The sequence below is a fragment of the Symplocastrum torsivum genome (assembly GCF_059505465.1).
Map to the genome: position 1 here is coordinate 330843 of NZ_JCACKQ010000045.1, position 57291 is coordinate 388133.

At 45.1% G+C, this 57291-nt stretch carries 58 protein-coding genes (2 of these 58 running past the window's edge); 21 read left to right on the top strand and 37 right to left on the bottom strand.

Translation table 11 applies throughout. From position 1 onward, the window contains the following. Both AC5JL3_RS15260 and AC5JL3_RS15265 read left to right on the top strand, forming a co-directional pair. Positions 1-243, top strand: the 3' end of a protein-coding gene (locus AC5JL3_RS15260; protein WP_496075276.1) for a phosphoketolase family protein. It extends 1956 nt beyond the left edge of the window; only the last 243 of its 2199 coding nucleotides appear in the window; its start codon lies beyond the left edge, outside the window; the stop codon is at positions 241-243. A 72-nt stretch (positions 244-315) separates the two neighbouring features. Continuing rightward, on the top strand, positions 316-918 hold the full coding sequence (locus AC5JL3_RS15265; RefSeq protein WP_496075277.1) for a Uma2 family endonuclease: 603 nt from the start codon (positions 316-318) through the stop codon (positions 916-918). Positions 919-1070: 152 nt separating this feature from the next. On the opposite strand, the gene AC5JL3_RS15270 is transcribed toward AC5JL3_RS15265, so the two are convergent. Further along, positions 1071-2096, bottom strand: a complete 1026-nt coding sequence (locus AC5JL3_RS15270) for a tetratricopeptide repeat protein (protein WP_496075278.1) — start codon at positions 2094-2096, stop codon at positions 1071-1073. A 230-nt stretch (positions 2097-2326) separates the two neighbouring features. On the opposite strand from AC5JL3_RS15270, the gene AC5JL3_RS15275 reads away from it, so the two are divergent. Further along, on the top strand, positions 2327-4390 hold the full coding sequence (locus AC5JL3_RS15275; protein WP_496075279.1) for an elongation factor G: 2064 nt from the start codon (positions 2327-2329) through the stop codon (positions 4388-4390). Positions 4391-4455: 65 nt separating this feature from the next. On the opposite strand, the gene tsaD is transcribed toward AC5JL3_RS15275, so the two are convergent. Continuing rightward, on the bottom strand, positions 4456-5496 hold the full coding sequence (gene tsaD / locus AC5JL3_RS15280; protein ID WP_496075280.1) for a tRNA (adenosine(37)-N6)-threonylcarbamoyltransferase complex transferase subunit TsaD: 1041 nt from the start codon (positions 5494-5496) through the stop codon (positions 4456-4458). A 147-nt stretch (positions 5497-5643) separates the two neighbouring features. Between tsaD and AC5JL3_RS15285 the strand changes: the two genes are divergently transcribed. From AC5JL3_RS15285 to AC5JL3_RS15305, 5 genes are all read left to right on the top strand, one after another. Next, positions 5644-6153: a Photosystem I reaction center subunit III gene (locus AC5JL3_RS15285; protein ID WP_496075281.1), complete on the top strand. Its 510-nt coding sequence runs from the start codon at positions 5644-5646 to the stop codon at positions 6151-6153. A gap of 40 nt (positions 6154-6193) precedes the next feature. Continuing rightward, positions 6194-6328, top strand: a complete 135-nt coding sequence (locus AC5JL3_RS15290; protein WP_192220997.1) for a Photosystem I reaction center subunit IX — start codon at positions 6194-6196, stop codon at positions 6326-6328. A gap of 194 nt (positions 6329-6522) precedes the next feature. Continuing rightward, positions 6523-7122 (top strand): DJ-1/PfpI family protein, encoded by a 600-nt coding sequence (locus tag AC5JL3_RS15295; RefSeq protein WP_496075282.1) that lies wholly within the window; start codon positions 6523-6525, stop codon positions 7120-7122. Positions 7123-7459: 337 nt separating this feature from the next. Next, positions 7460-8014, top strand: a complete 555-nt coding sequence (gene mug, locus AC5JL3_RS15300) for a G/U mismatch-specific DNA glycosylase (protein ID WP_496075283.1) — start codon at positions 7460-7462, stop codon at positions 8012-8014. Between the two features lie 71 nt (positions 8015-8085). Then, positions 8086-8499 carry a hypothetical protein gene (locus AC5JL3_RS15305; protein WP_496075284.1) on the top strand — a complete coding sequence of 138 codons (414 nt, stop codon included), beginning with the start codon at positions 8086-8088 and terminating at the stop codon, positions 8497-8499. 134 nt (positions 8500-8633) lie between these two features. On the opposite strand, the gene AC5JL3_RS15310 is transcribed toward AC5JL3_RS15305, so the two are convergent. The 5 genes from AC5JL3_RS15310 to AC5JL3_RS15330 form a co-directional block, all read right to left on the bottom strand. Beyond that, positions 8634-9221, bottom strand: coding sequence for an HdeD family acid-resistance protein (locus AC5JL3_RS15310; RefSeq protein ID WP_496075285.1), 588 nt, complete (start codon positions 9219-9221; stop codon positions 8634-8636). Positions 9222-9414: 193 nt separating this feature from the next. Further along, positions 9415-10173, bottom strand: a complete 759-nt coding sequence (ubiG, locus tag AC5JL3_RS15315) for a bifunctional 2-polyprenyl-6-hydroxyphenol methylase/3-demethylubiquinol 3-O-methyltransferase UbiG (protein WP_496075286.1) — start codon at positions 10171-10173, stop codon at positions 9415-9417. A gap of 484 nt (positions 10174-10657) precedes the next feature. Then, positions 10658-11770: a tetratricopeptide repeat protein gene (locus tag AC5JL3_RS15320; RefSeq protein ID WP_496075287.1), complete on the bottom strand. Its 1113-nt coding sequence runs from the start codon at positions 11768-11770 to the stop codon at positions 10658-10660. Between the two features lie 247 nt (positions 11771-12017). Further along, complete coding sequence (locus tag AC5JL3_RS15325; protein WP_496075288.1) at positions 12018-12482, bottom strand: NUDIX hydrolase; 465 nt, start codon at positions 12480-12482, stop codon at positions 12018-12020. Then, positions 12463-12924 (bottom strand): DNA-binding protein, encoded by a 462-nt coding sequence (locus AC5JL3_RS15330; RefSeq protein WP_496075289.1) that lies wholly within the window; start codon positions 12922-12924, stop codon positions 12463-12465. The genes AC5JL3_RS15325 and AC5JL3_RS15330 overlap by 20 nt, the downstream gene beginning before the upstream one ends. A 268-nt stretch (positions 12925-13192) precedes the next feature. Between AC5JL3_RS15330 and folD the strand changes: the two genes are divergently transcribed. The 3 genes from folD to AC5JL3_RS15345 all read left to right on the top strand — a co-directional run bounded on the left by folD (position 13193) and on the right by AC5JL3_RS15345 (position 15699). Then, positions 13193-14074, top strand: a complete 882-nt coding sequence (gene folD, locus AC5JL3_RS15335) for a bifunctional methylenetetrahydrofolate dehydrogenase/methenyltetrahydrofolate cyclohydrolase FolD (RefSeq protein ID WP_496075290.1) — start codon at positions 13193-13195, stop codon at positions 14072-14074. An 81-nt stretch (positions 14075-14155) separates the two neighbouring features. Beyond that, positions 14156-15085: a geranylgeranyl diphosphate synthase CrtE gene (crtE, locus tag AC5JL3_RS15340; protein WP_496075291.1), complete on the top strand. Its 930-nt coding sequence runs from the start codon at positions 14156-14158 to the stop codon at positions 15083-15085. A 152-nt stretch (positions 15086-15237) separates the two neighbouring features. Next, entirely contained in the window at positions 15238-15699 is a 462-nt protein-coding gene (locus AC5JL3_RS15345) for a divergent PAP2 family protein (protein WP_496075292.1), read from the top strand. Between the two features lie 209 nt (positions 15700-15908). Here the strand turns inward: AC5JL3_RS15345 and AC5JL3_RS15350 are convergent, their stop codons facing one another. From AC5JL3_RS15350 to AC5JL3_RS15365, 4 genes are all read right to left on the bottom strand, one after another. Then, positions 15909-16127 carry a hypothetical protein gene (locus tag AC5JL3_RS15350; protein WP_496075293.1) on the bottom strand — a complete coding sequence of 73 codons (219 nt, stop codon included), beginning with the start codon at positions 16125-16127 and terminating at the stop codon, positions 15909-15911. Positions 16128-16306: 179 nt separating this feature from the next. After that, positions 16307-16876 carry a hypothetical protein gene (locus tag AC5JL3_RS15355; protein ID WP_496075294.1) on the bottom strand — a complete coding sequence of 190 codons (570 nt, stop codon included), beginning with the start codon at positions 16874-16876 and terminating at the stop codon, positions 16307-16309. A 325-nt stretch (positions 16877-17201) separates the two neighbouring features. Next, the gene (locus AC5JL3_RS15360) at positions 17202-17531 is read right to left on the bottom strand and encodes an MgPME-cyclase complex family protein (RefSeq protein ID WP_496075353.1); all 330 of its coding nucleotides are present in this window, start codon (positions 17529-17531) and stop codon (positions 17202-17204) included. A gap of 118 nt (positions 17532-17649) precedes the next feature. Continuing rightward, entirely contained in the window at positions 17650-18372 is a 723-nt protein-coding gene (locus tag AC5JL3_RS15365) for a pyridoxine 5'-phosphate synthase (protein WP_496075295.1), read from the bottom strand. Positions 18373-18796: 424 nt separating this feature from the next. Here AC5JL3_RS15365 and ilvB point away from each other — a divergent pair, with 424 nt between their 5' ends. Continuing rightward, entirely contained in the window at positions 18797-20653 is a 1857-nt protein-coding gene (gene ilvB / locus AC5JL3_RS15370) for a biosynthetic-type acetolactate synthase large subunit (protein WP_496075296.1), read from the top strand. A gap of 102 nt (positions 20654-20755) precedes the next feature. Here ilvB and AC5JL3_RS15375 read toward each other — a convergent pair whose 3' ends face one another. Beyond that, the gene (locus AC5JL3_RS15375; RefSeq protein ID WP_496075297.1) at positions 20756-20896 is read right to left on the bottom strand and encodes a hypothetical protein; all 141 of its coding nucleotides are present in this window, start codon (positions 20894-20896) and stop codon (positions 20756-20758) included. An 8-nt stretch (positions 20897-20904) separates the two neighbouring features. On the opposite strand from AC5JL3_RS15375, the gene AC5JL3_RS15380 reads away from it, so the two are divergent. Continuing rightward, positions 20905-22125 carry a family 10 glycosylhydrolase gene (locus tag AC5JL3_RS15380; RefSeq protein ID WP_496075298.1) on the top strand — a complete coding sequence of 407 codons (1221 nt, stop codon included), beginning with the start codon at positions 20905-20907 and terminating at the stop codon, positions 22123-22125. Between the two features lie 307 nt (positions 22126-22432). On the opposite strand, the gene AC5JL3_RS15385 is transcribed toward AC5JL3_RS15380, so the two are convergent. From AC5JL3_RS15385 to AC5JL3_RS15440, 12 genes are all read right to left on the bottom strand, one after another. Then, positions 22433-24520 (bottom strand): tetratricopeptide repeat protein, encoded by a 2088-nt coding sequence (locus tag AC5JL3_RS15385; protein WP_496075299.1) that lies wholly within the window; start codon positions 24518-24520, stop codon positions 22433-22435. Positions 24521-24799: 279 nt separating this feature from the next. Further along, entirely contained in the window at positions 24800-25360 is a 561-nt protein-coding gene (locus AC5JL3_RS15390; RefSeq protein WP_496075300.1) for a GTP-binding protein, read from the bottom strand. A gap of 152 nt (positions 25361-25512) precedes the next feature. Next, positions 25513-25884, bottom strand: a complete 372-nt coding sequence (locus AC5JL3_RS15395) for a roadblock/LC7 domain-containing protein (protein ID WP_496075301.1) — start codon at positions 25882-25884, stop codon at positions 25513-25515. Positions 25885-26767: 883 nt separating this feature from the next. After that, positions 26768-27421, bottom strand: a complete 654-nt coding sequence (locus AC5JL3_RS15400) for a GTP-binding protein (RefSeq protein ID WP_496075302.1) — start codon at positions 27419-27421, stop codon at positions 26768-26770. Between the two features lie 403 nt (positions 27422-27824). Continuing rightward, a complete protein-coding gene (locus AC5JL3_RS15405) occupies positions 27825-28196 on the bottom strand; it encodes a roadblock/LC7 domain-containing protein (RefSeq protein WP_496075303.1) in 372 nt (123 codons plus the stop codon). A gap of 363 nt (positions 28197-28559) precedes the next feature. Then, positions 28560-28931 (bottom strand): roadblock/LC7 domain-containing protein, encoded by a 372-nt coding sequence (locus tag AC5JL3_RS15410; RefSeq protein WP_192221019.1) that lies wholly within the window; start codon positions 28929-28931, stop codon positions 28560-28562. Between the two features lie 134 nt (positions 28932-29065). Further along, positions 29066-29551, bottom strand: a complete 486-nt coding sequence (locus AC5JL3_RS15415) for a hypothetical protein (protein ID WP_496075304.1) — start codon at positions 29549-29551, stop codon at positions 29066-29068. Positions 29552-29640: 89 nt separating this feature from the next. Beyond that, positions 29641-30195 carry a protoglobin domain-containing protein gene (locus AC5JL3_RS15420; protein WP_496075305.1) on the bottom strand — a complete coding sequence of 185 codons (555 nt, stop codon included), beginning with the start codon at positions 30193-30195 and terminating at the stop codon, positions 29641-29643. Positions 30196-31031: 836 nt separating this feature from the next. After that, on the bottom strand, positions 31032-31586 hold the full coding sequence (locus tag AC5JL3_RS15425; RefSeq protein ID WP_496075306.1) for a protoglobin domain-containing protein: 555 nt from the start codon (positions 31584-31586) through the stop codon (positions 31032-31034). 716 nt (positions 31587-32302) lie between these two features. Further along, positions 32303-33457 carry a saccharopine dehydrogenase family protein gene (locus AC5JL3_RS15430; RefSeq protein WP_496075307.1) on the bottom strand — a complete coding sequence of 385 codons (1155 nt, stop codon included), beginning with the start codon at positions 33455-33457 and terminating at the stop codon, positions 32303-32305. 203 nt (positions 33458-33660) lie between these two features. Further along, a complete protein-coding gene (gene glcD / locus AC5JL3_RS15435; RefSeq protein ID WP_496075308.1) occupies positions 33661-35130 on the bottom strand; it encodes a glycolate oxidase subunit GlcD in 1470 nt (489 codons plus the stop codon). A 194-nt stretch (positions 35131-35324) separates the two neighbouring features. Next, positions 35325-36119, bottom strand: a complete 795-nt coding sequence (locus AC5JL3_RS15440) for a GDSL-type esterase/lipase family protein (RefSeq protein WP_496075309.1) — start codon at positions 36117-36119, stop codon at positions 35325-35327. A 742-nt stretch (positions 36120-36861) separates the two neighbouring features. On the opposite strand from AC5JL3_RS15440, the gene AC5JL3_RS15445 reads away from it, so the two are divergent. Together AC5JL3_RS15445 and AC5JL3_RS15450 are read left to right on the top strand one after the other, a co-directional pair. Then, entirely contained in the window at positions 36862-37230 is a 369-nt protein-coding gene (locus tag AC5JL3_RS15445; protein ID WP_496075310.1) for a Mo-dependent nitrogenase C-terminal domain-containing protein, read from the top strand. A 230-nt stretch (positions 37231-37460) separates the two neighbouring features. Beyond that, positions 37461-37817 (top strand): Mo-dependent nitrogenase C-terminal domain-containing protein, encoded by a 357-nt coding sequence (locus AC5JL3_RS15450; protein WP_496075311.1) that lies wholly within the window; start codon positions 37461-37463, stop codon positions 37815-37817. A 507-nt stretch (positions 37818-38324) separates the two neighbouring features. On the opposite strand, the gene AC5JL3_RS15455 is transcribed toward AC5JL3_RS15450, so the two are convergent. From AC5JL3_RS15455 to AC5JL3_RS15485, 7 genes are all read right to left on the bottom strand, one after another. Then, on the bottom strand, positions 38325-38858 hold the full coding sequence (locus AC5JL3_RS15455; protein ID WP_496075312.1) for a proprotein convertase P-domain-containing protein: 534 nt from the start codon (positions 38856-38858) through the stop codon (positions 38325-38327). Positions 38859-40036: 1178 nt separating this feature from the next. After that, entirely contained in the window at positions 40037-40753 is a 717-nt protein-coding gene (locus AC5JL3_RS15460; protein WP_496075313.1) for a biliverdin-producing heme oxygenase, read from the bottom strand. A 167-nt stretch (positions 40754-40920) separates the two neighbouring features. Next, complete coding sequence (folE, locus tag AC5JL3_RS15465; RefSeq protein ID WP_496075314.1) at positions 40921-41637, bottom strand: GTP cyclohydrolase I FolE; 717 nt, start codon at positions 41635-41637, stop codon at positions 40921-40923. A gap of 94 nt (positions 41638-41731) precedes the next feature. After that, on the bottom strand, positions 41732-42457 hold the full coding sequence (locus AC5JL3_RS15470) for an SDR family oxidoreductase (protein WP_192221027.1): 726 nt from the start codon (positions 42455-42457) through the stop codon (positions 41732-41734). A 449-nt stretch (positions 42458-42906) separates the two neighbouring features. Then, positions 42907-43884 carry an acetyl-CoA carboxylase carboxyl transferase subunit alpha gene (accA, locus tag AC5JL3_RS15475; RefSeq protein ID WP_192221028.1) on the bottom strand — a complete coding sequence of 326 codons (978 nt, stop codon included), beginning with the start codon at positions 43882-43884 and terminating at the stop codon, positions 42907-42909. A gap of 80 nt (positions 43885-43964) precedes the next feature. Then, complete coding sequence (locus AC5JL3_RS15480; protein WP_192221029.1) at positions 43965-44987, bottom strand: long-chain acyl-[acyl-carrier-protein] reductase; 1023 nt, start codon at positions 44985-44987, stop codon at positions 43965-43967. A gap of 229 nt (positions 44988-45216) precedes the next feature. Next, the gene (locus AC5JL3_RS15485) at positions 45217-45912 is read right to left on the bottom strand and encodes an aldehyde oxygenase (deformylating) (protein ID WP_496075315.1); all 696 of its coding nucleotides are present in this window, start codon (positions 45910-45912) and stop codon (positions 45217-45219) included. Positions 45913-46099: 187 nt separating this feature from the next. Here AC5JL3_RS15485 and AC5JL3_RS15490 point away from each other — a divergent pair, with 187 nt between their 5' ends. The 3 genes from AC5JL3_RS15490 (at position 46100) to AC5JL3_RS15500 (ending at position 49476) form a co-directional block, all read left to right on the top strand. Continuing rightward, positions 46100-46936 carry a carbohydrate ABC transporter permease gene (locus tag AC5JL3_RS15490; protein ID WP_496075316.1) on the top strand — a complete coding sequence of 279 codons (837 nt, stop codon included), beginning with the start codon at positions 46100-46102 and terminating at the stop codon, positions 46934-46936. Between the two features lie 465 nt (positions 46937-47401). After that, positions 47402-48730: a glycosyltransferase family 4 protein gene (locus AC5JL3_RS15495; protein ID WP_496075317.1), complete on the top strand. Its 1329-nt coding sequence runs from the start codon at positions 47402-47404 to the stop codon at positions 48728-48730. Positions 48731-48897: 167 nt separating this feature from the next. Then, positions 48898-49476 (top strand): YdcF family protein, encoded by a 579-nt coding sequence (locus tag AC5JL3_RS15500; RefSeq protein WP_496075318.1) that lies wholly within the window; start codon positions 48898-48900, stop codon positions 49474-49476. A gap of 86 nt (positions 49477-49562) precedes the next feature. On the opposite strand, the gene AC5JL3_RS15505 is transcribed toward AC5JL3_RS15500, so the two are convergent. The 4 genes from AC5JL3_RS15505 to AC5JL3_RS15520 all read right to left on the bottom strand — a co-directional run bounded on the left by AC5JL3_RS15505 (position 49563) and on the right by AC5JL3_RS15520 (position 54713). Then, on the bottom strand, positions 49563-52034 hold the full coding sequence (locus AC5JL3_RS15505) for an ATP-dependent Clp protease ATP-binding subunit (protein ID WP_496075319.1): 2472 nt from the start codon (positions 52032-52034) through the stop codon (positions 49563-49565). A 273-nt stretch (positions 52035-52307) separates the two neighbouring features. After that, positions 52308-52544, bottom strand: a complete 237-nt coding sequence (locus AC5JL3_RS15510) for a hypothetical protein (RefSeq protein WP_496075320.1) — start codon at positions 52542-52544, stop codon at positions 52308-52310. A gap of 419 nt (positions 52545-52963) precedes the next feature. After that, positions 52964-53176, bottom strand: coding sequence for a hypothetical protein (locus AC5JL3_RS15515; protein ID WP_496075321.1), 213 nt, complete (start codon positions 53174-53176; stop codon positions 52964-52966). 496 nt (positions 53177-53672) lie between these two features. Further along, a complete protein-coding gene (locus AC5JL3_RS15520) occupies positions 53673-54713 on the bottom strand; it encodes a hypothetical protein (protein WP_496075322.1) in 1041 nt (346 codons plus the stop codon). Here AC5JL3_RS15520 and AC5JL3_RS15525 point away from each other — a divergent pair. Next, complete coding sequence (locus tag AC5JL3_RS15525; protein WP_496075323.1) at positions 54705-54926, top strand: hypothetical protein; 222 nt, start codon at positions 54705-54707, stop codon at positions 54924-54926. The genes AC5JL3_RS15520 and AC5JL3_RS15525 overlap by 9 nt on opposite strands. 75 nt (positions 54927-55001) lie before the next feature. Here the strand turns inward: AC5JL3_RS15525 and AC5JL3_RS15530 are convergent, their stop codons facing one another. Together AC5JL3_RS15530 and AC5JL3_RS15535 are read right to left on the bottom strand one after the other, a co-directional pair. Beyond that, positions 55002-55223: a hypothetical protein gene (locus tag AC5JL3_RS15530; protein WP_496075324.1), complete on the bottom strand. Its 222-nt coding sequence runs from the start codon at positions 55221-55223 to the stop codon at positions 55002-55004. Beyond that, positions 55211-55726: a methyltransferase family protein gene (locus tag AC5JL3_RS15535; protein ID WP_496075325.1), complete on the bottom strand. Its 516-nt coding sequence runs from the start codon at positions 55724-55726 to the stop codon at positions 55211-55213. Before AC5JL3_RS15535 ends, AC5JL3_RS15530 begins: the two co-directional genes overlap by 13 nt. Before the next feature lie 408 nt (positions 55727-56134). Between AC5JL3_RS15535 and AC5JL3_RS15540 the strand changes: the two genes are divergently transcribed. Together AC5JL3_RS15540 and AC5JL3_RS15545 are read left to right on the top strand one after the other, a co-directional pair. Further along, entirely contained in the window at positions 56135-56707 is a 573-nt protein-coding gene (locus tag AC5JL3_RS15540; protein ID WP_496075326.1) for a DoxX family protein, read from the top strand. Positions 56708-57057: 350 nt separating this feature from the next. Continuing rightward, positions 57058-57291: the 5' portion of a hypothetical protein gene (locus tag AC5JL3_RS15545; protein WP_496075327.1), read on the top strand. The gene runs 552 nt beyond the window's last position; the window shows 234 of its 786 coding nt (coding positions 1-234); its start codon is at positions 57058-57060; its stop codon lies off the right edge, out of view.

The window sequence follows — 57291 nt, forward strand, 5'->3', positions numbered from 1 at the left end:
GAATCGGATGGTGATTTCCTGGATGATGCTGGGTTTGAAACGATGTTTGGCGGTGATGCCCTCATTGGTGTAACAGGTGGTGCGGCTGGGATGCTGGAACCGTTGATGCTGCGGAGTACTGCGAAACGTGATGTCTTCGCTTGGAAACGAGGCGAAACGACTGCTACTCCTACTCAAATTATGGAGTTTAATGGCTTGTCACCTGAGGCTTTGGCGAAACGTGCGATCAATTTAGTACATTAAGCTGGAGGTGATGCCCCTGCCTAGTTTCGGCTGGGTGGGGGCTAGTCATCAGAAAGTAGGAGCGCTACACCTATGACGGCACAATCTATAGAAGAAATTATCTTTGTTAACGCACAACGTTTTGTCTTACCGGGTCGTCACAGTTGGCAGCAATTCAAGGCGATTCAAGCCTTGATGGCAGAGGTGCCAGGTGTACGAGTATCTTGTCTTGATGGGTGTGTGGAACTGATGACGATTGGTGAAGACCATGAAATTATTAAAACTATTATTGGTTTGTTGCTAGGACTCTACTTTCTAGAAAGGCGAATTGAGTTTATTCCTGTAGGCAGTGCAACTCGTGAGTCAGAAGTTAAAGGGACTTCATTTGAGCCAGATCAGTCGTATTACATCGGAGAAAGAAAAGAACATCCCGATCTTGCTATCGAAGTAGCTTTTACTAGTGGCAATACTAAGAAACTAGAAAAATATAAGCGATTGAAGATTGCTGAAGTTTGGTTTTGGGAAAATAACAAACTTTCTATCCACTATTTTCGCGGAGAAGATTACGAACCTATTTCCCGTAGTGAGTTTCTGCCAGATTTAGATTTGGACTTGCTAGTAAGCTGTGTATTAATGCCCTCACAGCTTGAGGCGATGACACAGTTTCTCTCTTGCATTCGACAGCAAGAAAGATAGATGAGTATTAATGTTTTCTGCTAGCGTCCTATCTAAACTAATGCTAATGGTTTAATTGGTAGCTAACAGCTTACGGGTTTCTACGTGTTCCAGTAATCGCGTCTCTCATTGCTTGGTATTATTCTTAAGTAAAAACCCTTGCTCTATGCAGATTATGAGCTAGGTAATTGATTGAGTAGTTCTTCGGCTTGACGTGCCCACTGAGCATTGCCCTGACTACTGTAGAGTTCTTTGGCATATTGCAAAACTTCTTGGGCATCACTCCAACGATTCTGGCGTAGAAATACCAACCCAGCACCGTAGTAAGCATTGGCATAATTAGAGTTACTTTGCGCCGCTTTGCGGAAGGATTCAAGTGCTGCATCAAAGTTTCCCTCATTGAATAAAATTGAGCCAATATTGTAGTGAGCTTCTGGATATTTAGAGTTAATTTTAATGGCTTGTTCAAATGACTTTTTTGCTTCATCTACTTTGCTTCGTTGCAGATAAATCAACCCTAAATGATATGCCGGTTCTGGTGCATTTGTGCTGAACTGCATCGCACTTTTGAAAGCTGCGATCGCTTTTTCTTGTTCTCCCAATTGCGAAAGCACTAAACCATAGTTGTAATGAGCAACACCAAGGTTAGGTTCCAGTTCCAGTGCCCGTGATAGGTACTCTCGTGCCTGCGGTAAGTTATTCCCTTCCAAAAGCGCTGCCCCCAAATTGGCATACGCCATCGCGAAGCTGGAATCTATCTGGGTGGCGCGGTAAAAGGCATCGGCTGAGGCTTGCAATTGCCCTGCTTGCCGTAGGGCTAAGCCAAGGTTGTAATGGGCTGGGGCGAGTTGTGGGTTCAGTTCAGCCGCCCGTTGAAAAGCTGCGATCGCATCTGGCAACTTACCCTGTTCAATTAGCGCCAGTCCTTGATTAAGCTGCTCAAGCGCAGCAGGTTGTGTCGGTTTTAATGCCGGGAGTGACTGTGCCAAGGGTTCGATAGCAACAGCACTAAAGGTCGCTCCATTAAACAACAGTAAACTCAACCCAATGGTGAAGATGGGGAGATGGCGGGATGGGGAGATGGCGGGATGGGACAAGCGGAGATTGAGTCGCTTTCTGTTGAAAAATGTTAAGCTTGTTTGGAGAAAATCTTGCTTTATTTTGAAACAAATTCGTTTCCAGTTGTTGCTTAAATTCATAAAAGTTAGAAGTCATTCATTCCAAGTAATCTAACTTAATTTTTGAAGAAGTTTCCCTTACAAGACATTGCAAGAATTGTTGTATTGAGGTGAGAACGCGCTAATCTCACAGGCAGATAGTTTTGATCCCATATAAATATTGGCATCGGCAACTCGTAGTCGGGCATTTAGTCGCTATGGCGTAAGCTTATGCCAAGCCACTCAACATTAGATTATTCTGGGGGCGAATCATGAACGAAAATGTCAGTTCTGCCACACGTAATGTAGCAATTGTTGGTCCGTATTTAAGTGGTAAAACAACCCTTTTAGAAAGTTTGCTGTCCGTCACAGGTGCGATTTCTCGCAAAGGCAGCATTAAGGACGGTAACACAGTAGGCGATGGTGCAGCGGAGGCACGCGATCGCTCGATGAGTGTAGAAGTATCAGCGGCGAGTACCGAGTACGAAGGTATCCGCTTCAACTTTTTAGATTGTCCCGGTTCTGTAGAGTTTACTCAAGAAACCTACAACGCTTTGATTGGTGTCGATGCGGCTGTAGTCGTTTGTGAACCTGTAAGCGATCGCGTCCTCACACTTGCCCCTTTATTCAAATTCCTCGACGATTGGGAAATCCCGCACCTCGTATTTATCAACAAAATGGATCGGCTCACTTGTGATGGTGATGCCTGTGGTAGCCCTTACCGAGAAGTTCTGGAGGCACTAAAATCTGTCTCAACACGCCCCCTGATACCGCACCAGTACCCCATTGGTAAAGGGGAACACCTAATAGGCTTTATTGATTTAGTCAGTGAGCAAGCCTATCATTACCATCCTGGAGCTGCCGCTGACCCTGTGCCACTGCCAGAATCCTTGCAAGAGCAGGAAAAGGCGGCACGAGCCGAAATGTTAGAAGAGTTAGCCAATTTTGACGACCACCTGCTAGAAGAACTATTAGAGGAAATTGAACCACCAACAGAAGAGATACTCCAAGACCTGAAGATGGAATTGGGGGCAGACTTAATTGTGCCTGTATTTATTGGTGCGGCTGAGCAAGATTATGGAGTCAGACCCCTGATTGAGGCGCTGTTACGGGAAGCGCCAACGCCAGAGACAACGGCTGAGCGACGAGGATTGGCTGGAGACACCAACACCGCTGTTGCCCAGGTGCTAAAAACCTATTACACGCCCCAAGGTGGCAAACTCTCACTGGTGCGTGTCTGGCAAGGTCAGCTAACAGATGGCATTATCCTCAATGGTGTTCGTGTTGGTGGCTTGTACCGTATGCTCGGTCAGCAACAACAGTCAATCTCGGAAGCCTCTGCGGGTGAAATTGTTGCACTTGGACGCTTGGAAGATATTCCAACCAGTACAACCCTAACCACGAATGGAAATGCGATTACATTACCCAAAGCTGAATCACTTGTACATGTCTATGCATTAGCGATCGCACCAGAGAAACGCAAAGATGAAGTGAAGCTCAGTGGGGCATTAACTAAGCTTCAGGAAGAAGACCCCTCTCTTGCCTGGGAACAACATGGCGACACCCACGAAATTATCCTCTGGGGACAGGGTGAAATTCATCTCCAGGTTGCACTAGACCGACTGCGGCGCAAATATAACTTGCCGATGAGTACTCACCTACCACGAGTACCCTACAAAGAAACAATCCGCAAAGCCACCTCTTCTCACGGACGCTACAAGCACCAAAGTGGCGGTCATGGACAGTTTGGTGATGTTCACCTCGACATCAAACCATTGTCCCGTGGAGAGGGCTTTAACTTCTCGCAATCGATTGTGGGTGGTGTTGTTCCGAAGCAGTACATCCCTGGTGTCGAGATAGGAGTTCGGGAGTATTTGGTGCATGGCCCTCTAGGCTTCCCAGTCGTTGATGTTGCGGTGACGTTGACGAATGGCTCTTACCATAGCGTCGATAGCTCTGAACAGGCGTTTAAGCAGGCAGCACGGCTAGCGATGACGGAAGGAATGCTCAATTGTGAGCCAACCCTTCTGGAACCGATTATGTCGATTCAGGTATGTGCGCCTAAGGAATATACCTCGAAAGTCCTGCAACTCGTTACTGGGCGCCGTGGGCAAATTCTCGGCTATGAAGGTCGTTCTGATTGGCCCGGTTGGGACTGTGTATCTGGCTATCTCCCGCAGGCAGAGATGCACGACTTTATTGTGGAATTGCGATCGCTCACGCTAGGGGTGGGCTTCTTTCACTGGCAATACGACCATCTTCAGGAAGTTCCAGGTAAGTTGGCGGAAAACGTACTGGCAACCATGAGCCACAGCAATGGTAACGGTAACGGTTAATCTGCTTTATATCGGGCACTAGATAACTGGTGCCCTAGTTGTTCCTACGCTTAACCTGCTTCGAGTTAGGAATAAAGCTGCATAACGCTAGTGAGGGGGAGACGCGACTGCACTCCTAATGTGAGTCCAGAAGTATGTCCTCGACTGAGATGATCAGCCGCCGCACAGCCAATCATCGCCGCGTTGTCGGTGCAGTATTTGAGGGGAGGGAAAAGTACCCGCAAGTTGTGACTGGCAGCCGCCGCTTGTAGGTGCTTTCTCAATCCGCTGTTAGCAGCAACACCACCGCCAACGGCAATCGTATTTAGACCATAATCCAAAGCACAGGCGATCGCGCGTTTGGTAAGCGATCGCGCTACGGTTTCCTGGAAGCTAGCGGCAATGTCATTGACAGGTAACTCAAATGTATCCTGTTCTAGTTTCTGTACCAAGCGCAGTACCGCTGTCTTCAAGCCGCTAAAACTGGAGTCATAGCGGTGATAGCCGCCATCAGGACGGGAAATCTTGCCGTCTGGTAGGGGAAACGCTGCCGGATTACCAACTTTTGCTAAGCGGTCAATCACTGGGCCGCCGGGATACCCTAGCTTCAACAATCGCGCTACCTTATCAAACGCTTCACCTGCTGCATCATCACGGGTTTCTCCTAGCGTTTCGTAATGACCACAGTCTTTGACATAAATTAAGCTGGTGTGACCGCCAGAAACCAGTAGACACAAGAAGGGTGGCTCTAACTCTGGTTCAGTGAGATAGGTCGCGTAGATGTGACCTTCTAGATGATGAACGCCGAGAAATGGCTTTTGGTGGACAACGGCAAGGGTTTTAGCGGCTGTTAAACCGACTAGCAAGGCACCGACTAATCCAGGGGCGCAAGTAGCGGCAATTCCATCAATCGCATCCCAGTCGAGTTCAGCTTCAACGAACGCTTGTGCGATCGCCTGATTAATCGTCTCGACGTGACTGCGCGAAGCCACTTCCGGTACGACTCCACCATACTGTTGATGAACCGGAATTTGAGAAGCAACGACACTACTACAACAGATACGATTTTTAACAATCGCTACTGCTGTTTCATCACAACTAGTTTCTATCGCTAACACGCAAGTCATTTGCGAATGACCTTGATAAAAAGGCTACTTTTATTTAATTAAACTTTACTAGGCTAACCCATCGGAGTAATATTGCTTGGATGTACAGAGAGTTCCATCTTCTCTTGTACATAGAACTTTTTGTTTTGTAACAAAAGGAAATATTTCATGCGTCGATTGTTAGCTTTGATTTTTGCCGTTAGTCTGTGGTTTACCTATACAACCGCAGCCTCAGCAAACACATCGGAACCGAAAGCGGGACTTGTGCCATGCAGTGAATCCCCAGCTTTTCAGCAACGGGCTAAGGATGCTAAAGATACCATTGGCGATCCCCGTTCAGGAGAAAACCGATTTGACTATTACAGCAAAAACTTCCTTTGCGGCCCCGATGGTTTACCTCGCATCATCGCGGATGGTAGCCTGAGTCATGCTGATGAATTTATCATCCCTGGCTTACTATTTCTTTACATCGCTGGTTGGATTGGTTGGGTTGGTCGTTCTTACCTGATATCGGTCAGAAAAGAACCTAATCCAGAAATGAAAGAAATCATCATTGATGTGCCCCGTGCCCTCAAATTCATGTTAACTGGCTTTACTTGGCCCTTAGCAGCGATCAAAGAATTTCTTTCTGGTGAACTAACCGCTAAGGAAGAGGAAATTCCAGTTTCACCTCGTTAATCTTGTTTAACTTACTTACTGAATTTTGGGAGAATAGTTCATGGCAGCAAAACAAAATGATTTTCTTACCTGGCTTTCCCTGGCACCAGTCCAGCTTATCCTTCTACTCTCAGGTCATGCTGTGCTGTTAATCGCAATAAATATCCTTTACCCAGATCTACTCTCTTTGGGCTAAGGTTCTGACAGTAGTCGTTGAGAAAAGCCATCTTTCAAGGTTTTCTAATTAGAGTTGGTTGAAACCCGTGATTGTTGAAAAGCGATCGCGGGTTTCATGTATTACAAATGTCGGTCTAAGATAGCATAGTCATGAGGAGCTTAAGTTGCTTCTGTAGCTTGCTTTTTATTGGAATATCCAGAAGTGAGAAAAAGATGACTGGAAAGAAGATTTTAATGCTTGTAGGTGACTTTGTTGAAGACTATGAGGTGATGGTACCTTTCCAAGCATTACAAATGGTAGGACATACCGTTCATGCTGTTTGCCCTGATAAAAAAGCGGGAGAAACAGTAAGAACAGCCGTTCACAACTTTGAAGGTGACCAAACCTACAGCGAAAAACCAGGTCACAACTTCAAATTAAACGCGACATTTGATGAAGTAACCGCTGATTCCTACGATGCCTTGGTAATTCCTGGAGGTCGTGCCCCGGAATATATTCGCCTCAATGACAAGGTACTCGAAATTACCCGTCACTTTGCCGAGACAAAGAAGCCCATTGCATCCATTTGCCACGGATTGCAGGTTTTAGCGGCAGCGGGTGTACTCGAAGGCAAGAGTTGCACCGCTTACCCCGCTTGTGGCCCCGATGTCACCCGTGCGGGTGGACTCTATGTTCATATTCCACCGGATGAGGCGATGGTTGATGGCAACCTGGTAACCGCACCCGCATGGCTTGCACATCCTAACTGGTTAGCGGAATTCTTGAAGCTTTTGGGAACCAAAATTGAGCAACAAGAAATGGTTACCGCTTAATACCATATTCCTGTTAGATGGACGTTCTGGGAGGATTGTTGAACTCAATCTATAGACTTTCAGGTGTTAGGTCGTAGGTGGTAGGTTTTAGGGGAAATCTCAACTCCACGACTTGAGGAACGGGTGATTATGGTGCTATCGCCTGATAGTCGTATTACTTTGCTACGAAACAGCGATCGCTTACCTGTCCCGCAGAATATCCCCTTGAATCTGACGGTTGAGCAAGTGTTTGCCTAGTTGCGAACGTCCAGATGAATTGAACAGAAAGTGCGATCGCCTTTTAATTGAAGAGAATGATTGCTACAACACGCCGCACTAACGCCCCTTAAAAAAAGAAATGACCTCTGTTCGTAAACCAACAAAAGACGAGATTCGTGCTGCAGTTGGTAGGACTATTCCAGACATCATTGCGCCTGACTTGCACATCTTGTTTTGCGGCATCAATCCCAGCCTGTATAGTGCAGCCGTGGGACATCACTTTGCACGTCCAGGGAATCGCTTCTGGCCAACCTTACATGGGGCAGGCTTCAGTGAGCGATTGCTGACACCATTTGAAGATCGCAACCTCCTGCAACGGGGATATGGTCTTACAAATATTGTGGAACGGGCAACAGCAAGGGCTGATGAATTAAACCCGGAAGAACTCCTTACAGGTCAACAACAGTTGGCAGCCAAAGTGCAGCACTATCGACCCCGGTTTCTTGCTGTGCTGGGGATTGGGGCATATCGCACAGCATTCAATCAACCGAAGGCAGTGATGGGACGACAGGGCGATTCGCTGCCTGGTGCAACCATTTGGGTACTGCCCAACCCCAGTGGGTTGAATGCCCACTATCAACTTGATGCTCTCAAACAGACCTATCGAGAACTCCTATTGGCTGTTGAACAATAGGATTGATTCAAGTTAAGTAGGGAGGAACACCACGATTATGATGAAGAGAGTAGCGATCGCAATCCTTATCAATGTCTTCAGGCTATTCTCCTCTCGATCTTTCATTCCAACGCCTTCGCGAGGTACGTGCTGCACTGCTCCGTCTTCATAAGGCACTCCTCGACTCAGAACGAGATGTGTACGAGCAGTTTCATGGACGTATTCGGTCAAACGGAGAGTTTTTTCAGCTTGTTCTCGAAGATGAATGGTTTAGCTGGCTGCGCCCATTCTCTCAATTCATCGTTGAGATTGATGAAGCCCTAAGTGCAAAGGAACCCATAACATTGGACAGAGCCAACGAGTTGTTAGACGCAGTGCGCTCCTTGGTTTCTCCCGCAGAAGAAGGGACGAATCGAGAGCAGCGTTACTATCAAGCTATTCAACGCGATCCAGACATTGCGCTCATGCACGCAGAAGTGTCAAGGTGGCTAACGACTGGGCGTTAACTGAGTGACTCGCCCAAAGAAGCAAAGGCAGCTTACTATTCATCTCAAAATCAGCAGGGGCGCACTGCTGTACGCCCCACCATACCAATATGCTTGCCTTGGGATGCTCACATCATGCCTGAAACCACAGCATTTTAAGCTGAAGTAGCTGTGTCAGCATGATTTAGGGCTGAACGCGCATTCAACGACAGCATCACCCGTGAAACGCCAGTGAAGAGAACGCTGACACCAACCAAAGTGCCAATCAGCCAAGGTGCATTAAACGGCCACTGAAACCCAATCATTCCACCCAATAGCAGGGTAATGATGCCATTACCCAGTGCCCATGTCCAGTTTTGTTGTGGACGTAACCGGAAGGCAAGAATCAACTCAAACACACCTTCAGTTAGCAAAAAGCTACCGAGCAACAAAGTCAGCGTCAGGACACCCGTTAAGGGGTAAACAAACAGCATCACACCCGTTGCAATGTACAGAACACTCAACAACAGCTTCCAGATGAAGCCTTGATCATTATTACGAGTTTGAAACGCATAGACCAGCTTGCTAGCTCCCGCAGAGACAAGGATAAAAGCAATCCAAGTCTCAGCAACGATTGTAGAGAAAGCAGGAGATGCGATCGCAACAATCCCCAAAATCATTAAAAGAGCGCCAATCAGGAGCGACCCATTAATCCCCTTCTTGATGTCACTAGACTTAACCTCGGTAGAAACGTCGGTTGTCATACAAATCTTTTCCTTATGCTTAAATAAACCCTATCTTCAGGCTAGAAAAATTATCAAAAACTGGATAGAACCCTAAGGTAGACCCTGCCTGAATAAGCTTCTCTTCCCTACTGATTCAGTATGGTAGGAGAAATATTAAGCTTGCGGAGGATTGTAAACGCTCCAATCTTGAATACCCTGCACAGCTTTTACGTTATCGTTTAACAGTCTTGCCAATATAGCAAACTGAAGTGTCTTCATTAATTTGGATTTTAAAGGGTTCAGGTTTCTCACCCTGTCTTTGATTGCTTAAACCCCTCGCAACAATCTTTTTAAGAGTTTCAAAGTTAGTACCATCCGTAACATCAAACCCTTTGATGACGACATCTGAAAAGCCACTGCTTTCCATTAGTTCAATCAATTCATCGGGCTTAATAAACTTATTCCAGTCATGAAGACCTTGTGGTAGTTGCTTTAGAATGTATTCTAGAAGCCAAATCATTATTACCTTGGATTTAAAAGTTCTATTGATTGTATCAAATAAAAAAATCCCATTTTTATTTAAAACTCTATAAGCTTCTGAAAGAACTTTTTCCAAATCCGCAACATGCTCTAAAACATCAAAGCATAAAACAACGTCAAAAGTATTATTGTAGTAAGGAAGGTCTTCAGCCGCTCCACACTGATAATCAATTCTTAAACCACTATTCCTAGCATGTTCTTGTGCAGCTTTAATTGAATTTAAAGATAAATCAATCCCCGACACTTTAGCCCCTAATTTAGCTAGTACCTCACAGGCTAATCCACCTCCGCAACCAATGTCTAAAGCCTTGATTCCTCTCCAATTCGGAATATAATTCTTAAAGAATTCAAACCTTGTTTTGTTAAAGTGGTCAGATAGATTTAAAGCTTCACCTTCCTTCCACCAGCTCTCAGCATTTAACTCATAGTATTCTAAATCATTCCTTTTCATTTTTTAGCCTGCATGTAAATGTAGGATTTAGCTGTTTTTTTCTTTGCAGGATTTTCCCGCTCTTATTAAAGAGAATAATTTTTACAGCTTTACCCAACTTCTACCGAAAGCATAGATCTAGTGTTAAGGCAGTTTGTAATTAAAAACACTAATGATTTTCCAGCGCCCTCCTATTACCCAATCACTCTTTTGAAAGTAGGTGGTAGGTGGTAGGTGGTAGGGGAGAAAATTTTTCATCCTTTTTTGTGAAGGCAATTCCTGGAAAGTCTTGTACCTAGGGTATCAATTTGCTTAACGTTAACCCCTTCCTTTAGCTAGAAGATCAGACAAAATAGCTATGATTGAAACCTTGATTGTTTCTAAGGCTGATGAGTCAATAGCCAGATGGCAAGTTGACGAGAAGAAGCGTTAAAAGTAATGAGTTGTTAGCTGTTGTTGGGAACTCCGACATCAGCGCAGCAAGTTGGAGCAGTTTATCCGATTGTTATCTCTGCTCAAAGAAATGCTGGAGTGCTTCTTCACTAGGGTTGTCGCCAAAGGTTCTAACAATCTCTAAGGCTTGTTGATAACACCGCTCTCCTTGAGCCTGTAGATTGAGACGGTCATAAGCGGTTACTAGATGCTGGAGAAATCTTTCACTCTCAGCAATGTCATCCAGAAGCATCGTACTGCTGGTTGTGTAGTGGTGGGCTTGCAAAATTCCTAAAGCTTGGAAGTGATACCCCAATGCTTGAGGTAAGTAGCCTAGCTTATAGTGAACTGCGCCCATGTAATCCAGGCATCTTGCTTTAGCGTTCGCTGACGTGCCAACTACCTTGCGAATTGCCAAGGCTTGCTGATACAACTTCAAAGCTTGCCGTTCTTGGTTCAGCCTGACATAGGCTGTGCCCATACTCTCAAGCGTGATTGCCTCACCCTTGTAGTTGCTGACTTTTTGGCAAATTGCTAAGCCTTGCTCGAAGAAAGCCAGTGCCTGACGAGGGCGATTGAGTTGTAAATAAATTTCCCCAATCGTGTAAAGAGTAGCGCTTTCGTCGGTTTGTGAATTACCTAAGCTTTGAAACCTGCTCAGCGCTTGACGAGAGCAAAAGAGTGCTTGCTCTAATTGACCTAAACAGCTATAAACTGACCCAAGCTGATTAAAGGTTCTCGCAACACTATGCTCATCACGGGTTTCTTTGAAAATCACTAAGGCTTGTAAATAAGCCTTCAGCGCTTTGCGTTCTTGGCTAGTCTGACGATAAGCCGCCCCCAGACAATTGAGAATGACAGCCGTGCTAGAGCGATTTTTGTTCGCTTGGGCAATCTGCAACGCTTGCTCAAGGCACTTAACACCCCAAGCATACTCTCCAAGATTGCAATGAACTAAGCCTATACCCCTGAGACTATTGATTTGGCTCTCACGGTCGTTGTTCGCTTGAGCATTTGCCAGAGTTCGATGCAGTTCCTTCAACGCAGACTGTAGCTGGCTTTCGTGGCTGACTTTGCCTTGATGCCGCCTAGTACAACAACAGCCACAAGGCGGTACCGTGCTACCTTCTTCTCCCTGCTCATGCAGCCGCTCTAATTCAGCTTTAGGATTCAGATAAGTTTGCATGGTGCGAGTTCTCCCTCTACAGACTTCAGAGATTCTGTACTCTAAATGGTTATACCTCTCAAGCCTTCAAGGGATATGCAGATGCAATGTGCTAAATCTGACCTGATGACTACTAGACTTTTTGCAAAAGTCAATTAAAGCGAGGTAGCTTTAGTCTTATCACTCCTTTTTTCTCTATTTACGCAAAAATACTAAGCTTGCTCGGCATGAAGCCTTGCCTTGGTTAGATACTGTTAACCAATAACCGTCAACCCTCAACAAGCATCGACTTGCCATCCGTTTTTTCTACCTTTTCAAGAAAGTCCAGCAGAATACGTTGGTGAGGATGCCCTAAAGGTCGCACCTGACCGGCTTTTTCTGAATAACAACTTCCTGCCCTAATCTCATCAGGCGTTAGCAAACCCATATCCCAGCCTTCTCCTAGCACCAGTTGATTTAGCTCTACTGTTAGGGGAGCGTGGAAAACATGACGAGTCACGTCTGAATCCAGATAACAATGAAACTTTGAAATCCAAGGAGGGCTATAGCTAATTTCTTCTAATAATTCTCGCTTGACGGCTTCTTCGGGTGTCTCACCGGGGTCGATATGACCACCAAAAAAGCCCCAACAACCGGGATAGATGATGCCAGGAATATTATCTCGTAGCTGCATCAAAAAGCGGTCTGGGGTGTGAATGATTGCGATCGCTACTTCAAGGGGTTTGCTGTTCATTACGCTCCTCTGGGAGTGGTGATGGCTTCAGTTGTCCGGCTCTTCGTTCTAGTTGTTGCTGCTCTTGGACAAAGACTTCGCCTAAATCTTGTCCACCGACAGGAATGCTTTGAAATTGCACCTGACCTTGGATCAAAACTTGATCACCAATGTTGGGAGGAGCTTGACTAGTGAGTACCCAGATGGTGCCAGTATCATCCTCAAGTTTATAAGCACCGTTTTCCACAAATGGGGCGCGATTGCTGACTTGACCTTGGAGGTAAACTGTAGCAACAGCATTCTGATCTTTCGGGATTTCTCCAATCTTTGTGATGTTCCCTCTAAAACCGCCGAGACTAATCCCACCCATACTCAGGGGAGCTGAGTTCCCACAGCTAATTAGCCCTCCGCCAAAGAAAACAAAGCACAACGGCAGAAGATAAAACACTATTGATTTTGACATTCCCCCCGTTGACAAGAAAGAGTGGGAGGGGTTATTTTTTGCCTCTCTATGTTGCATCGCTGTGACTACTCCCAACGCTAAACAGCTTACACGGTTATAGCGTGAGCTTTGAGAATTTGAATACCCAACGCTGCCAGTTTCTGACGAATGACTCGTTTGTTAATCATTTTTGACCAATGAGCGAAATCTGAGAAACTGTTATGGTTTAATGTCTAGCTGCTGAACGTGAACAACACCAAGTACCTCAGAAAACGCTCCTTCAACTGCAATGGACTCATCACACTCCTACTTACTCGATGGTAAAGCCCTTGCTCAACGAATTCAGACACAACTGCAAGAACAGATAAAACCCCTGCTCTCGGCAACTGGTCGCCCTCCTGGATTAGCCGTGCTGATGGTGGGTGATAACCCTGGCAGCCTCGCCTATGTGCGAGGGAAAGAACGTGCCTGCGCCAAGGTTGGGATCGCCTCTTTTGGTCGCCATTTTCCGGCTAATACGTCCCAGGTAGAACTAGAGCAAACGATTCAAGCTCTCAATCAAGATGAGCGCGTGGATGGGATTCTTGTTCAACTCCCGTTACCTGACCATTTAGATTCTGTTTCCCTACTGCACCAAATTCATCCAGATAAAGATGCTGATGGACTGCATCCCGTTAATCTAGGGCGCTTAGTCCGAGGGGAAACTGGATTACGCAGCTGTACGCCTGCTGGTGTAATGCGCCTGTTGCGAGAGTACCAAATTGACTTAAAAGGCAAACAGGTAGTTGTTGTCGGACGCAGCATCTTGGTCGGAAAGCCATTGGCGCTGATGCTTTTGGAAGCCGATGCGACGGTGACAATCGCCCACTCGCGATCGCAAAATCTCCCTGAGATTACCCGGAATGCTGACATCCTAATTGCTGCTGTCGGACGCCCTCAATTAATTACGGTTGATATGGTTAAGCCGAAAGCGGTAGTGATTGATGTTGGGATCAATCGCGTTACCGATGAAGATGGGAAATCACGCCTGGTTGGGGATGTTGACTTTGACGCAGTTCGGGAAGTCGCCCAATTTATTACCCCTGTGCCTGGTGGTGTCGGAGCGATGACCGTTGCCATGCTGTTACAAAATACTGTGCTTAGCTATACGCGATCGCACTTTGTACACTAGTGCGAGAGTTAATCGCACGCATAAAGACCCCAAGCCCCGTAGAATTGTTAGGACAGTGACAAAACATCAAGGAACTAAGGCATGGTAGCGACGGATGGGCGACCTGCCCCCAAAGGGGAATCCCCTGCTTTTGACTTATCAACTTACCTAAAAGAGCGGTGTATCCAAGTCGAGGCAGCTCTCGACCTTTCGCTCCCGCTCACCTACCCTGAAAAGATTTACGAGGCAATGCGCTATTCCCTACTCGCTGGGGGTAAGCGGTTGCGCCCGATTCTTTGCCTTGCGACGTGTGAGTTAGTGGGTGGCACCGTTGAAATGGCGATGCCTACTGCCTGTGCGTTGGAAATGATCCATACCATGTCATTAATTCATGATGACCTCCCGGCAATGGATAATGACGATTATCGTCGGGGGAAACTCACCAATCACAAGGTTTATGGTGAAGACATTGCGATTCTGGCAGGAGATGGCTTGTTAGCTTATGCCTTTGAGTATATTGCTACTCAAACCCAGGATGTCACAGCAGGGCGAGTATTACAGGTAATTGCTCGGCTAGGTAGGGCGGTGAGCGCTTCAGGATTAGTGGGAGGTCAAGTGGTTGACCTGGAATCGGAAGGAAAGCCAGATATTCAGGAAGAAACCCTTACTTATATTCATACTCACAAAACTGGCGCGTTGTTAGAAGCCTGTGTAGTTTGTGGGGGAATTTTAGGGGGAGCAACAGAGTCAGAGGTTGAACGACTCTCTCGCTATGCCCAAAATATTGGGTTAGCGTTTCAAATTGTTGATGACATCCTGGATATTACTGCCACCCAGGAAGAACTGGGGAAAACCGCAGGTAAAGACCTTGTGGCGCAAAAGGCAACCTATCCAAGCCTCTGGGGACTAGAAGCCTCAAAAGCCAAAGCCAATGAGTTGGTAGAGGCAGCAAAAGCCGAGTTGGAACCCTTTAAAGAGAAGGCACAACCCCTTAATGCGATCGCTGATTTTATTACAACACGAACTCATTAGGAGATTGGGAATTGGGAATTGGGAATTGGGACAAGGAGGATTCTTTACTATACTATGCCCCTTGTCCGTTGTCTCCCTAATCGCTAATCCCCAATCCCTAATTCTCACCTGCTTTAATTAACACTTATCGTTTCAATTTCAAGTAAAATCCTATGCAGGACTTTGGCGACATCCTAGATAATCAGGTGCTGCTGGTTGCAATCATTGCTTGTCTGGTTGCTCAACTCTCCAAGCTTCTTGTCGAACTCACCAAAAACCGCAAATTTAATCTCCGTGTCCTTGTAACCACGGGTGGAATGCCCAGCGCCCACTCGGCACTAGTTGCTGCATTAGCGACTGGGGTGGGGCAAACTTTAGGATGGGCTAGTCCTGAATTTGCGATCGCGGTACTTTTTGCCGTAATTGTTATGTATGATGCCGCTGGTGTTCGTCAGGCAGCGGGTAAACAAGCTCGCATCCTTAACCAAATCATTGATGAACTGTTCACCGAAGGCAAACAATTTAACGAAGACCGTTTGAAGGAATTACTAGGACATACACCCTTTCAAGTCATTGTCGGCTTGGCACTGGGCATTACCATTTCCTGTTTAGCCTCTCCGGCTTATCAGTTTTGAAAACTTCCCAATTGGGATTAACGAGTGGAGGGGTAGGGCGAACGGTTAAGGGAGAAAGGGGAAGGGTGAAAGGTAATCGCCCTTAACCTTTCCCTTTGTCCTGTGAGCTAGAACGATAAACTCATTTTGCAATTTCAAGCCTCTGAGAGCTTAAATGCCACGACTCAACTTGCTGAACGTACTAAGCTAATGGGCATTCAAGTTGCAGCTTATCCTGGGCAGACTGGATTCGAGTTGAAGAAAGTCTTGCGTGAGTCACCATCAGTCACTACGGCATCAGCTAGGGAAATCGCCGCAGGTGTTGGTGTCCGATGCTTGCTAGAGTCTTCTAAAATCTCTATGACCAATGTTTTTTGCTTGGGAGTAAGCCTATCGAGCCAGCGTTTGACCCATTCTTCTTGCATAATATTGTTGGAAGCAGTGAGCATCTTGGTTTTCCTAGATTGTTCAGCTATCCCCAGTTTATAAAAAAAATATTAAGCTGGCTGTGAGTAAAGGCACATCTAATGTGAATATTTCAAAAAGTTTGAAAGACTTAGCATTTATCCGCTAAACTGTCTACACAATGCAACTACTGGAGTTGAGTCTTCCGGTATTTTTGCCAGTTTTAAAAATTGACAACTGGGCTAAGTAAGGTGACTCGGCGACTATCAACAACCATACTCCAGAAACCGCGATCGCTTAGTTCCCGTAAGGTCGAGTTTGCCTCTCTCTGACTCTTGGTATACACAGCTAATAAGTAAGGGCGTTGACCATAGGAAACCAAGCCTACATCACTGCCAATTAGCTGCCGTACCTGCGAGGCAACTTCCGGCTGATTGAAGTAATCAACCAACACAGCATATCCCTCACCTAGAGGCTGAGGATTGTAAGCACGGGAACTCGTCGTTGGCATTGCGGCAGTCGGTCGAACTACATACGCGGATAATCCGACGACCTCATTAACATAGCGTGCCCAAGTGTTTGCATCCTCAAGCTGCCGGAACCCTCCAATGCGTGTCACCGTATCGTCTAAATATTGACAAAAGGTAGACTGAGTGTTCGGCGGCAAGGTTTGTTGAATGACTTGATGCCTCTCTGATGTCTGGCTAAGTACTAATAAAAGATACTCATCTGACTGGGGCGGCTGGCAAGAAGAAACGGGTTGTTGCGCCATTGCCAAGTGTGCACCACTCATTAAACTGCTAAGTGCTAAGTAGGTAGACACAATTAAGCGTAAGATGCTGACCTCTCCCCTAACCCCTCTCCTGCAAGGAGAGGGGAACCGAAGTTCTCCTACGCTGCTAGGGAAGGGGGCTGGAGGGTTAGGTTTTTTGTTGTGCTTAATTATGTCCACCTACTTAGCAAGACCTAACTGAATAAGAATAAGGCTATATAGCAAAAGGCAAAAGGCAGAAGGCAGAAGGTTTATTACTAGTACGTGGTCGTTTGAACCGTTAAATCTGTCCTAACCTTTATGACGACAGCTATCTCTTTCACGACGCTTAACTCGTTATGTCCTCTCAAGATACGGCTGCCAAAGAACCAAGGGGGTCAGGTATCGTATCAGATGGGGCTTGAAATTCGCCAGTTTTGACAAATTCTAAGCGCAGCTTTAACCAGGTGATGAACTGAGGATTGGTAGAAATTATCGCGGCTGCGGGTTGGGGGCATTCTTGCTTGGCTTGTGTCATCTGGGGTGCCTCCAGGAAAGCAGGTTGTTTGACTAGCCAAAAGTCAATTTCTTTTTCCTGTTCGTGGTAGTGCCTTGTGCGTTCTTTAAGCACTTCATCAATGGGTTCTTCTTCCATCAGGAAGTGTTGACTTGCTAAAACGTAGTAGTAGGTTTGCATTGGCAAAAGTTGTTGGTTGTTGGTTGTTGGTTGTCATTCAGGTACATCTAAAAGTTGTGAAACAGCGTTGGAGTCAGGAAAGCAAAAAAGCTGATGGCTGATAGCTGAAAGCTTTCTGCTATAACTTTCCCCACATCGCTTGTTTCATTTCTCGGACAGCCCGTTCTAGACCAACAAGTACGGATCTAGAAATAATGCTATGACCAATGTTGAGTTCTTCCATGCCTTCGAGGCAAGCTACAGGATAGACGTTCCAGTAAGTAAGACCGTGACCCGCATTGACTCGTATGTCTGATGCGATCGCGTGTTCACATCCTTTTGCGAGTATTGCTAGTTCCTTCTTGCGACTTCCCTCATCTGTTGCCTCAGCATAGGAACCTGTATGCAGTTCAATGAATTTGGCTTTCATTTGAGCGGCTGCATCAATTTGTGCTAGGTCAGCATCAATAAACAAGCTAACGGGAATATCGGCTTCTTGCAATTTAGTAACCATCTCACTTAGTCGGTGGCTTTGACTCGCAACATCTAGTCCTCCTTCCGTTGTTACCTCCTCCCGTTTTTCAGGAACAAGGGTAACGTAGTCGGGTTTAATATCAAGCGCGATCGCTACCATTTCATCAGTCGGTGCCATCTCCAAATTCAAGTGAGTTCGCACCGTCTGTCGCAATAGGCGAACATCCCGGTCTTGGATGTGGCGCCGATCTTCCCGCAGATGTACGGTAATACCATCGGCACCAGCTAGTTCTGCCAACACAGCCGCCGCAACTGGATCGGGTTCCACTGTACGCCTTGCTTGCCGAATTGTGGCGATGTGGTCAATATTGACACCAAGTGTCAGCACTTACGTTCTTCCCCTAAACTCTTCTGGAGTCTACAGCCCTCTATCTTACCTGAAAGACGACCGTTGCCGAGGTTTGTTGTGACTTGCTAACTTCAGACTAAAAAAGAGCGATCGCAACCCACCTAGTTCACGGGTTCTGTCCGCTTGGACATCTCCGTTCCTACTAGAAACCACGCATTTCATCCCACGCTCACCAAGAGAGGGTTGAGACGTGAGGCTTCTGCTGATTCAGCTAAATCTGATAAATTAGACAAGAATAAAGCTTTCAGTTTCTAAGTATATTTTCTCGTGATTAGTATCACTACTACACTGAAACACTAGCCCACAATTCAGTAGACTGTAGCATTAACCGAAAATTCAATGATGCATTCTTAGATACAAAACTTAAAATAAACCCTTAGTTATTTGCGAGGTTACCTGAATCGTGCGTTCCCAAAGCATCACCAAACGAGAAGTTCAACCAAAAACCATCAGTCGCCGGACAGGAGCATTTGCCTTAATCGACAGTCTCATACGCCATGGTGTAGAGCATATTTTTGGCTATCCCGGTGGGGCAATTCTGCCAATTTACGACGAACTTTACCAGTGGGAAGCCGCTGGTGAAATCCAACATATTCTAGTGAGGCATGAGCAGGGAGGTGCCCATGCGGCTGATGCTTATGCTCGTGCGACAGGTAAGGTCGGTGTTTGTTTTGGGACATCGGGTCCCGGAGCGACTAATCTGGTTACGGGTATTGCTACCGCTCACATGGACTCGATTCCTATGGTGATTGTGACGGGTCAGGTGCCTCGTACTGTGATTGGTAGTGACGGCTTTCAGGAAACGGATATCTATGGCATCACGCTGCCTATTGTGAAGCACTCTTATGTCGTGCGTGACCCAAGGGATATGGCGCGAATTGTAGCGGAAGCCTTCCACATCGCTAGCTCAGGACGTCCGGGGCCAGTTTTGGTTGATGTTCCCAAGGATGTCGGTTTAGAAGAATTTGACTACGAGCCAGTCGAACCAGATACGGTTAGATTAACAGGCTATCGTCCAACGGTGAAGGGAAATCCTCGCCAAATTAACCAAGCATTGAATTTAATTCGTCAAGCACGACGGCCACTACTTTATGTAGGCGGTGGTGCGATCGCAGCGAATGCGTACAGCGAATTGCGTCAACTGGCAGAGATTTTCCAAATTCCGGTGACGACAACCTTAATGGGAAAGGGTTCTTTTGAGGAGTCTCATCCCCTAGCTGTCGGGATGTTGGGAATGCATGGTACGGCTTACGCCAACTTTGCCGTGAGTGAGTGTGACTTACTGATTGCTGTCGGCGCACGTTTTGATGACCGAGTAACAGGTAAATTAGATGAATTTGCCTCCCGTGCGAAGGTGATTCACATCGACATTGACCCCGCTGAAGTAGGCAAAAACCGCGCACCCGAAGTGCCAATTGTAGGTGATGTGCGGCAGGTATTGCTTGACCTGTTGCGTCGGTACGAGGAAGTGGATATTCCCGCAGAACCAAACCAAACGAGGGAGTGGTTGCAACGAATCAACCGTTGGCGTGAGGATTATCCTCTACAAGTGCCTCAATATCCCGATCGCTTGTCGCCCCAAGAGGTGATTGTCGAGTTGGCTTGTCAGGCACCGGATGCTTACTACACAACCGATGTGGGTCAGCATCAGATGTGGTCAGCACAGTTCCTCAAGAATGGTCCACGCCGTTGGATTTCCAGTGCTGGTTTGGGAACGATGGGCTTTGGTTTACCAGCCGCTATGGGAGTCAAGGTAGCGCTACCAGATGAACAAGTGATCTGTATTGCTGGTGATTCCAGTATCCAGATGAATATCCAGGAATTGGGTACGCTTGCACAGTTCGGTATCAACGTGAAGACGGTAATTATCAACAACGCTTGGCAGGGAATGGTGCGCCAGTGGCAGGAGGCATTCCACGGAGAGCGTTATTCTTCCTCAAATATGGAAGTTGGGATGCCAGACTTTGTGAAACTAGCAGAGGCGTATGGCATTAAGGGGATGTTGATTGAGAACCGGGATGAACTCAAGGATGCGATTGCCGAAATCCTCGCTCATGATGGCCCAGTACTAGCAGATATCCGAGTCAACAGAAACGAGAACTGTTACCCAATGGTGGCTCCCGGCAAGAGCAATGCTCAGATGATAGGACTTCCAGAACGTAACAAAATTGAAGTCACAGAGCTAGTCTATTGCAGTAGCTGTGGAGCAAAAAATATTGCGAGTAACAAGTTCTGTCCTGACTGCGGCACAAAACTGTGACTTGACCAAGCTTAAGTGAGCTGTTCTCACGTTAAAAAAGCCCCTGCCAATGGTAGGGGCTTTTTTATGCTCAAGTTTCTCTATGACAACCATCAATATTACTCATGGAATAAGTCCTGCAATTAACTCAATCTTTAGTAAATATAAATACCTGGATGAATAATTCATTTCATCATCCAGATAAGCGATCGCCTCTTGGGCTATGCCAACGGCAATCGCGTGGTAGGATAACTCCTTGATCATTCAAGCCTATGAAATTGCGTTTTATGCCCAGAGGTTGGTGGCGATTCCTTAAGTATCTTTCCTTACTCTTGCTGGGATTATTTATAACAGTATTGTTCGCTAGCACCCCTACCTCTGCGATCGCACAAAGCACAGTGCCAGAAGCAACAACACGGCAACCTCTTCAAGAAATTCGCGGGGTTTGGATGACTGAAAATGACCATGACATCCTCAGAGATCGCTCCAAAATGCAAGAGGCTGTGAGTCAACTTGCACGGTTGAACCTCAATACGATCTATCCAGTCGTATGGAATTCTGGCTACGTGCTGTATCCGAGTGCTGTAGCCCAACGGGCAGAGATTCAACCGTTTGTCCGCAAAGGCTTACAAGGGCAAGATATCCTCGCTGATCTGATTACTCAAGCCCATCGCCAAAGGCTACTCGTAATTCCCTGGTTTGAGTTCGGCTTCATGGCACCTCCGACATCGGAACTAGCATTAAATCATCCGGAGTGGCTGACGCAACAGCGGGATGGTAACCAAACTTGGATTAGTGCGGCGGGTGAGGTGGTGTGGCTCAATCCCTTCCTGCCAGAGGTGCAGAAGTTCATCACCGATCTCGTGCTAGAAGCCGTTACCAAATATGATGTTGATGGCATTCAGTTTGACGATCACACCAGCTTACCCAATGTATTTGGCTATGATCGCTACACGCTGGCTTTGTATACACAGGAAACCAAGAAAGATGCACCTGCCAATCCTCAAGATCCAGAATGGGTGCGCTGGCGGGCTGATAAAATTACGGCGTTCATGAGCCAACTCAACCAAGCTGTAAAACAGAGAAAGCCCAATGCAATATTCTCTGTTTCCCCCAATCCCTATGTCACTGCTTACAACACTTACCTACAAGACTGGCTGGCTTGGGTGCGGCAGGATATTGTAGATGAGCTAATTGTGCAAGTTTATCGTCCTGATTTGCAAAGTTTTCTCAACCAGATTACCCGCCCTGAAATTCAAGAGGTGCAACAAAAGATTCCAACCGGAGTCGGTGTGCTAACAGGCTTAAGGAATAAGCCTGTTCCGATGCCACTGATTCAGAGCAAGGTTCTGACAGCACGCGATCGCGGATTGGGTGTATCGTTCTTCTACTATGAAAGCCTTTGGGAGAATTCACCAGAACCCATTACGGAGCGGCAATCTAACTTTCAATCTCTCTTCAACTTACCGGCTTCCCGCTTAGCAATGAAATAATATCGATTTCGTGACATACTCCAGACGCTCACCCTAAACGGGTAAAGCACTGGCTTCTCTTAGAGTTTAGTCCAAGAGCGCTTTTAAGTGAGGCGATGTCCATCCACACTATTCCAAAAAATCTAGGATGCTCAATCATTTCACCTGTTGAGAGTGCTACATAATTCTCCACACCTAAATCAATCCCAATAGTGTTTTCTTCAGTCGGTTGGATTTCTGCAACCGTTACAGGTACATTTTTATCTTCAAGAGTCAGAGAGATGTGAAATCCGTCTGCTTTACTCCCCCTGCTTCCTCTGTTCGATCACTACATCAAAAACACAAAGAATAATGCGATCGCAATTACTAGGCTCAAACCTCCCAAAACAACAAAGATAAAAGGCTGAGCAGGGGGATTGTCTGGATTCTGCAATCTTTCTGTACTACTGGGTTGGGGCGCTTCCAGACCCTTAACTGAGTGTAGCCACTCTGCCACTCGTTTCGCCTTTGGCAAGTCTAAAGGTAATTTGGCTAAAGCTTCCTGCCAGAGAAGGATCGCGTTGTTGCGATCGCTTTGCTGCATCGAGAGAATTCCCATATTCGCTAGCGTCTGAGCTTCTCCATAACGGTCTTTTAGCTCCCGAAAAATTTCTAGGCTTTGCTGGTAGCACTCACTCGCTTTACCCCAATAATCCTGCCGAGAATACACATTACCCAGATTACCTAATGTCCTTGCTACTCCAGGGCGGTCTTCTAGCTCCTGAAAAATATTCAAGCTCTGCTTATAGCACTCACTCGCTTTACCCCAGTTACTCTGAAGAGAGTGAACATTACCCAAATTAATCAGGGTTTGAGCTTCCTGTAAGCGAGAATCCAAGTGATTATCGTCAAATGAATTACCTAAACTGCGGATTGCCTCCAACGCTACGAGATGAGTTTGTTCCCAGTCAAGCCAGTAGGCATAGGTATTAAAAAAGTTAACTAAGTTTCTTGCCAGTGGTACCACGATTTCCCACGCCTTCGCTTGATACGCCCAATCTATAGAGGCAAGCAGGTTTGTCCGTTCAAGCTCAAACCAGTTCAAGGCGACTACAAGCAAACTCTGTTCTGTAGCTTCTAAGGATTGATTCTTGCCTCCTAGCAAGACTCTGGCTATCTGGCGACGAGTTTCTGAGTTCAGCGCCAGACCAATCACTTGGGAGGTTTCAAGATACCACCGACTCACTCTTAAACGAGCCGCTTGTCGTGCCTCAGCGAGTTCCTCCTGAGCTAACTGCCCCCGTGCAAACAAGCGTACCAACTCGTGCAGACGGTAGCGTCCGGCGTTGGCTGGCTCTAGCAGTTGCTTATCTACCAAACACCCTAGAGATTCCTCCGCAATTGCTGGCTCAGACTTGAGTAGGGCAGTTGTTAGGGCTGAGGCAAAGTTGAGTCCAGTGAGTAATCCCAGTAAGCGAAAAAGACGGGCAGACGGTGCATCCAACGATTGATAACTTAAGGCAAGCGTCGCTCGTACATCCAAATCGCTCAGATGTCGTTGTACAAGTCGTTGCCGCTCAGAAGCGAGTAGACTTGCGTAATCATTCAGTCGCCATAGTGGTTTAGTCTTCAGCGTGCCTCCAGTAATACGCAGTGCTAGGGGCAGACGATTACAAAGGTTGATGATTGTTTTAGTTGCTTCCAGTTCAGTCTGAGTACGCTCTCCTACGAGTTTCCCCAATAGTTCTAGAGCCTCTGTGTCTGTCATCACCGCTAGGTCAAGGACAGTAGCTCCCTCTAGGTTGGTAAGGTGTCCGCGTGTCGTGACCAAAACAGCACAGCTAGGGCTATCCGGCAGCAAAGGACGTATCTGAGCTTCGTCACGGGCGTTGTCCAGCAGTATGAAAACTCGTTTGCTAGATAGATGTGAACGGTAAAGAGCAGATCTATCCTTGAGGTCTTCAGGCATCGCTTGGTCATCTACACCCAAGCCTCGTAGAAAACTCGTCACTACCTCGAATGGTTCTAGAGGTTTGCTCTCAGTACCCCGCAGGTTGACATAGAGTTGAGCAGCCGGGAAATCTTGCTTTAATTGATGAGCAACCTGAATGGCAAGGGTTGATTTGCCGACACCTGCCATGCCAGTCACAATAGCAAATCCTTTTGCCGTCTCTCCAGTTTGTCGCAACTGAGTTGTCAGGCTCTCTATTGCTTCTTGACGACCTGTAAAATCGGCAAGCGCCGGGGGAAGCTGATGCACAGGCAGAGCAAGAGGTCGAACCAAGCTATCCTGAAACGTTTTCCTAACTGCGTTGTCGTCACCAACGACAGCCGCTTGCACTAATCCATGAAAGTGCAGTTCGTACCTTGGTCTATCCCCAGCCATTAATTGCTCCGGTAGATTGTTGCTAATTCCAGCGAGTGTATGGATGAACAAGAAAAGGCAGAGGGCAGATAGGATTTATCCCAATGTCGATAGTATGAGCCATAGGAGCGACTGCTCAAGAGCAAGGGTCTAGTGCAGGACGGCGGCAATAACTATCCAGTCAAAAAGGTTAAAAAGCTTACTGTGCAAGCAATATTCCTTCTGCCTTCTGCCTCCCATCTTCTGCCTTCTTGCACTAGGGTTTCCATCTGAAGACTACATAAAAGCCCTCTGCCTCCTGCCTTTTGCCTTCTTCAAATGCGAAATGCACCTTAGATAAAGACCTCTTTTTTAAGGAGTTTGGGATAATTTCACATCGCTCTGTGAAGTTACAAGACCCATTAAAAGAACCAAAGCTTCCAGAACAGAGCTTCGATCAGTTGGATTAACATTCAAAACTGGAGGTCGATTTTTATCATTCATGTTGTAGCCCAGAGCTGAGATAATTTCTTCTGGAGCGAGGGCACCTGGGCAATCTCTATGAGTTAACCCCACAATCATGGGAATTTGTACTCGTTGGTTGATAAACGAAATAATCTCGCGGGTGTAAGAGAAATTCTCAGGTCGATGGGCTGCTACTAAGAGAACGTAACTGTGAGAATGTTTAATCAAAATATCCCACATAAAATCAAAGCGAGATTGACCTGGAGTCCCGTAGATATGCAAATCCATGCCTGAGTTCAGCCTGACTCTGCCAAAGTCTAATGCCACAGTTGTTTCTTTTTTAAGTAAAGTTGTTATATCAGTGGCATTACAGTCTGTCTCAATAACGTTTCTTTCACTGATTGTCCGAACAAAAGTAGACTTTCCCGCCCCCACAGCGCCTGCAATTACTGAACGCATTGTCTTCATTGCGATTTACTCCGTGAAAATTTAATAGTATTTAGAGTGCAGAAGAGAATTTTGCTAGAGAGGCACCCGTACTTTTAAGTGAAGTTATCTATTCCACCAACGTTGCGGTGTTTATTCATGCCTCAAATTGGAGCATGAAGGTTAATTCCGGCTTACATCAAAGCCGATTTCAATTCGCCCAATGTCCGCTTAATTTCCAACATCAACACCCCTTGCTTGGCTGCCTTTCCCGCCAGCACAAGAAACACCGCATCTTCACCGCAACTGGTCAAAATGCTGAAGCCTTCCACGCCTTCTACATAGATGCGGTCAATATCACCGCGTGCGAGTTCTCTGCCGATGCGATCGCCTAAAGAAAGCATGGCGGCTGACATCGCTGAAACCCGCTCATCATCCATGCCACCAGGTAAGCTTGAAGCTAGAGGTAAACCATCCGGTGTTACCATCGCTGCACCCTGAACATCCGAGGTGGTTGAGACAAAGTTTCCGAGGATATATCCGAGTTTTTCCGAGTTGATTGCCATTGAATTCCTACTTACTTGTATTACTAATTGTGTATTTGTCTCTTGCGAGAAACTAGTTGGTTAGAATCTGCTTGAATTAGAACTTGCGCCAGCTCCTAAAAATCTTCAGCAGGCTTTCATTGCCTTTTAGTTAATCGATATTTCGTAGTCACAGACATTATGAATATTGCTAGACAAGACAGATTAAATGCATTTTCTTAATAGCACTTACCTAGAAGATATTCATAAATCAAATTCTTGGTGCTTAATTCAGTTTTAGCAAAATATTTTTTGTAATTAGTGCGTTTTTGTTAGAGATTTAATGAAACTAATATGTAGCGTTTGCAAAGGATATAATGGCTTGTTTTTGATAAATTAAGTAGTGCAATATTAAGAAATATATTATTAAAAAGTATGGAAAACATATTCAGCCAATGATATGGCATTTCTCAATTAAATGGCATACATTATAAATTTTTAAATCCAACTAAACCAACTACTTTTTATAAGCTCTCAAGTAATTGAGAACCTTGTAGGTCAAGCGTTTTAACTTATAAATTATGTAGTCTTAGTTCTGCCTTCTGCCCTCTCCATAAGAGCCTTTTGCTATACCATTGGCTCCTGTTCACTGACGAGGGCTTAGGTAAACCCTAACTAAACAAGCGAATATGGCACCTTCATCAGGAGCGTTTGGGAAGTCTTAAGCTGAATGTTACTGACTTAACAAGAAAGGCAGGAGGCAGAGGGCTTTTATGTTTATTTTGATGCCCGACCCTCCTGCTTTCTGGCGATCGAAAAAGAGCAAGGCTCACTGGCTCCCGTTCAGGTTGGGTCAGAATCCCCTCAGAACGGAACATAAAAGCCTTCTGCGCTCTGCCCTCTGCTTCCCTTGCAGTTGCCTTGTTTAGCGATCGCGTGAGAACTGCGGTCGGGGTAGACTAAAGCTACTTCTGTGACTGCTAGACTTCTGAAGCAGTTGACTCGCGTCTTTACTCTTAGCAGAACTGTTGACAGGTTGGTCAATACCACAGTTTGCAACCATCAGAGCCATTGAAGTCATCAGTGCTTCAATAACCGAAGCTCGATCATTTGGATTAATTTTCAAAACCGGGGGCCGATTTCGGTCATTCAGGAAACCCAGTCTCATCATGATCTCCTCTGTTGCCCAAGTTCCTGGACAATCTGTATGAGTTAGACCAACAAGCATCGGAATTTGTACTCGCTGGTCCATGAACGAGAGAATCTGACGAGCATAGTGAAAATCAGCAGGTCGATGCGCTGCTACTAGCAAAATATAGGTGTGTGCCCTTTGAATTAAAAAATCCCACATGAAATTAAAGCGAGATTGACCAGGAGTACCGTAGATTTGCAGATCCATCACCGAACCAAATGCCAATCTCCCAAAATCGAAGGCAACCGTGGTTTTTTGCTTCATGAGAGATACATCATCCGTAGCAGCACGATCAGTGTCTATCGTTTCAATTTCACTAATCGTCCGTACAAAAGTAGACTTACCAGATCCTGGAGTCCCAGCAACTACTAAACGCATCGTTTTCATTTGATTTTGCTCCGCAAAAACTTACCGAACTTGATCGAGTATTGGATGAAAGATCATGCACCAGAATTGAAGTGACACAGAGCCTCAAACGTCTTATTCGCAGACTGATGATTACTTAATGAATCGCGCTTGACTCATCAGACTTTGCGTAAGCCCTGGTAGTGCTAGGTTAAATTCGACCCATGATTTCACTCTTATGACTCAATGATGACCGATTAACGGCTCCCTGGTAAACTAACGCAGCTTTTATTTACATTCAACCTAACCCTTTAAAGGAGTTAGGCAAGGCTCAATACATCTATGATTTTCTGTGTTGTGTTTAGCAACAACTGTCATAAGGAGTATGCTTTTTGAATTAGCCTTGCTCTGAGGATTAATTCTATAGATAATCTTTCGGCACAAATTACATCAAAGCCGATTTCAAATCACCCAGCGTCCGCTTAATTTCCAACATCAACACCCCTTGCTTGGCTGCCTTTCCCGCTAGCACAAGAAACACGGCATCTTCACCACAACTGGTCAAAATGCTGAAGCCTTCCTGTCCTTCAACATAGATGCGGTCAATCTCACCACGGGCAAGTTCTCTGCCAATGCGATCGCCTAAAGAAAGCATGGCGGCTGACATCGCTGAAACCCGCTCATCATCCATACCACCAGGTAAGCTTGATGCTAGAGGTAAGCCATCCGGTGTTACCATCGCTGCACCCTGAACATCCGAAGTGGTTGAGACAAAGTTTCCGAGGATATGTCCGAGTTTTTCCGAGTTGATTGCCATTGAATTCCTACTTGTATTACTGATTGTTTATTTATCTCTTGAGAGAAACTGGCAGCGTTTAATTGTACTCAAACCTGTGCCAGTTGTGAAAATTATTGTGAGAGACTATCTCTCTTGTGTCTCGTCAACGTATTGGTGGAAGTAGATAGGTATAAAACCAAGGATGAGTCTGTAAAAACTAGTTGATACGAACAGCAAGCGGTTGACATCTAAATTGGTGATTTTCAATCTGCTTATTGCTGTTCAGATAATTCCTAAAGCTTCAGTAACTCTATCGGTTTATGTTCACCCACCTACTTATCCTGTTTTAAGGGATGGCTAAGCGATGAAGTGTTGGATTTGCTTTCTTAGCAAAGACACGTTCTACCTCAAAAGGGCTTTCAACTCACCCAGAGTCCGCTTAATTTCCAACATCAACACTCCTTGCTTGGCTGCCTTTCCCGCTAGCACGAGAAACACGGCATCTTCACCACAACTGGTCAAAATGCTGAAGCCTTCCTGTCCTTCAACATAGATGCGGTCAATCTCACCACGGGCAAGTTCTCTGCCAATGCGATCGCCTAAAGAAAGCATGGCGGCTGACATCGCTGAAACCCGCTCATCATCCATCCCACCAGGTAAGCTTGATGCCAGAGGTAAACCATCGGGTGTTACCATCGCTGCACCCTGAACATCCGAGGTGGTTGAGACAAAGTTTCTCAGAACGTATCCCAGTTTGTCCGAATTGATTGCCATTGTTGTATTCCTGCTCTAATTTTTAGATAGTACGATTCACGCGATTAATACTTGGTGGAACTGGCAGCGTGAGATTGACACACAAACGATGTCAGTTGTGCCTAGCTTCTTGGGAAGCTTGTTCTCAGTTTTTGTTAGGTGAGGGTGATGTACTCTAATACATCATGAGTATCACCACGCAAGACAGACTTGGTGTGTGTACCCCGCAAGCGCTTCCCTAAAAACGCTTCCAAAAAGCCCTGGATTGCGCCTAAGGTAAAGGTACACTTGCGATTGGAACCCACTGATTCCCCCGCAGAGCAAACCGTTTCACGGGTATAGACTTTATAGACATCTCCGTCCTGTTCGATCTTGTCAATAATACATAAGCGGGTGCCTCCAGTGCCTAAGACATCACTAACCTTACCCGTGACATCTTCCAGAGAGATTGTTTCTGCACTGTTAACCAAACCGAGTTCTTCAGCTAACTTTTTGCCCCGTTGACGACCAGCAGAAATCAAGGCAATTGCCGCTGCTTTTTCACCGAGAGCTTCTTCTACACCAACAACGACAGCTTTGAAGCAGACAATGCTGCTAAAATCTCCAAGTTCTTGACGTAAAGGATTCAACGTAACTGACATAGGATTAACCTTTTTGAGTTGTGTTTAGGTTCTGAATGAACAGCTAAGCTTCCAAGAGTTTTATTGGTTCAGTAGAAGAAGCGTCCGATTTACATTGAGCCTGCACCTGTTGCGATCAAGCGCCGGAACAAACCTTCAGTCCAGCCTGTTTCTTTGAGTACAGCTGCAGAAGAAACTTCAACGTAGGCTTGCTCAATAAACGCTAAATCGATCATGCAAATCCGACCGAGGGCATCCCGCAATTCTTCAGGTTTCCCATCTTTTTTTGTGCGTTTGCCAACTTCATTAACTACTGTTGCCATTGCTGGGACAACATGTTGAGGACCAATGCCAATTTGCACATGCACTAGACCAATACGCCAACGGCGATCGGCATAACCATTGCCCCAGTTATCCATCCCGGTAAACATTTCGTGAAACCATTGAATAAAGGTTTCACGTAAACGATGTATACGTCCTTCTTTCGCACTCATAATGGCATCCATTTCTGCATCACGACCTAAGTAGGCATAGAAATGATCAGCCATTTCTGAAGCAATTTCTTGACCCCAACTTTGGTGAGACATCAGAAGCGCTTTATCGGCTTCTGTAAAGGAAACACGCTTTTCCATCGTGGTCATAAATGTATGGGGTTCTAATGTCATGTCTTGCTCCGGTTACTTTTAGTTTGACTTTGCTTTTCTTCTTCAGTTTTAGCAAGTTTACAGAGAGTTGTCTGTACTTATTTGTAAGCTTAATTACCTAATTTGCGTGTAGCTTTGATGAATTTTATCTTTTGCTTTACGTGAATTTTGTACTTAAAAAATAGCTACAAATTCCATTCAATAAAAGCCTGTTTTTTCACCTTCTATCCGTTTTATTAGGCGTAGCAGTTACAGATGCTCACTATAAGCCTTGTTACTAACTCATTCAGATGTTGTTGGCTAAATCCGGATAGTTTTCTTGGCTAATTTGCTATTTACATCAAGATTATTTGACTTTACTTTTTCGAGACTATAATAAGTTTTGAGGGCAACTTACTTTTATTGGATTTATAACTAAAACAACACTTAGATTGTTTTTGGAACTAGATTCAGTAGCTTAATAAAAAGTAAAATAGTTCAAGCTTTATAGGTTTGCTTCAACAGATGAGAAGTGTTTCTGACATTATCCTTCTCACTAACAAGATTAGTAAACACTCTTGTTGATTAAGGGAGCTAAAATACACGGCAGATAAGAACCTATCCGAAAAGCCTATGCACACTGGGTGAACATCGGTGTACCCTCTCTAGGGAATTGGAAGCCGTTATCGCATCTATATCTAGAGTTTCAAATCTTGAAAACGCGCTTTTCGGATAGGTTCTTAATAATTCATCACACTAATGGTGATGACTGAAGAGGCAGAAAGAACATAGCAGCAGTTCGGTTCACTTATTCGCCCTGAGATAGAAGTTGTGTCGCATCCTATCTTCAGGATTTCAGTCCTAAACTTGTATGTACTCTACAAAGTACCCACGCCCCTAGTAACCAGACGCTTGAATAACCCTTCTGTCCAACCCGTTTCTTTGAGTACGGCTGCCGCAGATACTTCAACGTAGGCTTGCTCAATAAATGCTAAATCAATCATACAAATTCGACTCAGCGCCTCCCTTAATTCTTCAGGTTTTCCATCAGCTATTACTCGTTTGCCAACTTCCTGAACCACTGCCGCCATTGCTGGGACAACATGTTGAGGTCCGATGCCAATCTGCACATGCACTAGACCAATGCGCCAACGGCGTTCTGCATAAGCAGTCCTCCAGTCATCCATTCCCGTAAACATTTCCTGGAACCATTGGATAAAGGTTTGATGGAGATGATGCATCCGTCCTTCTTTCGCTTTTAAAATAGTAGCCATTTCTGCATCACGTCCCAAGTAGGTATAAAAATGATCAGCCATTTCTGAGGCAATTTCTTGACTCCATTTGGCTTGGGATTTCAGCATTGTTTTATCAGCCTCTGTAAAACCAACACGCTGTTCAATCTTGGTCATAAAGGCTGTAGCATCTAAAGCCATAATTATTTCCTTTTTATGAAGAATACAGGTTGAATCTTTCCTTTTTATTTCTAGCAAGCTTTAATAGCTATGTCTGTAGATAAAGTGAGTTTATATACTTAAATCAGTCTGTATTCTTTATAAACTTTGGCTAAAAAATTTATTTCAGCTCAGCACTTTTAAAACATCTGTGTTATTTATGTTGTTATTAACCTAAAAAACTTGTTTACCAGGCTAGAGAAGTGATTTTAGCTCACAGAGGCTTTACCCTCTAAGCCTTTCTCGGTTTTACTACTCGAATCAGGATAGTTTCTCTATTTAGTTATTCCTGTAATTTCATAGCTTGTTCAGCATTGATAACAGTTTGTTCTTTTAGTTATAGTTTTGTAACCACAAACAACCAATTCGTTGTTTATATAAATGAATTAGGTCGTTTAGGAAAAGGTAGTAAGCTTGTATTTTTGTATTATATATGTTTGTTAAAAGAAGTCTTAAAGAGGGAACAACGGAATACATGACTAATCGACTGCGCTTTTTGTAGAGAGCAATATTTTTTCTGTTAGGGTAGATAAAAAAATTGCTCTCCAAGTAATAGAAGAGCAAAACTAGACTTTTTTATGTAGCGAAAGTATATTAGGTAAGTGTGAAGAATTTGTGAAGCTGAACACTCTCTTCTTTTTAATCAAAAGCTGTGATATTCGCTTTCTCTTTTTAGAGAAAATTAGCCATATAGCGGCTTATAAAACAACGGCTTCTGCTGTAGTTTCATAGTCAATATTTAGCCCTCTGCTTTGCATTGTTGCTTCAAATAATGCTGTAGAAAGGACTTGCTCGACTGGCCAGACACCTGGTTTACTAAGCTTTCCGTTGAGCATGAGTTCTGCAAGACTACCCGTTCCTGCGCCAGCAGCTACGGCTGTATTTTCATGCACCAAGGTTGAGCAAACACAGGCAGGCTTACCCTCTTTGTAACCCTTAACTTCTGAGCGAATGGCAACACCAATACCGCTGATGCGATCGCTTACATCTGTCATCCGGTGGCTAACATGAGATAAAAATTCAATACCACCTGGATTTTTTAGCCAAGATGGTGGAAAGACATGAGCCGCAATCCAGGTAAGGTGATTATAAAAATCCGGAACAGACCCGAACTTGGTAATAACCGTTTTCACAGGGAACGAGTCAACCAAGGTAAAGGCTTCTGGCATATCAAACCAGTAAACACCCGCCTTGCCATAAGGAGCGGGGAATTCAATTTTTTCGCGCTGGCTATACGGCTTTACCTCCTGCCACTGACCATCAATCCAAGCCTCAAATGGCTCTTGTAAACCCAAGAACGTCGTCCGCATCACAGTAATACCAGCACCGCCGGAACCTGCCACTAGATAGCTCAAATGAATTCGTTCTGCTTCATCTAGCTGTTCGACATCGTGGCGCACCATGCTGTTGGAGACACCGGGAAAAATTCCAGAATTGACAATTGCTGTCACGCCTTTTTGGGCTGCTGCCTCACGGCAAGCTATGGCTTTACGGGTAAAGGCACGGTTATCACTGACATCCAGGTAGCTAACGCCTTGCTCAATGCAAGTTTTGAGAACACTAGCATCTCGGTAGACAAAAGGGCCTGCACAGTGAATCACCAAGTCGTGAGATGCGATCGCCTTTGTTAACCCCTCCTGATCTGCCAAATCCAAAGCGAGAAACTGCACTTGTGGCTGTCCCTTCTGCCTCGCCGTCACTTCAGGCGAAGTTGGACGTCCAGTAACCGTAATCTTCGCTTCTGTATGGGCAACTAGGTCTTGCGCCACACTGCTACCGATTCGCCCTCGTCCTCCAAGAATTAAAACCTGCTGGTCTGCCATTGCACCTGCATCAGTAACATCCTTTCTCATTTCATCATCTTTGAGGCACTCTAATCATCGGTAGCCAGGATGACACTTTCACTCTACTTAAGTATGATTTCAGTTTCCAATGACCATGAACTATCAACCCTGAGTCATGAACCCTTATGACTAGTGCAAGAAGGCAGGAGACAGGAGGCGAGATCGCACCAGCCTTTCGCTAATTTGATAGCAGTAAGTTAAGCCAGTAGCCCTTAAAAGCGTTCTACGTCCTTAAATTGCTCTAGCTTCTGAGCATTTGCCGCTTCGCCACAAGTGCGAGGGGTGGGGAAAATCTTCCCCGGATTGGCTAAACCTTTGGGATTAAAGACTTGGCGCACCCATTGCATCGTCTCTAAATCTGCCTCTGTAAACATATCTGGCATGAAGCATTTTTTATCCGAACCAATACCATGTTCCCCGGAGATGCTACCGCCTACTTTCACGCAGAGTTTGAGAATTTCTCCCCCTAATTCCTCCACCTCTTCTAAGGCACCAGGCACGGAATTATCGTAAAGAATCAGTGGGTGCAGGTTGCCATCACCAGCATGAAACACATTAGCGATCGCATAGCCATATTTCTCGCTTAACTCCTCAATTTCTTTGAGAACACCGACTAGCTGAGTGCGAGGAATGACACCATCTTGCACGAAATAATCAGGACTCATATGTCCTGCTGCGGCAAAGGCAGCTTTGCGACCTTTCCATAATTTCAGTCGTGTTTCTGGGTCACTAGCCGTTGTGATATTACGTGCCCCATTCTTTTTGCAGAGTTCAGCAACACGGTATTTAGCGGTTGCCACTTCCACTTCTAACCCATCGAGTTCAACTAACAGGATGGAACCCGCATCTCTGGGATAACAACCTGTAGCAACCACATCTTCCACAGCATTGATGCTGAGATTATCCATCATCTCCATCCCTGCTGGAATAATCCCGGCACTGATGATATCGGCAACAGCAGCACCCGCTTCTTCAATAGTGTTGAAGTCTGCCAGAAGAACACAAATTGATTCAGGAGTCTTGAGAATTCTTAGAGTAATTTCTGTAGCAATTCCTAAAGTCCCTTCGGAACCGACAAATACCCCCGTCAGGTCGTAGCCTGGTTGTTCTGGTACTGACCCCCCAACATCAACAATTGAGCCGTCAGGAAGTACCAGTTTTAATCCCATAACATGGTTAGTAGTAACACCGTATTTCAGGCAATGAACACCACCAGAATTCTCAGCAACGTTGCCACCAATTGAGCAAATAATTTGGCTAGAAGGGTCTGGCGCATAGTAAAAACCAGCACCACTGACAGCTTGTGTGACCCAGTTGTTGATGATACCGGGTTGCACAACGATTCGCTGGTTTTCTAAGTCAATATCGAGAATTCGCTTCATCAAAGCGGTAACAATCAACACGCAATCTTCTACTGGCAGCGCCCCACCTGATAATCCTGTCCCAGCACCTCTAGCGACCCAAGGAATTTGGTTCTGGTCGCATATCTTCACTACTGCTGCCACTTGTTCCGTTGTTCGGGGTAGCACCACCAACGCAGGACGCTGACGATAACTGGCTAGACCATCACATTCATAAGTCAGCAATTCTTCACGGCGGCGAACCACACCATTTTTTCCAACCACAGCTTCAAATTGCTTGATGACTGGTTGCCAATTCCGTTTCGTATCGTGGGCAAGCATAGGTGGCACAAGTAAAGGTAGTTGCAATCCTATGATTGCACGATCACGAAGTCATTCGCCAAAAAGCGATTAGGTCTTAGGAAGTAACCCTACCATCTACTACCTCATGAAGGAGGTTAAGTACTCCGTCAACTTTTAGGGAAAGCTCTATTCCTACCATTGTTGTCAGAGAAAAATTTAATCAACGATGAGCCTCAAATTTCACCGCTTACATCTTTCTCAATAATTTTTTTCCAAAGCAAATAACCTTGTCCATTCAAATGTACACCATCTATTGTGTATTGAGAATTGAGTTCCTTATTTATATCTAGAAATGCAGAAAATAAATCAATATATTGATATGAGAATTCTTTGGTTAGCTCTCTCAGTCTGACATTCAATTCGACAACCTTATCATTAACATCATTTCTTTGGAATTTTTGATAATTGACTGGCAAAACACTTTGAATAAATACTTGTGTATTGGGTAGGCTCTCCTTCACCTTTCTTAAAATAAGATGGTAGTTTTCTACAATGTCTAATACTTGTATACCTTGATTTAAATCATTAATTCCAATAAGAATAAAAAGCTTTTTTGGTTGATGTTCAATAATGTTGTCGATCCGGTTTAAAACTCCCTCTGTTGTATCTCCACAAATCCCTCTATTTTTAATTAGATCATTTTTCAGCAACTCTGCCCACTCACATAAATCTGTGAGACTATCTCCTAAAAATATTATTCCTGATTCTGATTTAGGCAAAGCCCGAAAGTGGCTTGTCTTGTCTTGATAAAAAGGATTGTCATACATAGCAGTTAGTCTAGCCCTCTCACTCGTTAGGAAAGAAAGTTTGTGCAATATATAGGAAAGTCCGCCTCTTCTCGCAACAAAAAGACTTCCCATTCCTAAAAATAATATATTAATTAAGCACGAAAGTAATAAAGTAAATTTAATTGCCTCATTTATTGTTACTAAGTTATGCATATCTAAGTTGCCATATAGCTTAACCATTTTAATCGTCAGCGATTAGTCCTGAGGCAGCGAACACAACAAGTCCTATTAAGTGACATTCACACATGCTACTAATGAAGTTAGGGGCAGAGAGCCAATTCTCTCGGTTCCTTTACTACTGTAGTTGCTCTGGTATAACGAGATACAATTTAATCTCAGAGTGTGCCACAGCCCGTATAAAGTTTTCAATCAAGCGAAAAATGTCTCCTCTCAAGTGGGGCGCGATCGCTTTGTATATAAGTTTTCACTTTTTGTCAGTCGTCAGGGGCTAGTGGTCACTGATTAGCAGCCAGTAGCCACGGATAAAGGTAACTAGACGAGTAAATTTAGTAATTTAGTCAGCCAAAAGATTGACAGGGTTCAGTGCTTGGATTTTGCGACTCTCAACCTTAAGTATTAGCCAAAATTCTTGGTTCCATAAGAAATTACCCCTCCGGGTACTGATAGGTTTTACAGGTAATAGTACAGAGTATTAGATATAGCAGCTCCATATAAAAAGCATTAGAAATTTATAGAGCTGCTTAGCCCCTACTTAGCTTTTTCTTATTTAAGATAAGGAAGCAAAAGTTATTTCTTTTCATTCAATCAGTATTTACTAGGAATGTCTTTGTGATGGTCAAGGGCAGATTTGGCATATTCTTTAACTAGTAACTCTAGCAAAGACACACCATTTTTTGCCAGCGAAACCCTGCCAGAAACTATCTTATTGAGCAACTACTTGATCCAAAAAGAGGATGAATTGATGAGTATGATTTGGAAAAACAATCAGTCTAACGCTTTTCCTAACGTAGCCACAGCTTCTGGAGTGAGCTTACAGTCCCTTCAACGCAATGCATTACCCAAGTTCTCATTGAATTTAGTGCGATCGCTACGTCAATGGCTTGACAAAATCGAGGTTCATGACCCTGAATTTGCTCGATTTCTCTCTAATCTAATACCATCCCAGTGTCCATTTGAGCGCGACATTATATTCCTGGGTCGTAAGCTAGGGCATATTCCCCCTCTATGCAAGCTGAACCCGTTTTATGAGCAACTTGTCGCCTTACGGTTTCGTGCTATTTGTTTCCTTGCTGATCAATGTGGCGAGGATATTCAGCCTTACTGCTCTTAATTCTTCTAATATTCGACTCAGCAACTAAGAAATCTCAATTGTTAGGTGTCTCGGAGAATTTCATCAAAGCTTCATCCGTACTTTCAGGTTTCTTGTTTGTAGCTTTACCAAATTGCTTGTTAACCTTCCTATCGTTGTAAGTAGAAACGACTCAAGACAACTCAGCAGCAACGTGATACCTAAGCGCTGCTACTTCAACAAACTAATTCCTTGGTGTAGAGGTGTAGACAATGCTCAAAACCAACACTCAAAGTCCTATGCTTCCCAGTTCAGCCGTAGCTCATCAAAATCCTAGCTCAGCAAAGAAGCATCTACTACCCAAGAATCATCCTGATTTACTACAACCTGTGCGTCAATGGCTTGATGCAATAGAAGTCAACGATAGACAGCTAGCTCGATTTCTCTCAAAAGTGATTCCAGCTCAATGTCCATTTGAGCGTGATATTAAATTATTTGGCTACTTAGTGGTACACATTCCACCGCTATGTAAGCTTAATCCTCTTTACGATCAGTTTGTTGGTCTGCGTTTTCGTGCTCTTTGTTATTTAGTTGATCAGTGTGGTGAGGATATCCAATCCTACGCTTAGAAGCCTTAGAAAATCTATTCCTCACTAATGTTAAGCCAAGACCTAATGGCTGATATGACTTTGTACATTCAGGCAAACTAAGATTCAGGAGAGAATACGAGTCAAACATACCTCTCCTGAAGTTCTTGCTATCTAGTGCAGCATGGCGGAAATAACTATGCAGTTAAAAAAGGTTGAAAACCTTACTTTACAAGTTTTCTTCCTTCTGCCCTCTTGCACTAGTGACTGATTCAACAGATTTGAAAGAAACAATTCTGATGCTCTCAAGTGACTGCGAGTAAGCAACCGAATACAGATAGATTAGTGGCTGATAATTTACCAGACGCTTTTCATGCTTTAATAAATTGCTATCTCTCCCATAGCCAACAAAGGCGCTGTCAACCGATGTAGCTTATGGGGCTTGTAAGCCTAAGTCAGTTCTCTGTCTTACGCATTACTAACGCCGCCTAACCTAAAACATCACCTACTGAACCGACTCAGGAAGCCAACTCGGAAACAGGACTGACTTTAACCCCATCCCAGGTCTAAACTCCAAGACCCTAAAGCACCAGAATCACCAGCAGAGTAATCGTTGATTAGGAGCCGCCAGGTACCTGTTGCGGGCAGACCACGAAAGGCTGAGAAAGACTGGAGGGAAGCATACTTGCCACTGGGGATGACAACATTCTCCGATGCTGCTGTCTCAAAGTTGTTGATAAAGTGGTCGTTGAAGCTATAGTTGCCATTTAAATCGCTGCTATAACCACTGGAAGAGAAGTGGGGTTGACCAGGGCGTCGGAACAACTCAACGACAGTCTCCGATTCAACATGACGTAAGCGCACAACGACATCACCCACCCAGGTGTGGACAAGGTTTTTCAGCGTGACAGTCACGTCTGTAATCTCGAAGTTTTCCGTAACAATAATGTCATCCTGAAAGCTACCGCTGCCATCGGGAATATCACCACCATTGCCAACGAAGGTTGAGGCGTGAGCTTGGGTAGTGGTAGGAATCTCAAGTTCGATGGTGGCGGTTGATGTATTCGGGATGATCTGAGACATAAGCTATTCGCTCCAAAAACGAAAGGTTGACAATGGTAGTGAACTTCAGGGGCGATAATCCTGACGGGATAGTGTGCAATGCGAAATTAATTTGTTAAGAAAATTTGCGGTTTCTTGCCATAGTCTTAAGAGATGCAGCCAAAAGTTTTAATTAATTTCGCAATCCTACAAAATTTTCACTTAACTAATAATTACACCCCTTTAGAAATATATCTAGTCCCTAAACGTGCCTTTACTAAAAAAAAATATTTAATTATCGTATTACTCTGTACTTAATTCTCTGAAGTCCTTATCCCTAAGGCTTTAAAGCCGATTTAGTATTAAAATTTAAATGATTTTATATGAACTTCTAGTAAAGATAACCTTGAGTAATATTTGAATTATTTAAAATACAAACTACCTGAAATAGTAAATATTTCAGGTTAATAGCTTTCTCTCACTTTTAAATAATTGCTAATAAAAAAGCAGAAATAAAATGACAGAAAACTGATTTATGTTTTTTTACTTTCAGTCCACATCCTGCCTAGTTAGTGGTTCATCTCCAAAATGAGTAGTCCCTAAGAACCCAACGCAAATTGGTGACGGAAACTTTTGGGTTACAAGCCGATTAAGGCAGAATATGGGCAGGAGCAAGAGAACTGCTATCACCAGCCCACTGCTTTTATGGGGTAAACCTCATGCCGTCATACAGCGTATGACGTGTATTACATACTAGGTATAGTATTGCAATCAGTTGTTGTTTTTTCTTAAGATTTATTGCGCTATACCCGAAGCATTTTGTAATGTAATATCGAATCTGAGTTAGCTACTCCCTTTTTCGGCAACCTATAAAACTATGTAGAGACGTTCCGGCAGGTCGGCGTTCGCGTTAGCGTAGCGGTGCGTCAGCACTAGCGAGGCGCTAGCCTAGCCGTACCCGTTCCCCGTTGGCGCAGCCTTCTCCAAAGGAGTAGGGGTTGCCGAAGGTTAGGGTACGTCTCTACGACTAGAACCCAAAAAGGGCTATAGAATCAGATTTGGTATAACCAGTAAAAAAGCACCCATATAGGGTGCCCTCATACAACAAACATCTCCAGAAATTAAACTAAGCCCAAGTGGGAAAAGGACTTCCGCTCAATTTTTGGAGATGTCTAGTCAAAGTTGAGATTGTACCTAATCGTTCCCTAATGAGGCAACGATTAATCAGCTGTTGCGAGTTCCGTACTGCCGCGACTGCGACGACGTGTCACAGTGTTGAAGAGCATCTGACCGATCGCTTTGATCAGGTTGCCTTCTAGTTCCTGAAATAGCTTCATATTCATGCCGAACGTCGCATTCGCTTCGTCTACAATCTGATCCGCTGTTACTTCATCAATCGGTAGCCCATCCAAGACTTCGCGGTAGTTGCGCTTGAACGCCTTCTCGTCAGGAATGTCGTTGAATTCATAGAAAGCAGTTCCCTGCCCTTCTGATAAATTCATCCCTTGTTGGGCAATCTTTTTAAGAATTTGTCCACCTGATAAATCACCGATGTAGCGTGTGTAGGAATGGGCAATCAACAGTTCTGGTTTTGAAGCCGATATTTCTCGAATGCGCTGCACGTAAGATTTAGTCGCTGCCGAAGGAGTCAGTTGCTCACGCCAGTTAGAACCGTAGTAGTAGTACAAGTCCTGCTCCAGGGACTTTTTCCGGTTTAACTCTTGGAAGTAGATTTTTGAGACAATAGGATGTGAATGGTGGCGTTCCATCTCTTCTTCCATTGCCGAGTAGACGAAGTAGAGGTTCGATACCAGCTTCCGGTATGAGGTTTTCTCAACAACACCTTTTAAAAAGCATTTGATAAACCCAACATTCTCTGCCATCGTGTGAGCTTTTTTGGTGCCCTCACGCAACTTGGTGGCTAAATTGCTACTCATGTATGAAGTTTCCTATCCCTTAAAGTTGATGGCTAGTGTATTGTTGCTTACAAAAGGGCGAAATACTGCCCAAAATGTTAGGTTAAACTGATTTGATGAGAAATGCCGTTAAGAATTTTTACGAAAAGGCACTCTCTAGGGAGTGCCTTTGTTGCTAAACAGCAATTTTAGAAGAAGCTTGGTTGATGGCGGATTAGGTTGAGGTATTCCTCACGAGTTTTTTGGTCGTCCTGAAAAACACCAACCATCGCACTGGTTACTGTCCAGGAACCGGGTTTTTGCACACCCCGCATTGCCATGCACATGTGAATACCTTCCATCACGACAGCAACGCCTTTGGGTTCCAAGATCGTTTGAATGGATTCGGCAATCTGGCGGGTTAAGCGTTCCTGTACTTGCAGCCGTCGTGCATACATTTCGACAACACGAGCAAGCTTACTTAGTCCTACAACTTTTTCGTTAGGGATATAGGCGACGTGAGCCTTGCCCATGAAGGGTAGCATGTGGTGTTCACACAGGCTAAAGAAATTGATATCCCGGACAAGAACCATTTCATTATGACCTTCATCAAAGATCGCCCCATTCACCAAGTCTTCCAGGGACTGATTGTAGCCACTTGTCAGGAATCGCATTGCCTCTGCCACTCGCTTGGGAGTCTTGAGAAGTCCCTCCCGTTCTGGATCTTCACCTACGCCCAAAAGTAGTGTCCGCACTGCGCCCATCATTTCCTCGTGCAGTTCTTCTGAGGGAGGTTGTATGTTGGGTTCCCGACCATTCTGGGTGTTGCGATCGGGTCGTGTCTCGACGCGAGTGGTTGCACTTGTACTATCGGGCGTGGAAGTAGAGTCAGAACTGTTAGAGCCGTTAGAAGAAGCAATACTCATAATTAGCGTGATTAAAGTTTGTTACAAGGATGAGTGTGAATTTTGTTGTTCGTTGTTGGTTGTTCACAACGAACTAGCCAGAGAATTACTCTCTTTAGAGACTCCCAGCACTTGGCATCAAAGTCAGTGACTCGATGACGGCTTGCTCTGGCAACAGAGCGGTGTGAAGAATTGATTGAGCAACAATTTCTGGGGTCAACATCGCTGAGCGATTTAAGTCAACTTGAACCGTGTCTGTATCCCATAGTGAAGTATTAACGGCACCAGGGGAGATGGTAACAACACGAATACCGCGATCGCGTTCTTCTGCTGCTAAGGTTTTGGATAAAGCAATCAACCCAGCTTTGCTGACATTGTAGGCGCCCCAGGCTGGAAAGGGTTGCAGACCAGCGATTGAGGCAACGTTGATGATCATTCCTCGCTGTTGCTCACGCATCATTGGTAAAACACCCAAAATGCACTGAAAGACACTCGTGAGGTTGAGGTTCATTACGTGCTGCCAGTCCGATAGAGGTGTCTGGTCTAGGGCGTTGGTATAACCAATACCAGCATTGTTGACCAGAATATCAATCGGAGCGAAATCTGTTGCGATCGCACTAATTCCTGATTGAACCTGCTCAACTTTCGCAAGATCCAAGGCATAAGCCTTAGCTTTCACCCCAGCTTCCCGTGCCTCTGTAGCCACTGCCTCTAACTTGTCTTGGGAACGACTGACTAAAGCAACATCAATCCCTGCCTTAGCAAATGCCAATGCTGTCGCTTTGCCAATACCACTACTAGCCCCAGTAATCAGAGCACGTCGTTCAATTGGAGAAGTCATGAAATTTTTCAGTACTCTCTAACTAGATGCTTTCATAGAACTCTGTATAATTACTTAGCGCTCCTTGAGGAGCTGCTCACATTTGCCTACTAAGACCCTTTTAGTCTGTCCTTTGAACAAGTAGGCAGCAATCTGTGGACAAAATTGAACACAATAAAATTTCTCCAGGCTTTGTAGGTGCTTGAAACATGAGATCTTCCTTAATCTGGTAGGTCAAGCGCCAAATGCACCACAAGGCTTTGATTTAGCTGAAATTAGGTGACAAATTGACTATCTCCCTCAAATGGGAAGATGTAAAAATTTGTTACCTATGAAATTATATCACTTTGGAGAGTTGACAGTTGAAAAGCCACTGAGTGACAGCAAGGTTATAGGAAAACCTATGGCTACTGTGACTTTAAGCTTCAGCTATAAAATACGCAGGATGTTACTAACATCTGCTTGTCACTTTAAGTAGAAGGTTCGAGGAACACGCCAATTCTGCGAAACTTTTGATAACGTAGCTCCCGACGCTGTTGAGCTGTTAGTTGAGTTAGGCTTTCCAGATTTTGCAACAGTGCCTCTTTCAGGATAGATGCTGTTCCTAGAGGGTCAGAGTGGGCACCTCCTACAGGTTCTGGCAACAGTTGGTCAAGAATTCCCAAGTCTTTGAGGTCTTCAGCCGTAATTTTTAATGCCGCTGCTGCCTGTGGCGCTTTAGCGGCATCTCTCCAAAGGATTGCCGCACAAGCTTCCGGTGTCGCCACGGTGTAAACGGAGTGTTCAAACATTAATAACCGATCGCCAACCCCAATCCCCAAAGCCCCACCGGAACCGCCTTCACCAATTACTGTACAGATAATCGGCACATCCAGCCGAAACATCTCTCGGAGATTGTAAGCGATCGCTTCTCCCTGACCCAATTCTTCTGCTTTGACACCCGCCCAAGCTCCCGGCGTGTCAATAAACGTCAAAATCGGCATACCAAAGCGGTTGGCATGTTCCATCAGCCGCATCGCCTTACGGTACCCACCGGGAGCAGCTTGTCCAAAGTTCCGAGCAATATTGTCCTTGGTATCCCGTCCTTTTTGGTGACCTAAGATGACCACAGGACGCCCCCCCACACGCCCAACACCACCAACTAATGCCGGGTCATCACTCCCACCGCGATCGCCATGCAGCTCCATCCATTCATCACTAATCGCCTGAATATAATCCAGCGTACTCGGACGCTTGGGGTGACGTGCTAGCTGTAGCCGTTGCCCTGGTGATAAACCGCTGAAAATCTCCTGACGCAATTGCACCGCACGCTCCTCCAGTTGGCGGATTTTGTCAGAGACATCGACGTTATTTTCCTCAGCAAGTTCACGAATCTGGTTAATTCGTGTCTCTAATTCAGAAAGCGGCTTTTCAAAGTCGAGCAGAAAGGTTCTGTGTTCTGTGGTCATTTGTCAGTTGCCAGTTGTTAATTGTCAGTTGTCAGTTGTCAGTTGTCGTTAACCCTAGACAAAGGACAACCGACAAAACCCTAGTAGCTTAGTAGCGGTCTAAACCCATGTTTGACTGACACCTGTCCGATTAGATCCATCTTTTCTACCGTAATCTGGTTCCGTCCCCAAGAAAAGTTGGTGTACCACTTTTCAAACTCCAGCAGCATCGATTCAGCAAAACAGGCAAATAGCTGACGCCCTGGTACATCCATATTGACAATTTGCATGATTCGCCAGTCAATATCCAGGGAATGCTCCACAATGCCACCGTTGAGGACGTAAATCCCTGGATGCTGAATTTTCGCCGCCATGTTTTTGGGGTAGCCACCATCGATCAACAGACAGGGTTGCTTCAACGTCGAGAAGTCGATTTCAACTCCTTTGGGCATACTGGCAACCCAGACGACAATATCTGCCTGTGGCAGTGCTTCTTCCAAACCCATAATTTTGCCGCGCCCCAGTTCATCTTGCAAGGCTTGTAATCGCTCTTGGTTCCGAGCAATTAGCAGGAGTTCCGCGACATCCGTTCGGGCATCCAGCCAGCGGCACACGGCACTACCGATATCGCCAGTCGCGCCACATACGGCGACGGTTGCCTTAGAGAGTTCAATCCCCAGTTTTTGGGAGGCTTGTTCTACCTGGCGGCAAAGAATGTAAGCCGTGTGGGTGTTGCCCGTAGTAAATTGCTCAAACTGTAGCTTGATGTTGCGAACCTGCTTGCTCTCCTGCAAGTTGAATTCTTCAAAAATAATTGAGGAGAAGCCTCCTAATGCTGTAATGTTGATACCATTCTTTTGAGCATGAGCCATCGCATTCAGGATTTTACGCATTGCCGCTTTGATTCGGCGATTAGCGAGCATCTCTGGAAGAAAGCAAGATTCGACATACCGACCTTCAATTTTCTGACCGGTAAGGCTTGTGACCTTAATTGTGTCAACGATTTGGGGCGGCGCACTGCACCAAAAGTCCAGACCTTGATCGGCATACTCTGGGTAGCCTAGCTCTTTAGCGACGGCTTGGGCGTGTTCCAAACTGGTAAGGTGACCGATGAGACCAAACATGAATTGCTCGCTTTTTAGACCTGTAATCAGGCGGAAATGGGGTTAAGGGGAAGAAATAGCCAGGGACTCTACAAAATATTACAAAAAATTGCCGCTGACAAGAGCGGCAAGCCGAAAAAGAGTATAGGTAATCTCTTGTCAATTTTAGATAAATTATGAGTCAAAGAAGACTTAGGCTCCGAGATATCACTACCCCCTTCTAGGGGAGTGACAAGCGCATGGCTTTATGCTAGGCGGCGGTTAAACCATAGGCAGACATCCGCATGATGTCACGGGTAGTAAAGCCAATGTTGCTCAGGGCTTCGCCGTAGGCAATCATGAAGTCTTCAACGAGTGCTTCTTTTTCCATTGCCAGGATACGAGCATCGTCTTCAACTTGGTTGAGCATCCGCCAAACAATCGGCAGGTTCTCGCGATTGGCAGCTTCAAGTTCGGCTTTGGACTCTTCAAAATGGTCTTTGAGCCAAACTTCACCAAAGTTGAGGTGCATATACTCGTCTTTAACGACGCCTTCCGTGATTTTCTTAGCGAAGGCGTCAGCGACGGGGATATAGATATTGTAGGCTGCGATCGCAAAACACTCAATAATGAGTGATTGAATCAGCAAGCAAGTAACCACATTGCCAGTTGCGGCTGCCTTCTGGAAGTTTCCGTGCAAATCACCAAAGTACTTGTGAGCAAATTCCATATCTGGCGTTACGCCCAGGTTCCGCCCACAGGCTTGAAAGCCCTTCATGTGGCGGTTTTCCATTTTTGAGAGGCGAATGAGTTCCTCTTTTTGGTCTGCTAGAAGTTCAGCTAGTTGAATGTAGTTGTCGTGAGCCTCTTGTTCACCCTCAATTACAATCGCGTTGATGCGGCTGTAGGCGACTTTATAAATTTCACTTTGGAAATCAAGCTCAGAACTGACTTCAAGCTGCTGCATAAGTTGATTGTTTCCTGTTTGCATGAGTTAGGCTGCGAAAAAATTGCTTGACCCGGTAGCTTGGGAGCAGGGGTCAAAAACGTTAATTTGGACATAACCAGCCATGTTATACGTTGCTGGTCATTATTCAATGGTGCCTGAAAATATTTCATCTGTATATTAAAAGCATAAAGTCAAATCCGTATAAATGCCTAAATCAACTAAAAAAAAACAGGGATTGCCTCTTTGGACGTTGCTGATTATGGTTTTACTCGTAACGGGTGCAGTGGTGGTACTACTGCCCTTAGTTATAGTGTTCCTTACCTCCTTGGCCCCTGCCACAGCAACAGGTGGAACCGTTTTACCCAAGACTATAACGTGGGAGAACTATCAGGAGGCTTGGCAACGGGGCAAATTTCTTTTGGCGTTCGCTAACTCAACCTTGGTAGCACTGGTAGTCACAGGATGTCAGATTATCACCTCGGCATTGGCAGGTTATGCACTCGCCAGACTCAAATTTCGAGGGCGTCAAGCATTGTTGCTGATTGTTCTCACAACTTTAGTGATTCCCTTTCAGATCTTAGTCGTGCCGATTTTTCTGATACTGAAGTGGGGACACTTAGTCAATACCTATGGTGCTTTGATTTTGCCAACGGCAGCAAATGGTTTTGGCATTTTTCTGCTACGACAGTATTTCCTTACGGTACCAGTGGAGTTGGAAGAGGCGGCGGCACTGGATGGGGCAAACCGCTTGCAAATCCTCTTGCGTGTAATGCTGCCGTTGTCTCGGCCTGCTTTGGTAACGCTGTTCCTATTTACATTTATTGCCGAGTGGAATGATTTATTTAAACCACTGGTTTTTACGACAAAACCGGAGTTGAGGACAGTACAACTGGCTTTGGCAGAATTTCAGGAGCAGTTTACAAACAATTGGTCTTTACTGATGGCTGCTGTGGTGATAGCGACAGTGCCTGTGGTGGTAGTGTTTCTTTTCGGTCAGCGGCAGTTTGTTCAAGGAATTGCAGCAACGGGAATTAAGAATTAATTTTGACCACAAGCGATCGCTATGCCTTACTCAATGTAGGATAAAAATCTTTATCCCTCTTACTCACCTCTGACCTATTTTAAAGACAGGATAAAGTTTAGTAGACATCAGGAACGATTTAGCAGGGTTCCCGACTTTATGTTGATATAGGGAATCATTTGTTACTCATTCAGAAAACATCCAGACAATCCCAATTCCAGATTGCATCCCTTTCACAGAGGGCTGCCTCCATTGGACAAGTGACGAATTACCCCACAGTTGTTTTTACTGAATTTTGGTCAACAACGAATTCTGAACCCTAACTCAGAATGTCATATAGGTTGACAAGAATGCACGATTATGGATTAGAAAACTTAGTCCCTTAGATTAACTTTTACTTTCTACTGTGCTTTAAGGCTTGATAGCAAAGTAACAGCATCAGGGAAAGATAATTTACAACCTTACCCGACTTAGTAGCGAGGCGACATGAGCAATGGAAAGACCCCAGCACAGCATAACAGACCTTTTAAACTGTCGATTATTACGCAGTTTTATCCTCCTGACTATGCTGCGACAGGGCAGTTAATTGAAGAACTAGCTATTCAATTGGGACAGCTTGGTCTTCCAGTTCAAGTCTTTACAGGACAGCCCAGTTATGCTTTCCAAAAAAAGTCAGCGCCAGCGATTGAGCATTCAGGTCAGGTTGTGGTTAAGCGATCGCGTGCGACTCGAATTTGGTCGAAGCGAATTCGTGGCAAAGCTCTAAACGGGCTGTTGTTTTGTGTGCGATCGGGACTTTATTTACTAAAAACTGGCAGTCGTGGAGACGTTTTACTAGTCACAAGCGCTCCCCCTTTCCTTCCAGTCCTAGGCTACTTGGTCAATAAGGTTTTTGGACTTCCCTACGTTTGCCTTCTCTACGATTTGTATCCTGATGTCGCTGTTGAGCTAAACGTCATTTCTCGTCACCATTGGTTAGTTCGACTTTGGGATGCTCTAAACTGCCGTATTTGGCAGCAGGCGCAACAAGTCATCGTTCTTAGCCCTTCCATGAAAGACCGGGTGGTCGCCAAATGTCCGGAAATTACCGATAAAATTACCGTCATTCATAACTGGGCTGACCCGAATTGGATCGTACCCATAGCTAAACACCAAAACTGGTTTGCAAAAGCCTTCAATCTGGTTGACAGCTTTACTGTCCTGTATTCAGGCAACATGGGTCATTGCCATGATGTAGAGACAATTCTGGAAGCGGTCAAACTCTTACAACAAGAACCAGTTCAGTTTGTCTTTATTGGGAATGGTGCGAAAAATCAATTGTTCCAGGCGCAAGTTCAGCAACTGGGCTTACGAAATTGTCAATTCTTGCCTTACCAAAACAAACAGAACTTACCCTATTCATTGACCGCATGTGATTTGTCTTTAGTTAGCGTTAGTCCTGGTATGGAAGGACTGGTTGCCCCTAGTAAGCTTTATGCCGCTTTGGCAGCAGCGCGTCCTGTTGCTGTCATCTGTGAACAACACTCCTACCTTCGTGCGATTGTAGCTGAAGCCCAGTGCGGTGACGGTTTCTGCAATGGTGATGCAGCAGGGCTTGCAGCTTTTATTCTACGTTTGGCAGCAGATACGCAACTAGTACAGCAAATGGGTTTGGCGGGACGTCGCTATCTCCAGGACAACTTCACTCCTGACTTAATTGCTAAGCAGTATTCCGATCTTTTACGTGACGCTGTTGTAAACGACCTTGACCCCTCTTGTTCTGGAAATGTTGGACAAGTCAAGCGTGAATCTTTTCCAATTCGCAAAGAAACCTGATATCCAGTGCGGTGAGATACTTCATTTTTAAGTAGTCCCTTTTTGAGCGTTGTTCGTTGCAACTGAACTACTGGCTACTGACAACTTACCTAGCCTATAAACAAAGCGATTAACTGGATCGAATTGGACAAAAGTTCCGCTAATATAACGGTAAAAACTTTCGTTCAATGAGAATTTTCCGTGGCAAGCGCAACGGATATAAATTTTATAGCTTGGTTAGCTGTACCCTGATTGTGCTGCTTTTAGGCGTTATTCCGATGCGATTGGCGATCGCATATTATCAAGTACCCTACCCCCAAGTCATCTTTACCCTTGGTGGTGGTATGGAACGAGAACAATTTACCGCTCAATTTGCCAAAGCTCATCCCTCACTAGACATCTGGGTTTCTTCCGGGTACCCTCCCAAAAAGGCGCTTCCTATCTTCCGTGCTGCGGGTATCCCAGACGCACGAGTCAATTTTGACAATCGTGCGCTCGATACAGTGACTAACTTTACTTCCCTCGTCGCTGACTTCAAGCGTCGGAAGATTCAACACCTTTACTTAATCACCTCAGACTTTCATATGCCGAGGGCAAAAGCGATCGCTACTCTCGTTCTGGGTAGCTGGGGTATTGCGTTTACGCCAGTTTCCATTCCCTCACGCCAACCTGTTGAATCCTGGATTCGCATCTTACGTGATGTCGGTCGCACACTACTATGGATGATTACAGGTCGTACAGGTACTAGATTTCACCCCAACCGCTAGTCGATTGGGGATTAGGGCTTATAGCAAGTGAGGCTTGTATCTCACTTGCCATAGGACAAGCTAACAAAACAAATATTTATAGGTTTTTACAAGACTGCTGGTGGCAGTAATTCTCGCTTATCGCCTTGTAAGGCTTTAATTTGCCCATCATCGTCTACATCAACAACAATTGTGTCTCCATTTTTAAGGCGACCATTGAGGATTTCCTCGGTAAGGCAGTCTTCCAACAGGCGTGTGATCGCCCGACGCAGAGGACGCGCTCCGTAACTGGGGTCATAGCCTTGTTCCACCAAGCGGTCTTTAAAGCGTTCAGTGACTTCCAGAGTAATTCCTTGCTCAGTTAAACGGTTGCCTACTTCACCGATAAGGATGGAGGAAATTTGTTTAACTTCATCCTTGGTTAGTTGCCGGAAGACAATGATTTCATCAAGACGGTTGAGAAATTCTGGACGGAAGTAAGCTTTGAGTTCTTCATTGACCAGGGAGCGAATGCATCTGTATTGAGCATCAGCTTGATTTTGAGAAAATTCAAACCCAAGACCACCACCACCTTTTTCAATCACCTTGGAACCGATGTTGGAAGTCATAATCAACAACGTGTTCCTAAAGTCCACAGTGCGACCCTTAGTATCAGTCAAACGACCATCTTCTAGGACTTGCAACAGTAGGTTGAACACATCAGGATGTGCTTTTTCGATTTCGTCAAACAGCACGACTGTATAAGGACGACGGCGGACGGCTTCTGTCAGTTGTCCCCCTTCGTTGTAACCCACAAAGCCGGGAGGGGAACCGATGAGCTTGGATACGGTGTGACGCTCCATGTATTCGGACATATCCAACCGAATCATCGCTGACTCAGACCCGAAGAAGTAAGCCGCCAGTGACTTGGCGAGTTCTGTTTTACCCACCCCTGTCGGGCCAGAGAAAATAAAACTGGCGATTGGACGATTGGGATTACTGATGCCAACGCGGGCGCGACGAACTGCACGGGAAACTGCCTTGACGGCTTCTTCTTGACCGATGAGCCGAGTATGTAGAGTATCTTCCATCTGGAGTAGCTTTTCGGACTCAGACTCGGTCAGTTTACTCACAGGTACTCCTGTCCATGAGGCGACAATGTGAGCGATGTCCTCTTCGTCTACCAGGGGAGTACACTCAGCATCAGTAGGGTTGGAGTTATTGTCTTGAACGAGTGCCCGAATCTCTGTCTGAATTTCTAGTTCGCGAGTACGCATTTCTCCTGCCTTGCTAAACTCTTGCAACGCAATAGCATCTTGTTTAGCAATTAGAACTTGGCTTAGCTCCTTGTTGAGGTTCTTCGCCGGCGATCGCACTTTAGAGTTGAGTATGCGGACGCGGCTTCCTGCTTCATCAATCAGGTCAATGGCTTTGTCGGGCAGAAAGCGGTCTGAGATATAACGATCTGAGAGTTTAGCAGCAGCTTCTAGAGCCAGGTCTGAGATTTTGAGCTTATGGTGCTGTTCGTAGCGATCGCGTAACCCATACAAAATTTCAATGGTTTCCTCAACATTGGGTTCATTGACCATTACCTGTTGGAAACGACGTTCTAATGCTGCATCTCGCTCAATGTACTTGCGGTATTCGTCCAGAGTGGTCGCACCAATACACTGTAGTTCCCCACGCGCTAGGGCAGGCTTAAGCATATTGGCGGCATCAAGTCCGCCTTCCACAGCTCCAGCCCCAACTAAAGTATGAACCTCGTCAATTACCAGAATCACATTCTTGCAAGCGCGGAGTTCTTCTATGATGTTTTTGAGACGTTCCTCGAACTCGCCTCGGTACTTAGTGCCTGCGAGCAATGAGGCTATATTTAGAGTGAAAACTTGCTTACCTTGAAGGCTATCAGGAGCATCGTTATTGACAATGCGTTGAGCTAGCCCCTCTGCCAGTGCTGTTTTACCGACTCCTGGCTCCCCAATTAATATAGGGTTGTTTTTAGTACGGCGACTCAGAATTTGAATTATGCGTTCAACTTCCTTTTGGCGACCCACAACGGGATCGAGTTTGCCCTCGGCGGCTAGTTGAGTCAAGTTGGTGCCACATTCGTCTAAGGTTGGTGTCTTTTTACTGGTGCGGCTATCATCATTACTCAGGTCAGGTGTCGTCTCGGAAAGCCTCTGAATCACTTTAGTCCGGACTTCTGTGGAGTTAACCCTCAGGTTGAAGAGTACTTTTGCTGCCACCCCCTCTCCATCCCGAATCAGACCCAGAAGTAAGTGTTCGGTGCCAACATAGTCCTGCTTAAGGGAGCGAGATTCTTCCAACGCCATATCGAGAACACGCTTGCTCCTTGGGGTGAAGGGAATTTCAACGGCGACAAAGCCAGAACCCCGACCAATAATGTTTTCAACTTCTTCCCTTGCATCTTCGAGAGTGATGCCTAAGGAACTCAACACTTTTGCCGCGACACCATTTCCTTCTCCAATCAGACCTAAAAGGATCTGCTCTGTACCCACAAAGTTGTGACCAAGGCGACGTGCTTCCTCATGGGCTAGCCTAATCACCTTAATCGCCGTATCTGTCAAGCGTTCAAACATCGATATGTCCTTGTGGAGAGAGTAATTGCTGTCGGATCTGGAAGTGGGATTGTGAAGTACTGCATAGTCGCGATCGCGTCAAGCCGCTTCTAGTTTCAACGGGGATGCTTCTTGTCGGTTACTCATCAAGAGTCTGAACCGAGTGAGCGTGGAAGTCTTAGTACCCCTGGAGGACACCAGAGGGTGAGTCCCTCTCGCCTCCCGTAACGATTTTTCGTTACCCTAGCAGCCACCCTCCTTCCGAAGGCGGTTTGATTTTTTACTTCGACACGCTCACCTTGGACTTATGCTCTTAGTTCTTGTTAAGCCAGCCATTTCAATCAATGCCTCTCGGTGAAACTGCACCACGAAAGAGGCTGATTCCCGATAAATGGCAGATGTGGATACTTTCAGCGTAATGTTGTTCTGCGTCGAGGAAAGTAACCGTTGCACCGTGCAGGGTTGCATCTTCTGCTTACAGTAAGCAATGATGCAATCGCCGACCTTAATATCTAGCGCTTGAATGTTCATAAAAGTCTTCCCGCCTGGAAACTCCATCCCTTTATGGGTGGGGAGGAAAGCGGGGCAGGGTATAACGCTTTCCACGAATAAATACTCAATGCTCATGGTTAAGGAATTGGCTCAACCAATCCTATCCAGGCAGACACGGCTTGGCGGGACGACCAACCTATTTTGCCGTTTATTCTCCTGGAGGTGTCGTGATTCGCTACCGCCTTTATCACCCAAAGCTTGTCAGATAGGAAGAGTAGATTTCTAGCTCTTAGCTACTCAACTGTTGTCGTGTTCCTTGAGAGTAGCACAAAAACAAAACGTTCAATAATATCAAAAACTAAATCTTAGCGTCAAGACAAGACGGCTATCCTGAAATTATTGTTCACCCAGGTTTAAAATTGTTAGCTAAGTTTAAGTTAAGGAAACCGCTCCAAGACTTATTTTTGCTCGGCGGTAGCTCCAGCCTCAACAAGTTTGGCTAGTGAATCGCTATCAAACTCGTTCAGGGCTTTGCACAAATTTTCAAAGTGCTGGTATTTCTGCAAGCTGTACTGTCCCTTATCGAGGTTTAATACTTCACAGAACTGCTTGTAATCAGTTTTCCAGTGAAAGGTGTTGAGAGATTGAACAAAGGTTTTAATTGTATGCATTTCAGATATCTCCTGATACATAAGTTTAGAAACTATAAATTTCTTGTAATTTACTGAGTACTTGTAGTACTTCGTATGTCTATAGCGGTTCTCCGTCAAGTGAGGTGCATTTTTAGAGCTGAAACTATTACTAGGCAAGGATTGGTTGTACCTCATCAGTCAAGGAAACGCTATAAACAGTAAAATGGTTTAGTAAAATGACTGTTATTTTTTAGTTATTAATGTGAAAGTCCTTTAGTTTGATTGATTTGAGCAAAAAGTAAAAAAAACAATCGTTTAATCTTCATTAAACAACTTTTATTCAGGAAATTCCAGATTCTTTAGATAGAGATATCCTTAAAAAGTAAGGTGAGTTTTAAAAAATTACTCACACTGATAAAAATTGGGTGAGAAAGTTCCTTGGGACTATCGAAGATTTCTCTGAGCGAGTAGATACAGCTATTCGTCTAACGCTCTAATCTATACTTCGAGCTTAGCCCCAAGGAACTAGGTCACCTCAAGAGTTGGACTCTGTCATAACTTTTAGACGGATGATCTGCTCACCTGTATCATCTAGTGGTACTTCGATGACTTCTCCGGCAAGGCGCTCAATGCAGTTGAGAAGCGATCGCAAATTGGGAGTACTTGCACCTGTATCTACATATAGGCGATCTGACAAATTGCCAAGGCGCTTCCAGGTGGTGTAGAGTTTGCCAATCGTCTGCTCTAGTACTGAGGCTTGTTTCACTAACTCTGCTGCGGTATTTAAACAGTCGAGACGTAGGGCTTCTTCGAGTGCCATTTCCATATCCAAGGATGAGTTGTTAATCGCTTGGACTTGGGCGGCAGCATCAAGATACTTGGCTAAGTAACGGGCATCTGATGTTACTTGTTTGATGGTATCAACATCGGGACTGGCGGCAACTTCCTCACGTAGCGCTGTGAGATGGGATTCTGGCAACTTCTCCATTTCTTTTACCAGTGGTGCGAGATAACGCGCAGGCATGGTACCTGCTGCGGCTTTTTCCTTTACTTCATCGGGTAGTAATTCTGAGGACATTGCCGTCCATTCATCGGAGAGTTGCTTGACTTCACGGCGGGTAATGCGATCGCCTTTTTGGGCGGCATCGCTTACCAGTTGTTGCACTTCTGGAGCAGATTTTGCCGTTTCGACAAAGGCACGTTTACTGAAGTTTCTGATCGCCTCAGGGTTCAGTTTTCCTTCAGCAAGGAGAGTATCGGCACTGTTTGCCAATTCGATTAAAGAGTATGCCTGACTTTTACTAATTTCTCGGCTTTTGAGCCAGTTTAAAAAACCTGTCCCCCGTCCGTCGCCCCCTTTTTTCTCTCTGTCTCGCACAATCCGAAGAATTCGTCCCCGCCAGATTTCGGTTTGCAGGTCAAAGCGATCGCATACTAACCAAGCGTTATCAACCTGCGATTGAAAGTCGTACTCCAGAATCTCCTCATCTTCTGGGTCAGGCAGTTGGAAATTTAGATCAACGGGTTGCTCAAGGACAGCAGCAAGGTCGGTGGTAGAATTGGGGACTTGAACCATGGGAAGCGATCGTCAAGTGACAGTCGGATTATTATTGCACGCTTCCAAAATTATAGGAGTACCCCACTGCTAGAGTGTCTTGACCCTCAGGATCAGGACATAGCACAAGATGTGCCATTAGATTGTCGGGTCGCTTGTGGTTACACAAATCTTGTGCAGCTAGATGCGATCGCTTTTAGGATGAATGGCACTGACTTAAGAGCCTGGAAATAAATTTCCGGCTCAAAGCTGAAGTAAGCTTAAGCTTACTTCATCAGCCTTTCAACCCGTTTTAACGGGTTTTAGCTTTTAGCCCGTTCGCGTTCGCGAAGCGTTCTCGAAGAGTAGCGTTCCCGTTCCCCGTAGGGGTTCCCGAAGGGTAGGGTACTTTCGTTCAGGGCTTAAGTCAGCACCATTCCTCTTAGCAGCAACCCAAGAACACTTTTCGCATTCGTTATAGATGAAGGAAATACTGCCTTCTGCCTTCTGTTTCTTGGAAGAATGAATTGCCTCACCACTTAATAAAGCCAAGGAATCAACTTTTTGACTTGCTGTTGGTAGTCTGAGTATTCCGAGTACTTCTCACTCAACCACGCTTCTTCCCTATTGGCTTTAAGGTCGAAAAAGATAAACAGGATAATGGCTGCAACTAGGTGAGACAGACTGACTTGAAAGACTACCCAGCTAAAAGCGGCAAGAATCAATCCACTGTACAAGGGATGCCGGACAATGCCGTAAATACCCGATCGCACTAACTGTCCGTCTTCTCTGGGATAAGGTAAAGGGGTTAGGTTGCGCCCCAAGTCCAGCAGTCCTTTGATGATGAGGATGGAGGCTGCCAATCCAAGTACTGCCGTGATGCCCCAACGCAGATAGAGCAACGCTGGTGAGCCAATATCCCATTCACTTAGGCGGTAAACTGGCACCAATACGAAGCCAATGAGCAATGCCCCCTGGAGTAGTACTAAGTATTCTCCGCGCTCACCGCTACGCCAGCCTTTACGGGTGAAACCCCAGTCGCTCAGAAGTTTCATTTGCGATCGCTCCTACTGCTCCTACTGCTCCTACTTTACAGATATAGCAGAAAGCCGTTAGCTATCAGCCATCACTTTTTTGTTTTCCTTGCTATGTCTAGTTTTCACGCGACTGAGCTTTACCTCATCTCTCCAGGAAACCGCCATATCTGCATCAAGACAGTTTTTGTCTTAAGGTGACTTCTTTTATTGCGATACTTAACAATTTTTAGCAATTCATGAGCAAATGCTCAACTTCCTAGAAGAGGCTCTCATCTTAGCCACATGTCTGGAATTCTTATCAGATAGCTATTTTGGTTCAACCAACTGGTGTTTAGCTGAGAAATAATGAATTCTCTGATTACAAAATTTAATCTATTTGTTAAGATAAGTAACATTCGCTTCATAATTTTTTTTGGAACTATACCTATGAATGCTAGTGAGCGCCTTACGGCTTATCTTGCTGCTGTCTTAAAGCCGAGTCTGTTTGACAACGTTTTGTCTCAAGCTGCCTGGACTGTACTGCGAGTTGTTGCTGGATTGGTAATGATTCACAACGGCTTGGATAAGCTATCGAACATCCAGAGCTTTGCGGATGCTTATGTTTCCGTAATTGGTCTACCCTTTCCGATTTTCTTCAGCTACTGTGCTGCTTACACTGAGTTAATTGGCGCACCGTTTCTGGCTTTAGGGCTTTTGACTCGTCCGGCTGCGGCTGGTTTGTTCTCGACGATGCTAGTAGCGATGTACCATCACGTTCTGGTTGCTGGATTCAGCATTCCTTATCTGGAACTGTCAATGCTATATGCTGCCTGCTTCTTGTTCTTTTTAGTTAATGGCGCAGGACAGTATTCTATTGATGCGGTGTTGGCTAACCAACTAAATTCTGTAGCAACAAGCCGTGTCTTAAACTCTCTTGCCAGCCGACGGGAACAGCAAGTTGAGTCTTTGAAATCGTCTTACCAAGAGTCCGAAAAAGAAAGCGCTTCAGTGACTAAGTAAGGTTTTTCTGTAGCAACAACGGCTTACTATCTGGTAACAATTGTCTATTAGGAAATTAAAGTTTTTTAACCCGCCTAGGCGGGTTTTTCGTAGCTGTTACAACTCGAAACTGATGCACCACCATTTACGCCTACTTAGCAATCAGCTTAAATTTAACCAGATTCCAACTTCTTTTTAGAGCGTATTTAATCACAAATCAGCAATATAAATTAGTGTGTTTAATTAAGAAAATTACTTTAACAAATCGTTATGCCGAAATTGTCCAATACCCAAAATGGATAATTTATCTGTCTATAGATAGTAGTTATGCGTTCGATGGCATGAAACTATAAAAAACATTAAATAATAATTTGTCATTCGCTATAGTGTTTGCTGTTTTAGCGCTAGCTGTATCAAACCCTCAGACACTATTCCTCTCAGCACTGTTTGCTGTTAGTCTAGCGATTGTGCATCTCTATGCTGGCAAATTGAGATTCCTTGATGCGGCTCCTCGTAGCCGTTGGCTTTCTCTGGCAGGTGGTGTTTCAGTTGCCTATGTGTTTGTTCACTTGCTACCTGATTTAAATGAACACCAAGAGGTGATT

Coding starts and splice junctions, on each gene's coding strand:
- AC5JL3_RS15265 (WP_496075277.1), top strand. CDS start 316: ATGACGGCACAATCTATAGAAGAAATTATCTTTGTTAACGCACAACGT.
- AC5JL3_RS15270 (WP_496075278.1), bottom strand. CDS start 2,096: ATGAATTTAAGCAACAACTGGAAACGAATTTGTTTCAAAATAAAGCAA.
- AC5JL3_RS15275 (WP_496075279.1), top strand. CDS start 2,327: ATGAACGAAAATGTCAGTTCTGCCACACGTAATGTAGCAATTGTTGGT.
- tsaD (WP_496075280.1), bottom strand. CDS start 5,496: ATGACTTGCGTGTTAGCGATAGAAACTAGTTGTGATGAAACAGCAGTA.
- AC5JL3_RS15285 (WP_496075281.1), top strand. CDS start 5,644: ATGCGTCGATTGTTAGCTTTGATTTTTGCCGTTAGTCTGTGGTTTACC.
- AC5JL3_RS15290 (WP_192220997.1), top strand. CDS start 6,194: ATGGCAGCAAAACAAAATGATTTTCTTACCTGGCTTTCCCTGGCACCA.
- AC5JL3_RS15295 (WP_496075282.1), top strand. CDS start 6,523: ATGACTGGAAAGAAGATTTTAATGCTTGTAGGTGACTTTGTTGAAGAC.
- mug (WP_496075283.1), top strand. CDS start 7,460: ATGACCTCTGTTCGTAAACCAACAAAAGACGAGATTCGTGCTGCAGTT.
- AC5JL3_RS15305 (WP_496075284.1), top strand. CDS start 8,086: ATGTCTTCAGGCTATTCTCCTCTCGATCTTTCATTCCAACGCCTTCGC.
- AC5JL3_RS15310 (WP_496075285.1), bottom strand. CDS start 9,221: ATGACAACCGACGTTTCTACCGAGGTTAAGTCTAGTGACATCAAGAAG.
- ubiG (WP_496075286.1), bottom strand. CDS start 10,173: ATGAAAAGGAATGATTTAGAATACTATGAGTTAAATGCTGAGAGCTGG.
- AC5JL3_RS15320 (WP_496075287.1), bottom strand. CDS start 11,770: ATGCAAACTTATCTGAATCCTAAAGCTGAATTAGAGCGGCTGCATGAG.
- AC5JL3_RS15325 (WP_496075288.1), bottom strand. CDS start 12,482: ATGAACAGCAAACCCCTTGAAGTAGCGATCGCAATCATTCACACCCCA.
- AC5JL3_RS15330 (WP_496075289.1), bottom strand. CDS start 12,924: ATGTCAAAATCAATAGTGTTTTATCTTCTGCCGTTGTGCTTTGTTTTC.
- folD (WP_496075290.1), top strand. CDS start 13,193: ATGGACTCATCACACTCCTACTTACTCGATGGTAAAGCCCTTGCTCAA.
- crtE (WP_496075291.1), top strand. CDS start 14,156: ATGGTAGCGACGGATGGGCGACCTGCCCCCAAAGGGGAATCCCCTGCT.
- AC5JL3_RS15345 (WP_496075292.1), top strand. CDS start 15,238: ATGCAGGACTTTGGCGACATCCTAGATAATCAGGTGCTGCTGGTTGCA.
- AC5JL3_RS15350 (WP_496075293.1), bottom strand. CDS start 16,127: ATGCTCACTGCTTCCAACAATATTATGCAAGAAGAATGGGTCAAACGC.
- AC5JL3_RS15355 (WP_496075294.1), bottom strand. CDS start 16,876: ATGAGTGGTGCACACTTGGCAATGGCGCAACAACCCGTTTCTTCTTGC.
- AC5JL3_RS15360 (WP_496075353.1), bottom strand. CDS start 17,531: ATGCAAACCTACTACTACGTTTTAGCAAGTCAACACTTCCTGATGGAA.
- AC5JL3_RS15375 (WP_496075297.1), bottom strand. CDS start 20,896: ATGATCAAGGAGTTATCCTACCACGCGATTGCCGTTGGCATAGCCCAA.
- AC5JL3_RS15380 (WP_496075298.1), top strand. CDS start 20,905: ATGAAATTGCGTTTTATGCCCAGAGGTTGGTGGCGATTCCTTAAGTAT.
- AC5JL3_RS15390 (WP_496075300.1), bottom strand. CDS start 25,360: ATGAAGACAATGCGTTCAGTAATTGCAGGCGCTGTGGGGGCGGGAAAG.
- AC5JL3_RS15395 (WP_496075301.1), bottom strand. CDS start 25,884: ATGGCAATCAACTCGGAAAAACTCGGATATATCCTCGGAAACTTTGTC.
- AC5JL3_RS15400 (WP_496075302.1), bottom strand. CDS start 27,421: ATGAAAACGATGCGTTTAGTAGTTGCTGGGACTCCAGGATCTGGTAAG.
- AC5JL3_RS15405 (WP_496075303.1), bottom strand. CDS start 28,196: ATGGCAATCAACTCGGAAAAACTCGGACATATCCTCGGAAACTTTGTC.
- AC5JL3_RS15410 (WP_192221019.1), bottom strand. CDS start 28,931: ATGGCAATCAATTCGGACAAACTGGGATACGTTCTGAGAAACTTTGTC.
- AC5JL3_RS15415 (WP_496075304.1), bottom strand. CDS start 29,551: ATGTCAGTTACGTTGAATCCTTTACGTCAAGAACTTGGAGATTTTAGC.
- AC5JL3_RS15420 (WP_496075305.1), bottom strand. CDS start 30,195: ATGACATTAGAACCCCATACATTTATGACCACGATGGAAAAGCGTGTT.
- AC5JL3_RS15425 (WP_496075306.1), bottom strand. CDS start 31,586: ATGGCTTTAGATGCTACAGCCTTTATGACCAAGATTGAACAGCGTGTT.
- AC5JL3_RS15430 (WP_496075307.1), bottom strand. CDS start 33,457: ATGAGAAAGGATGTTACTGATGCAGGTGCAATGGCAGACCAGCAGGTT.
- glcD (WP_496075308.1), bottom strand. CDS start 35,130: ATGCTTGCCCACGATACGAAACGGAATTGGCAACCAGTCATCAAGCAA.
- AC5JL3_RS15440 (WP_496075309.1), bottom strand. CDS start 36,119: ATGGTTAAGCTATATGGCAACTTAGATATGCATAACTTAGTAACAATA.
- AC5JL3_RS15445 (WP_496075310.1), top strand. CDS start 36,862: ATGAGTATGATTTGGAAAAACAATCAGTCTAACGCTTTTCCTAACGTA.
- AC5JL3_RS15450 (WP_496075311.1), top strand. CDS start 37,461: ATGCTCAAAACCAACACTCAAAGTCCTATGCTTCCCAGTTCAGCCGTA.
- AC5JL3_RS15455 (WP_496075312.1), bottom strand. CDS start 38,858: ATGTCTCAGATCATCCCGAATACATCAACCGCCACCATCGAACTTGAG.
- AC5JL3_RS15460 (WP_496075313.1), bottom strand. CDS start 40,753: ATGAGTAGCAATTTAGCCACCAAGTTGCGTGAGGGCACCAAAAAAGCT.
- folE (WP_496075314.1), bottom strand. CDS start 41,637: ATGAGTATTGCTTCTTCTAACGGCTCTAACAGTTCTGACTCTACTTCC.
- AC5JL3_RS15470 (WP_192221027.1), bottom strand. CDS start 42,457: ATGACTTCTCCAATTGAACGACGTGCTCTGATTACTGGGGCTAGTAGT.
- accA (WP_192221028.1), bottom strand. CDS start 43,884: ATGACCACAGAACACAGAACCTTTCTGCTCGACTTTGAAAAGCCGCTT.
- AC5JL3_RS15480 (WP_192221029.1), bottom strand. CDS start 44,987: ATGTTTGGTCTCATCGGTCACCTTACCAGTTTGGAACACGCCCAAGCC.
- AC5JL3_RS15485 (WP_496075315.1), bottom strand. CDS start 45,912: ATGCAGCAGCTTGAAGTCAGTTCTGAGCTTGATTTCCAAAGTGAAATT.
- AC5JL3_RS15490 (WP_496075316.1), top strand. CDS start 46,100: ATGCCTAAATCAACTAAAAAAAAACAGGGATTGCCTCTTTGGACGTTG.
- AC5JL3_RS15495 (WP_496075317.1), top strand. CDS start 47,402: ATGAGCAATGGAAAGACCCCAGCACAGCATAACAGACCTTTTAAACTG.
- AC5JL3_RS15500 (WP_496075318.1), top strand. CDS start 48,898: ATGAGAATTTTCCGTGGCAAGCGCAACGGATATAAATTTTATAGCTTG.
- AC5JL3_RS15505 (WP_496075319.1), bottom strand. CDS start 52,034: ATGTTTGAACGCTTGACAGATACGGCGATTAAGGTGATTAGGCTAGCC.
- AC5JL3_RS15510 (WP_496075320.1), bottom strand. CDS start 52,544: ATGAACATTCAAGCGCTAGATATTAAGGTCGGCGATTGCATCATTGCT.
- AC5JL3_RS15515 (WP_496075321.1), bottom strand. CDS start 53,176: ATGCATACAATTAAAACCTTTGTTCAATCTCTCAACACCTTTCACTGG.
- AC5JL3_RS15520 (WP_496075322.1), bottom strand. CDS start 54,713: ATGGTTCAAGTCCCCAATTCTACCACCGACCTTGCTGCTGTCCTTGAG.
- AC5JL3_RS15535 (WP_496075325.1), bottom strand. CDS start 55,726: ATGAAACTTCTGAGCGACTGGGGTTTCACCCGTAAAGGCTGGCGTAGC.
- AC5JL3_RS15540 (WP_496075326.1), top strand. CDS start 56,135: ATGAATGCTAGTGAGCGCCTTACGGCTTATCTTGCTGCTGTCTTAAAG.